43 protein-coding genes, 2 tRNA genes and 1 pseudogene (1 of these 46 running past the window's edge) are annotated in these 57,671 nt (G+C 49.6%); 12 read left to right on the top strand and 34 right to left on the bottom strand.

Annotated elements, in window-relative coordinates; genetic code table 11:
- From manA to mngA, 4 genes are all read right to left on the bottom strand, one after another.
- Positions 1-569, bottom strand: partial view of a mannose-6-phosphate isomerase, class I gene (gene manA, locus LC084_RS11785; RefSeq protein WP_226571415.1) — the start only. The gene continues 613 nt to the left of window position 1, outside the view; only the first 569 of its 1,182 coding nucleotides appear in the window; the start codon lies at positions 567-569; its stop codon lies off the left edge, out of view.
- A 1-nt stretch (position 570) separates the two neighbouring features.
- Positions 571-1,722, bottom strand: coding sequence for a glycerate kinase (locus tag LC084_RS11790; protein ID WP_226571416.1), 1,152 nt, complete (start codon positions 1,720-1,722; stop codon positions 571-573).
- Positions 1,723-1,768: 46 nt separating this feature from the next.
- On the bottom strand, positions 1,769-4,411 hold the full coding sequence (mngB, locus tag LC084_RS11795; protein WP_226571417.1) for a mannosylglycerate hydrolase: 2,643 nt from the start codon (positions 4,409-4,411) through the stop codon (positions 1,769-1,771).
- Between the two features lie 91 nt (positions 4,412-4,502).
- On the bottom strand, positions 4,503-6,446 hold the full coding sequence (mngA, locus tag LC084_RS11800; protein ID WP_226571418.1) for a PTS 2-O-a-mannosyl-D-glycerate transporter subunit IIABC: 1,944 nt from the start codon (positions 6,444-6,446) through the stop codon (positions 4,503-4,505).
- Between the two features lie 247 nt (positions 6,447-6,693).
- On the opposite strand from mngA, the gene LC084_RS11805 reads away from it, so the two are divergent.
- Entirely contained in the window at positions 6,694-7,413 is a 720-nt protein-coding gene (locus tag LC084_RS11805; RefSeq protein WP_226571419.1) for a GntR family transcriptional regulator, read from the top strand.
- Between the two features lie 67 nt (positions 7,414-7,480).
- Here the strand turns inward: LC084_RS11805 and eno are convergent, their stop codons facing one another.
- The 5 genes from eno to rlmD form a co-directional block, all read right to left on the bottom strand.
- A complete protein-coding gene (gene eno / locus LC084_RS11810; RefSeq protein ID WP_226571420.1) occupies positions 7,481-8,779 on the bottom strand; it encodes a phosphopyruvate hydratase in 1,299 nt (432 codons plus the stop codon).
- 187 nt (positions 8,780-8,966) lie between these two features.
- Positions 8,967-10,604, bottom strand: a complete 1,638-nt coding sequence (pyrG, locus tag LC084_RS11815; protein ID WP_226571421.1) for a glutamine hydrolyzing CTP synthase — start codon at positions 10,602-10,604, stop codon at positions 8,967-8,969.
- Positions 10,605-10,830: 226 nt separating this feature from the next.
- Positions 10,831-11,622, bottom strand: a complete 792-nt coding sequence (gene mazG, locus LC084_RS11820) for a nucleoside triphosphate pyrophosphohydrolase (RefSeq protein WP_226571422.1) — start codon at positions 11,620-11,622, stop codon at positions 10,831-10,833.
- Between the two features lie 145 nt (positions 11,623-11,767).
- Positions 11,768-14,002: a GTP diphosphokinase gene (relA, locus tag LC084_RS11825; protein ID WP_226571423.1), complete on the bottom strand. Its 2,235-nt coding sequence runs from the start codon at positions 14,000-14,002 to the stop codon at positions 11,768-11,770.
- A 43-nt stretch (positions 14,003-14,045) separates the two neighbouring features.
- A complete protein-coding gene (rlmD, locus tag LC084_RS11830; protein ID WP_226571424.1) occupies positions 14,046-15,350 on the bottom strand; it encodes a 23S rRNA (uracil(1939)-C(5))-methyltransferase RlmD in 1,305 nt (434 codons plus the stop codon).
- Positions 15,351-15,404: 54 nt separating this feature from the next.
- On the opposite strand from rlmD, the gene barA reads away from it, so the two are divergent.
- Positions 15,405-18,170: a two-component sensor histidine kinase BarA gene (barA, locus tag LC084_RS11835; protein WP_226571425.1), complete on the top strand. Its 2,766-nt coding sequence runs from the start codon at positions 15,405-15,407 to the stop codon at positions 18,168-18,170.
- Positions 18,171-18,227: 57 nt separating this feature from the next.
- On the opposite strand, the gene LC084_RS11840 is transcribed toward barA, so the two are convergent.
- From LC084_RS11840 to syd, 6 genes are all read right to left on the bottom strand, one after another.
- Positions 18,228-19,373: a glycerate kinase gene (locus LC084_RS11840; protein ID WP_226571426.1), complete on the bottom strand. Its 1,146-nt coding sequence runs from the start codon at positions 19,371-19,373 to the stop codon at positions 18,228-18,230.
- 104 nt (positions 19,374-19,477) lie between these two features.
- Positions 19,478-20,818 carry a glucarate dehydratase gene (gudD, locus tag LC084_RS11845; RefSeq protein WP_226571427.1) on the bottom strand — a complete coding sequence of 447 codons (1,341 nt, stop codon included), beginning with the start codon at positions 20,816-20,818 and terminating at the stop codon, positions 19,478-19,480.
- A gap of 458 nt (positions 20,819-21,276) precedes the next feature.
- Positions 21,277-21,720 carry a flavodoxin gene (locus LC084_RS11850; protein WP_226571428.1) on the bottom strand — a complete coding sequence of 148 codons (444 nt, stop codon included), beginning with the start codon at positions 21,718-21,720 and terminating at the stop codon, positions 21,277-21,279.
- A 26-nt stretch (positions 21,721-21,746) separates the two neighbouring features.
- Positions 21,747-22,523, bottom strand: a complete 777-nt coding sequence (gene truC / locus LC084_RS11855) for a tRNA pseudouridine(65) synthase TruC (protein WP_226571429.1) — start codon at positions 22,521-22,523, stop codon at positions 21,747-21,749.
- Positions 22,520-22,849, bottom strand: a complete 330-nt coding sequence (locus LC084_RS11860) for a YqcC family protein (protein ID WP_226571430.1) — start codon at positions 22,847-22,849, stop codon at positions 22,520-22,522. The genes truC and LC084_RS11860 overlap by 4 nt, the downstream gene beginning before the upstream one ends.
- A 643-nt stretch (positions 22,850-23,492) precedes the next feature.
- Complete coding sequence (syd, locus tag LC084_RS11865; RefSeq protein WP_226571786.1) at positions 23,493-24,041, bottom strand: SecY-interacting protein; 549 nt, start codon at positions 24,039-24,041, stop codon at positions 23,493-23,495.
- A 165-nt stretch (positions 24,042-24,206) separates the two neighbouring features.
- On the opposite strand from syd, the gene queF reads away from it, so the two are divergent.
- The 3 genes from queF to xni all read left to right on the top strand — a co-directional run bounded on the left by queF (position 24,207) and on the right by xni (position 27,525).
- Positions 24,207-25,055 (top strand): NADPH-dependent 7-cyano-7-deazaguanine reductase QueF, encoded by an 849-nt coding sequence (gene queF / locus LC084_RS11870; RefSeq protein WP_226571431.1) that lies wholly within the window; start codon positions 24,207-24,209, stop codon positions 25,053-25,055.
- A gap of 170 nt (positions 25,056-25,225) precedes the next feature.
- A complete protein-coding gene (gene ppnN, locus LC084_RS11875; RefSeq protein WP_226571432.1) occupies positions 25,226-26,590 on the top strand; it encodes a nucleotide 5'-monophosphate nucleosidase PpnN in 1,365 nt (454 codons plus the stop codon).
- 176 nt (positions 26,591-26,766) lie between these two features.
- Positions 26,767-27,525, top strand: a complete 759-nt coding sequence (xni, locus tag LC084_RS11880; protein ID WP_226571433.1) for a flap endonuclease Xni — start codon at positions 26,767-26,769, stop codon at positions 27,523-27,525.
- 39 nt (positions 27,526-27,564) lie between these two features.
- Here the strand turns inward: xni and rlmM are convergent, their stop codons facing one another.
- From rlmM to LC084_RS11900, 4 genes are all read right to left on the bottom strand, one after another.
- The gene (gene rlmM / locus LC084_RS11885) at positions 27,565-28,665 is read right to left on the bottom strand and encodes a 23S rRNA (cytidine(2498)-2'-O)-methyltransferase RlmM (protein WP_226571434.1); all 1,101 of its coding nucleotides are present in this window, start codon (positions 28,663-28,665) and stop codon (positions 27,565-27,567) included.
- Positions 28,658-29,053, bottom strand: a complete 396-nt coding sequence (locus LC084_RS11890; RefSeq protein WP_226571435.1) for a DUF423 domain-containing protein — start codon at positions 29,051-29,053, stop codon at positions 28,658-28,660. The genes rlmM and LC084_RS11890 overlap by 8 nt, the downstream gene beginning before the upstream one ends.
- Positions 29,054-29,090: 37 nt before the next feature.
- Positions 29,091-30,008 carry a glycine cleavage system transcriptional regulator GcvA gene (gcvA, locus tag LC084_RS11895; protein WP_064601081.1) on the bottom strand — a complete coding sequence of 306 codons (918 nt, stop codon included), beginning with the start codon at positions 30,006-30,008 and terminating at the stop codon, positions 29,091-29,093.
- A 352-nt stretch (positions 30,009-30,360) separates the two neighbouring features.
- Positions 30,361-30,588 carry a YgdI/YgdR family lipoprotein gene (locus tag LC084_RS11900; RefSeq protein ID WP_226571436.1) on the bottom strand — a complete coding sequence of 76 codons (228 nt, stop codon included), beginning with the start codon at positions 30,586-30,588 and terminating at the stop codon, positions 30,361-30,363.
- 190 nt (positions 30,589-30,778) lie between these two features.
- Between LC084_RS11900 and csdA the strand changes: the two genes are divergently transcribed.
- The gene (csdA, locus tag LC084_RS11905) at positions 30,779-31,984 is read left to right on the top strand and encodes a cysteine desulfurase CsdA (protein ID WP_226571437.1); all 1,206 of its coding nucleotides are present in this window, start codon (positions 30,779-30,781) and stop codon (positions 31,982-31,984) included.
- Between the two features lie 5 nt (positions 31,985-31,989).
- On the top strand, positions 31,990-32,424 hold the full coding sequence (gene csdE / locus LC084_RS11910; RefSeq protein WP_226571438.1) for a cysteine desulfurase sulfur acceptor subunit CsdE: 435 nt from the start codon (positions 31,990-31,992) through the stop codon (positions 32,422-32,424).
- Position 32,425: 1 nt separating this feature from the next.
- Here the strand turns inward: csdE and tcdA are convergent, their stop codons facing one another.
- Both tcdA and mltA read right to left on the bottom strand, forming a co-directional pair.
- Positions 32,426-33,238 carry a tRNA cyclic N6-threonylcarbamoyladenosine(37) synthase TcdA gene (gene tcdA / locus LC084_RS11915; RefSeq protein WP_226571439.1) on the bottom strand — a complete coding sequence of 271 codons (813 nt, stop codon included), beginning with the start codon at positions 33,236-33,238 and terminating at the stop codon, positions 32,426-32,428.
- 62 nt (positions 33,239-33,300) lie between these two features.
- The gene (mltA, locus tag LC084_RS11920; RefSeq protein ID WP_226571440.1) at positions 33,301-34,395 is read right to left on the bottom strand and encodes a murein transglycosylase A; all 1,095 of its coding nucleotides are present in this window, start codon (positions 34,393-34,395) and stop codon (positions 33,301-33,303) included.
- Positions 34,396-34,601: 206 nt separating this feature from the next.
- Here mltA and LC084_RS11925 point away from each other — a divergent pair.
- Positions 34,602-34,678 (top strand) — tRNA-Met (locus LC084_RS11925).
- A 61-nt stretch (positions 34,679-34,739) separates the two neighbouring features.
- A tRNA-Met gene (locus LC084_RS11930) sits at positions 34,740-34,816 on the top strand.
- Between the two features lie 178 nt (positions 34,817-34,994).
- Here LC084_RS11930 and amiC read toward each other — a convergent pair.
- Positions 34,995-36,248 carry an N-acetylmuramoyl-L-alanine amidase AmiC gene (gene amiC, locus LC084_RS11935; RefSeq protein WP_226571441.1) on the bottom strand — a complete coding sequence of 418 codons (1,254 nt, stop codon included), beginning with the start codon at positions 36,246-36,248 and terminating at the stop codon, positions 34,995-34,997.
- Positions 36,249-36,494: 246 nt separating this feature from the next.
- Here amiC and argA point away from each other — a divergent pair, with 246 nt between their 5' ends.
- The gene (gene argA / locus LC084_RS11940) at positions 36,495-37,826 is read left to right on the top strand and encodes an amino-acid N-acetyltransferase (protein WP_226571442.1); all 1,332 of its coding nucleotides are present in this window, start codon (positions 36,495-36,497) and stop codon (positions 37,824-37,826) included.
- Between the two features lie 58 nt (positions 37,827-37,884).
- Here argA and recD read toward each other — a convergent pair whose 3' ends face one another.
- From recD to rppH, 12 genes are all read right to left on the bottom strand, one after another.
- Positions 37,885-39,732, bottom strand: coding sequence for an exodeoxyribonuclease V subunit alpha (recD, locus tag LC084_RS11945; protein WP_226571443.1), 1,848 nt, complete (start codon positions 39,730-39,732; stop codon positions 37,885-37,887).
- Positions 39,729-43,280 carry an exodeoxyribonuclease V subunit beta gene (gene recB / locus LC084_RS11950; RefSeq protein ID WP_226571444.1) on the bottom strand — a complete coding sequence of 1,184 codons (3,552 nt, stop codon included), beginning with the start codon at positions 43,278-43,280 and terminating at the stop codon, positions 39,729-39,731. Before recB ends, recD begins: the two co-directional genes overlap by 4 nt.
- The gene (gene ptrA, locus LC084_RS11955; protein ID WP_226571445.1) at positions 43,280-46,168 is read right to left on the bottom strand and encodes a pitrilysin; all 2,889 of its coding nucleotides are present in this window, start codon (positions 46,166-46,168) and stop codon (positions 43,280-43,282) included. The genes recB and ptrA overlap by 1 nt, the downstream gene beginning before the upstream one ends.
- A gap of 103 nt (positions 46,169-46,271) precedes the next feature.
- Complete coding sequence (gene recC / locus LC084_RS11960) at positions 46,272-49,649, bottom strand: exodeoxyribonuclease V subunit gamma (protein ID WP_226571446.1); 3,378 nt, start codon at positions 49,647-49,649, stop codon at positions 46,272-46,274.
- A gap of 12 nt (positions 49,650-49,661) precedes the next feature.
- Positions 49,662-49,988, bottom strand: a complete 327-nt coding sequence (locus tag LC084_RS11965) for a prepilin-type N-terminal cleavage/methylation domain-containing protein (RefSeq protein ID WP_226571447.1) — start codon at positions 49,986-49,988, stop codon at positions 49,662-49,664.
- Positions 49,973-50,410, bottom strand: coding sequence for a DUF2509 family protein (locus tag LC084_RS11970; RefSeq protein WP_226571448.1), 438 nt, complete (start codon positions 50,408-50,410; stop codon positions 49,973-49,975). The genes LC084_RS11965 and LC084_RS11970 overlap by 16 nt, the downstream gene beginning before the upstream one ends.
- A complete protein-coding gene (locus LC084_RS11975; RefSeq protein WP_264193502.1) occupies positions 50,407-50,964 on the bottom strand; it encodes a prepilin peptidase-dependent protein in 558 nt (185 codons plus the stop codon). Before LC084_RS11975 ends, LC084_RS11970 begins: the two co-directional genes overlap by 4 nt.
- A complete protein-coding gene (locus tag LC084_RS11980) occupies positions 50,955-51,428 on the bottom strand; it encodes a prepilin-type N-terminal cleavage/methylation domain-containing protein (protein ID WP_226571450.1) in 474 nt (157 codons plus the stop codon). Before LC084_RS11980 ends, LC084_RS11975 begins: the two co-directional genes overlap by 10 nt.
- Positions 51,429-51,663: 235 nt before the next feature.
- Complete coding sequence (gene thyA / locus LC084_RS11985; RefSeq protein WP_226571451.1) at positions 51,664-52,458, bottom strand: thymidylate synthase; 795 nt, start codon at positions 52,456-52,458, stop codon at positions 51,664-51,666.
- A 6-nt stretch (positions 52,459-52,464) separates the two neighbouring features.
- Complete coding sequence (gene lgt / locus LC084_RS11990) at positions 52,465-53,340, bottom strand: prolipoprotein diacylglyceryl transferase (protein WP_226571452.1); 876 nt, start codon at positions 53,338-53,340, stop codon at positions 52,465-52,467.
- A gap of 152 nt (positions 53,341-53,492) precedes the next feature.
- Positions 53,493-55,739 (bottom strand): phosphoenolpyruvate--protein phosphotransferase, encoded by a 2,247-nt coding sequence (gene ptsP / locus LC084_RS11995; RefSeq protein ID WP_226571453.1) that lies wholly within the window; start codon positions 55,737-55,739, stop codon positions 53,493-53,495.
- Between the two features lie 12 nt (positions 55,740-55,751).
- Complete coding sequence (rppH, locus tag LC084_RS12000; protein ID WP_226571454.1) at positions 55,752-56,288, bottom strand: RNA pyrophosphohydrolase; 537 nt, start codon at positions 56,286-56,288, stop codon at positions 55,752-55,754.
- Between the two features lie 442 nt (positions 56,289-56,730).
- Here rppH and LC084_RS12005 point away from each other — a divergent pair.
- Together LC084_RS12005 and mutH are read left to right on the top strand one after the other, a co-directional pair.
- A pseudogene (locus LC084_RS12005) lies at positions 56,731-56,829 on the top strand (hypothetical protein); the annotation flags it as partial.
- Positions 56,830-56,975: 146 nt separating this feature from the next.
- On the top strand, positions 56,976-57,662 hold the full coding sequence (mutH, locus tag LC084_RS12010) for a DNA mismatch repair endonuclease MutH (protein ID WP_226571455.1): 687 nt from the start codon (positions 56,976-56,978) through the stop codon (positions 57,660-57,662).
- Positions 57,663-57,671: the final 9 nt, after the last annotated feature.

A 57,671-nucleotide genomic window follows, 5' to 3' on the forward strand; every position in this document is an offset into this window, starting at 1 on the left:
TCCAACGCCATCACGGCTTTAAACAGGTTCTCCAGGCGATTGCAGCCTTCGTTGTGTTCAGCCAAAGCCAGTGACGATACAAAAGGCAAATTAAAATCAGCCAGCAGTAACTGAATCTCTTCCCAGGTACGAAAGCCATTCAGCGCGCTAAAGGGCGTTAATGCATACACCAGTTCCGGTTTATGGTTAGGATCGTGGAAATGCCGTTCTGGGGCATCTTGCGCTAACCCCATGGCACTTTCCTGCTGGTAACCAGCCCGAGCACTGGCAAGATCAGGGTGTACCTGAATCGACAAAGGCTGGTCTACTGCCAGCACCTTAAATAAAAAGGGGAGCTGCCCAAAATGCCTGGCGGTATAGTCGCCCAGAGCACCAGGAATATCACGCGCTATCACCTCAGATAAGCGTTCATTGGTCTGTGCTACGCGGGATTCTCCCGAGGGATGAACCCCCATCCACAGTTCTGCCTGCGGCTGATTATCCCGGTTAGGGATCCCAGCCCATTGAGACAGCATGGTTTTACTTCCCCATGCAAAGGGTTGTATTACATTGTTGAGTTTAAAGAGCATATTATCCGTGCCTCCCTGCAAGGGTTTCCCCTAATTTCAGCATCCTGGCAAGATTTCGGGCCGTGCGAATAAGATTGTGGCGTGCTTCTTTTAGTGCCACCGCTAATTCCTGAGGCGCACGAACTGTGCCAAACAACGCATCCATATATTCATCAAGTGCGTCAACCGACTCCCCCAGGCTACCCGCCAGACCAATAACGGGTATCCCTGCCATTTTTGCTCGCTGTGCGATACCAAATGGCGCTTTTCCCTGAAGAGTCTGGTTATCCATTTTGCCTTCGCCGGTAATCACCAAATCTGCATCTGTCAGCACATGCTCAGCATGCAATAAATCCAGCACCATGCCGATTCCCGAATGAAGCTGAGTAGCAAACAACACCGAGAGGCCAAGGGGGATCCCCCCGGCGGCACCAAACCCGGTGCGCCCGGTATAATCCACCCCTGACACTCGTTCAACCACTCTGGCAAAATGCACCAAGGCATCATCAAGAATTGATACTTGTTGTGGGTTGGCACCTTTTTGCGGTGCAAACACCTGACTGGCACCCTGGGCACCTGTCAGTGGGTTGTTTACATCACACATAAGTACAATTTCAACGCTGGCACTCCGGGGGTTTACCGCACTTAAATCCAGGGAATGTAAAGCATGAAGCGCCAATGCTCCCGGCGCTAAATCCTGGCCGCTGGCATCCAATAAACGCCCCCCCAGAGCCTGAATAATTCCGGCTCCACCATCATTTGTTGCACTGCCACCCAACCCGATAATTATCTTGCTCACACCTTCATTGAGTGCAGTGTTAATCAGCTCGCCGACCCCAAAGGTTGTTGCCAGTTCAGGGTTTCTCTCCAATTGAGGGACTAAATGCAGCCCGGCTGCCTCGGCCACTTCGATCACGGCCGTTTTGCCCTGCTCCAGCAAGGCCCAACTGGCCTTTACTGGCTGCCCCATCGGCCCTTTGACTGTATTAAACCGCTTTTCTCCTTGTACCCCTGCAAGTATTACATCCAGGGTTCCCTCACCACCATCAGCCAACGGCAAATGGTGGTAATGTGCATTGGGGTATACGTCACGAAAACCGGTTTCAATACACTGGCATACCTCAGTTGCACTGAGCGATTCTTTGAACGAATCTGGCGCAATCACAATTTTCATGCTGATATCCTTATTCCTTCCCTGCTGAATGCGTTGTGAACTTAGGTCAGAGCGTAATCTGGTAGCTTTTCACCTGGCAGGGCTTCAGTGCTCCTGTATGGCTCTGTGCGCCAGAAGTTGCGCGTGGTATTTCATCCAGGCCCGTTTCCTGCCAGCCGGAAATAGGGTGGTTGAAAGTCACAAGATCGTCCTGAAGTACATCCTGTTCCGAAGGGTTGTACACACGTAAAATCAGTGCGTCTGCATCCTCTGCTTTTTTCAATACACTGAGCACGGTGCCTTCGGGGGATTTTTGCAGCAGGCTGTATGTAGCCGGAATATTCCGCTCCGCTACGTTGAGCTTCATCGCGTTATAAGGGATTTTGTTGTAGCACTGTATCGGTGTGTTATTTTCACGCGCTTGCGCCATAACACCCGCTTCGATGATAGTTCCGGCAAAAGGCATCAGGGTGAACTGGCACACCAGTTTTCCACGTGTCTGGGAATCAGGTGTTGGAATTTTGATACCAGACGGACGCCCAGGGCGCAGCAGTAAGTTCTCTTTGCCTAATACGCCAACACCGCGCAAGAGTGTTAACGCCAGTGTGTCGCGTGGGCTATCGGCCTGGCTGGCAATCACTTCGAATTCGCGCAGGCCATTCGTCATTACTGCCATCCCCCCCGTTGAATGTTCTACTGCCGCGACATTCATCATTTGGTAGACAGGTACTGGTGCTTCCTTCCACCCTTCCTGTTCCCACACCTGCATTGCAGGGTCTTCTGTTGGGCGGGTAATAAAGCCAAACTGGTTATCTGCTGTTACGGTCGTTGCCGCAAATGGGCAAGGGATTAGTACGCGAACACGGTGGTCATCCGCCTGGTTATCCAGCGTGACGGAAACTTCAATGCGCGGAGAATGCTGTTTGAGCACAACTTCATATTGCACATCAAGATAACCATCCTGGTTAGCGCGAGTATTGCGTGCAGCCAGGTTCGTAGGGATTGCCATACGCAGTGAAATGGTGGCAACAGACTGGAACCCTTCATGACAGAGGGTGGTGGTTGCAGGAAATTCATCAGAATAAATCAACCATTCCTGGCGCGATGGTGAGTAATCGTACTCATCACCATCATCTGAACCATCTTCTATGCGCAGTGCCTGGTCATAGACCTTACCCGTTGCTTTATCTTCAATTTTGAGTGTGCCATTGGGGTTTACAGTGATGCGGCACCAGGCATTCTCCAGGCAGTTATCAGTTGACTGAGGTGACTGCAGCGCAGGCTGTTTATCTGCTTCAATATACAGGGTGGTGAACCCCATGGACGGAACAGCGTGAACCAACTGGATGTCATATTCAACAAACGGGTCATAGTTGCCGTAATGCACTATCTGGCGGTCAATCTGCCCTGGGTCTATTTCGCGCTGTGAGCGAATGAAATAAGGCACCGGATTCCCATCGCCATCAACAATATTGAATTTTTTCGCCCGTAAGGTGACCGTAGTATTAATGACCGTTTCCCGGCTATACGGTAGCAAATTGAATAACACCAGTGTGTCATTCCCTTCCTGTTGCGGCATGTGGTCGGCAATTTTACGCTGATAGAAATTGATAAGATTGGTCGCCATATCATCGGCAAGAATATACCGATTCAGAATTTCAGCATGTACCTTGTCTGAGCAGCAGCAGCCAATGGAGTCATGGGCATGGTTCTTCATGCTCTCTTTCCACATTTTCTCGATAAGGCCATGGTGATAGTCGAATCCCAGCGTCCAGGCAATGGCGGCCAGTGGCTCCAGAATATTGACTATTTTATTTTCTACTACAGCATGCAGAAGTTTTATATCCATGCGCGTAGAAGAGATTGTCCGGTGGACACGCATATACTTGCCGTCATTGAACTCCCCCTGAACAGTATCCAGCTCATGGCGCACAGCATCAATTCTGGCAAAAATATCCTCAAAGCGGCTCATAACAAACTGCCTGTCTGGATAGGTTTTGCGTAATGCATCCATCACCGTAAATATATCCTGCTGCAACGGCATTTGATCATGGCCATTGGGGAGTAAAATATCGCGGGTGACGCTGGCATTTTCCAGTACAGGCAGGTATTTATCCAGGCGCGCACGTAAAGCTACACTGTCTTGCGGCAGATACTTTCCAATGGCATAGCCCAGTGGTAACACCTGTGCCAGTACTGACGAACCATCTCTGGATTGCCAGATAAATTCGGTTTTGTTGGTGCCATGGCGCTCTGAACACCCACGCCAAAACATGGCATTCTGAATACCAAACCCATTGTAAATCATGGGTAACTGAGCACTCATGGAAAAAGAATCAGGCAAATAGCCTATTTTCATCGGTTCGCCAAATGACAGGCAATCTCGCATGCCATACATCATATTACGCACAATCGACTCACCAGAGACTTGCATGGTATCCGTTTGCGTATACCACGGGCCGATAATTAATTTCCCGGCCTCAACCAGCGCTTTTACCCGGGTTTTATTTTCCGGTTTGATAGCGAAATAATCTTCCAGAATAGCAGTTTGCCCATCGAGGACGTAATAACGGTAATCAGTGTCTGTTTCCAGCCGACCAAGAATTTCTTCCATATTGTTGATCAGCAAAATACGAGATTCTTCAGTAGTGAAATACCACTCCCGATCCCAGTGCATATGTGGAGTGATGTGAACGCGAGAGAGTGCCATAAGTGAATCCTTTACACCTGTTGAATAACGAAAATTGTTCCAGTACAAAGGCGCACGCCTGGAATATGCAGGCGGCACCTTTGTTTCTCAATTACGATTGCGTGGAAACGTTGGTTTTGAACTTACCGTTCTTCATTGCATGCCCGCGCCACAGAATAAGGGTCAGTGTGGAAATCACCGTTCCTACTAACGCAGCACCCAACCAAATTGCAGCCGCCGCCAACTTGCCTATCCCGGCATCGTGGAGCAAAAACAGTGAGAAGATCCCGGCACCTGGTGTTGAAAGCCCAATACCAGCAGCACCTATCATTGCCCCGGTGACCACAGACCCCAGCAAAAAGGAACCAATGACTCGTACCGGGTCTTCAATTGCCATAGGAATGGCACCTTCAGTGATTCCGGCCAGCCCCAATAACCAGGTTGACTTGCCCGTTTCAATTTCAAAATCTTTAAACAGGCGAGGAGCAAGTAATGTTGATGCGGTTACCGTAAATGCGGAGACCATTTTTACTGAACCAAAGATGGCGTAAGGCCCAAAAACACCATTTGCCATCGCCCCCAGGCAAAAGGCATAGGCTGCCTTGTTGACCGGCCCACCCAGGTCAAAGGAAACGAAGAGGCCAATCAATGCCCCTAACAACAATGCATTGGTGCCAGACAAACTATTCAACCATTCCGTTAAACCGTGGTTGAGCATTGCGACAGGTTTGCCAATGACAAACAGCATTAAGGAACCGGTAACCAGAGTGCCAAGCACCGGATAGAGATAGAATGTCAGAAAACCATTAAACGCGGGGTTGAGGCGGATATGCTGTTTAATCCAGCGCATCACATAGCCTGCTATCAACCCACCGACGACACCGCCAAGAAAGCCTGAACCAATCAGGTTTGCAGCAACGCCAGCCGCAAACCCTGGCCCCAAAGCAGGTTTATCAGCCAGAGAATAAGCGGTATAGGCGGCGAGTACGGGAACCATCAATGTACCCAGTAATCCACCACCCAATTGCCGGTACATCCACAGCCATGAGCCTTCTTCACCATACACAGACTGAAGGTCAAACATTTGAGCAATCAGGACGGCAACGGCCAGTACAGTACCGCCAGCAACAATCAGCGGTACCGCATAAGAGATGCCAGAGAGAAGTGCCTGCTTCAATTCTGTTTTCACTGAAGGCTTACGAGCTGAAGTGCTGGTTGCTACTGGTTGTGCCGCCTGACCACGCTCTTGTTGCGCCGCTTCTTTGAGTATGCGTTCAGCATGTTTGATTGGCTCAGCCACCGGGACTTCAATACGTGGCAACCCTTCGAAGCGCTCAATCTCTTTCACGGCCACCTCAGTGGCAAACACCACAGCCCGGGCTTGCTGGATTTGTTCCGCACTCAGTCTGTCTTCAATGCCGTTGGCGCCTTGTTTTTCCACAAACACCCGATAGCCCAGCTTTTTGCCGGTTTTTTCCAGGTATTCTGCAGCCATGTAAGTATGAGCAATACCGGCCGGACAAGCAGTAACACACACAATAACTGGCGCATTGCCCGCTGCTGACACAACCTCACTTTCAACTACAGGCTGGGTATCTGTTGCCTCCTGACTGAGCAATGCGAGCAATGTTTCAGCAGACGTGGCGCTGGAGACGCCAGCCCGAATATCGTCATCAACCAGTGCCGTAGTAAGCGCGGTCAGAAGTTGCATATGTGTAGAGCCAGCCTCTGCATTGGGAATGGCAAGAAGAAAGATGAGATTAACCTCTTCATCTTCATCAATCCCTTGCCAGGTAAGGGGCTCACGTAATGTTGCTACTGCAAAGGCCGCTTCCTTTACGGCATCTGTTTTACCGTGCGGTACTGCCAGCCCTTCACCTAAAGCGGTCGGGCCTTGTTCTTCCCTGGCAAATACTGCCTGTAAAAATGCGTTTTTATCGTGCAATTTCCCTTGCTGATCGAGCTGTTCAGCCATCGCATTGATTGCGTCTTCACGGCTCAGAAACGTTGTTTGTAGCGTTATCAGCTCAGGGCAAGTCAGTGAGGTCAGATTCATAACAGATATCCCTGCATCCATTGAGGTAATCAAGTTTCCAAAATAATACATTTAAAATACAAATACGTCTTGATGATGATCTCAAAATCAGAAATTGGTATTGTTTTTGTATTAAATTTAAGAAAAGTACAGCAAACGAGACGGCACGACTTGTTTCAATTAATGATATTTGTACTATACAAATATGCCTTCAGCCCCGGTGAACACGAAAACGATGACTTCACCAAAATGATAACCACTGAAAACCATGACCAGACTTCCGCTCTACCGCCGTATCGCCAATGATATTCGTGCAAAGATTCACACTGGTGAGTATCCCGTGAATGAAGCGTTGCCGACTGAAGCGCAGTTGCGTGAAGTGTTTTCTGTCAGCAGAGTTACTGTACGGCAGGCTCTCAAGTTGCTCATTGAAAACAACGAACTCGAAAGTATTCAGGGTAGCGGTACCTATGTGAAGGCCCCTAAAGTCAATTACGATATTGACCAGCAAAGTAGCTTTGCTGAGAAATGGACGCACCTGAAAGGCGTCACTCACAGTGAAGTTCTGGCATTTGAAATCCAGCAAGCTAGTATTACGCAGGCCGAGCAACTGAACCTAACCAAAGGTGAGAAGATTTTTTATGTCAAACGGGTGCGATTTTTAGATACCACACCAATCACAGTTGAAGAGACCTGGCTGCCCGCAGAAATGTTTCCCGATTTAACCTACCAGGTGATGAAAGGCTCCAAATACGAATTTATTGAACAGCATAAAGGGCTTATCATCGATCGTAGTGAACAGGAGTTATTGCCGGTATTACCGGAGCCAGATATTGCAGCGTTGTTGCAAATTGATGCCGGACGGCCAATTATTGAAAAAAGAACCCGCGGTTATCTGCAAGGCGATGTTGTGTTTGAATACAGCCGAAATTACTTCCGGCCCGATGAATACCGTTTCACCGTTGTGGCTAAACGCCACCGGGAATAGGTGCCAGCTCAAATTCAGACACAAAAAAACCCGCCGAAGCGGGTTTTTTCAGTAAAAGAGCAGACGATTAAGCCTGGCCTTTCACTTCTTTCAGACCGTTGAACGGTGCGCGGTCACCCAGAGCTTCTTCAATACGAATCAGCTGGTTGTATTTAGCAACACGGTCAGAACGGCTCATAGAACCAGTTTTGATCTGGCCTGCAGCAGTACCTACCGCCAGGTCAGCGATGGTTGCATCTTCAGTTTCGCCTGAACGGTGAGAGATAACGGCAGTGTAGCCAGCATCTTTCGCCATCTTGATAGCAGCCAGAGTTTCGGTCAGAGAACCGATCTGGTTGAATTTGATCAGGATGGAGTTAGCGATACCTTTTTCGATACCTTCTTTCAGGATTTTGGTGTTGGTTACGAACAGATCGTCACCAACCAGCTGGATTTTGTTGCCCAGAGCTTTAGTCTGGTATGCAAAACCATCCCAGTCAGATTCGTCCAGACCGTCTTCGATAGATACGATCGGGTACTGTTTGGTCAGGTCTTCCAGGAAGTGAGTGAACTCTTCAGAAGTGAACGCTTTGTTACCTTCGCCAGCCAGAACATATTTGCCGTCTTTGTAGAATTCAGAAGCAGCACAGTCCATAGCCAGAGTAACGTCTTTGCCCAGCTCATAGCCAGCAGCTTTAACAGCTTCAGCAATAACAGCCAGTGCTTCTGCGTTAGAACCCAGGTTAGGCGCATAGCCACCTTCGTCACCAACAGCAGTGTTCATGCCTTTGGATTTCAGAACTTTAGCCAGGTTGTGGAAAACTTCAGAACCGATACGGATCGCTTCTTTAACAGTTTTAGCGCCAACAGGCTGAATCATGAATTCCTGGATGTCCACGTTGTTATCAGCGTGTTCACCACCGTTGATGATGTTCATCATTGGCAGCGGCATGGAGTATTTACCCGGAGTGCCGTTCAGTTCAGAGATGTGTTCGTACAACGGCATGCCTTTAGCAGCAGCGGCAGCTTTGGCGTTAGCCAGAGACACAGCCAGGATTGCGTTAGCACCGAAGTTAGATTTGTTTTCAGTACCATCCAGATCGATCATGATCTGGTCGATAGCAGCTTGATCTTTAGCGTCTTTACCCAGAACAGCCTGAGCAATCGGGCCATTTACCGCAGCAACAGCTTTGGTTACGCCTTTACCCATGAAACGGGATTTGTCGCCATCGCGCAGTTCCAGCGCTTCGCGGGAACCAGTGGAAGCACCTGACGGGGCTGCAGCCATGCCTACGAAACCGCCTTCCAGGTGAACTTCGGCTTCAACAGTCGGGTTACCACGAGAGTCGATGATTTCACGACCGATGACTTTAACGATTTTGGACATTAGGTTTTCCTCAGTACAAGTTAAACTAAAACTCCAGACAACAACGCGCCAGTGTAGCCTATTACAACTGCTTTAGCCCGCAAGCGTTCCAGGTAACCCGGCACAATCACCAGGTCCCGGATACGTTCGCGGGCTACGTTACCAGCGTGGCAGTGGCTGTAAGCCCTGTTGCATTGCTGTACTAATATTACTTCTCTTGCCGTTTCTGGTATTCACCAGCAGCTTTCACAAAGCCTGCAAACAGCGGATGCCCATCACGCGGAGTTGAAGTGAATTCCGGGTGGAACTGGCAGGCCACAAACCACGGATGGTCAGGCACTTCAATAATTTCAACCAGTTGGTCATCACCGGAACGACCCGCAATACGCAGCCCTGCGGCTTCAATTTGTTTCAACAACATGTTGTTGACTTCATAACGGTGACGGTGACGCTCAACAATCACTGGTGCACCATACATTTTACGCACCAGGCTGTCGTCGCTCAGCTGGCATTGCTGGCCACCTAAGCGCATCGTACCACCAAGATCACTTTTCTCGGTACGAACTTCAACGTTACCTTCTTCATCACGCCATTCGGTGATCAGCGCAACCACCGGGTACTTACAGTCTGGCACAAATTCAGTTGAGTTAGCATCCGCCATCCCCACCACATCGCGTGCGTATTCAATCAACGCGACCTGCATCCCCAGGCAGATACCCAGGTAAGGGATTTTGTTCTCACGGGCATAACGCGCAGTGGCAATTTTGCCTTCAACACCACGGTAGCCAAAGCCGCCGGGGATAAGAATCGCATCGAGGCCTTTAAGCAGCTCGGTGCCACGCGTTTCAACATCCTGTGAATCAATAAGCTTGATGTTCACTGTTAAACGGTTTTTCAAGCCGCCGTGTTTCAGTGCTTCAATTACCGATTTATATGCATCAGGCAGTTCGATGTACTTGCCCACCATACCGATGGTCACTTCACCAGCCGGGTTCGCTTCTTCGTATAAAACTTGCTCCCACTCGGAGAGATTGGCTTCCGGGCAGGTTAAGCTGAATCGTTTACAAATATAATCGTCCAGCCCCTGTGATTTCAACAGGCCTGGAATTTTATAGATAGAATCGACATCTTTCAGAGAAATAACTGCTTTTTCCGGGACGTTACAGAACAAAGCAATTTTCGCACGTTCGTTGGCTGGAACAGCACGGTCTGAACGGCAAATCAGGATATCTGGCTGGATACCAATAGACAGCAGCTCTTTTACAGAATGCTGTGTCGGTTTGGTTTTCACTTCACCAGAAGCGCCCAGGTATGGAACCAGCGTCAGGTGCATGTACAGAGTACGTTCACGCCCTACTTCGGCTGCCATCTGGCGAATAGCTTCCAGGAATGGTAAAGATTCGATATCGCCAACGGTACCACCAATTTCAACCAGCACTACATCGTGGCCTTCGCCACCTTCAATGATGCGCTCTTTGATAGCGTTAGTGATATGAGGGATAACCTGAACCGTAGCGCCAAGGTAATCACCACGACGTTCTTTGCGCAGAACATCGGAGTAAATACGCCCGGTGGTGAAGTTATTACGACGAGTCATCTTGGTGCGGATGAAGCGTTCGTAGTGGCCCAGGTCCAGATCGGTCTCAGCGCCGTCTTCAGTAACGAACACTTCCCCATGCTGGATTGGACTCATCGTACCCGGATCGACGTTTATGTACGGATCCAGTTTCATCATGGATACATTGAGCCCGCGGGCTTCGAGAATAGCGGCAAGGGAGGCTGCGGCAATGCCTTTACCCAGAGAGGAAACAACCCCGCCGGTAACAAAAATATAGTTCGTTGTCATGCTGAACCTGAGAAGTTAGGTTTAAAAGACGATGGAATAACCAGGACGGGAAAGTAGTATACCTGAACAGCGCATTGCTCACAAACTTTCATTCTTCACTCTCTGGCCGGACACCGAACGTTATACGACGGAAGAAAATAGCTTGTTAGCCATAAATGTTTTTGACGTAAATCAAGCGCTTGTTATTTAATTTTCCTGCTAACTCGCGCTTGATCGTAAAAACCATTTAAATATCAATTTCCTGGCACTTAACTTGTTGCCATGCGCGCTCCATCTGCGCCAGTGTAGCCTTTTCGAGTGTCAGCCCTTGTTCACGGATAATCGACTCAACCTGGCGAAAACGACGCTCAAATTTCAGATTCGCTTTTTGGAGTGCTGTTTCGGCTTTTTTCCCCAAATGGCGCGATAAATTGACGGTGGCAAACAGCAAATCGCCTACTTCCTCTTCCAGTTTATCTTCATCTATCACCGCCTGGCTGGCTTCATGCATAACTTCATCAATTTCTTCATGCACTTTTTCCAGCACCGGGCCCAGGGTTGTCCAGTCGAACCCGACTGCCGAACAACGTTTTTGTATTTTGTGTGCCCGCATCAGCGCAGGAAGTGAATGAGGGATATCATCAAGCACCGAGAATTGTTCTTTTTCTGCACGCTCTTCGCGTTTAGTTTTTTCCCAATTGGCGAGCACTGCCGCGCTGTCATTCAGTGTGGCATCACCGAAAATATGCGGGTGTCGGCGCTCCAGCTTATCGCTGATTGCTGCACAAACACTGGTAAAATCGAAATGCCCAGCTTCTTGCGCCATCTGCGCGTAAAACACAACCTGGAATAATAAGTCCCCCAGTTCGCCACGCAAATCGTCAAAATCTTCCCGTGAAATCGCATCCAGCACTTCGTAAGTTTCCTCCAGGGTATAAGGGGCGATACTGGAGAATGTTTGCTCTTTATCCCACGGACAACCACTTTGCGGGTCACGTAAGCGCCGCATAATGCCCAACAGGCGTTCTATTTCGGTCATTTCGGTTCCTTAAAGATTACAGCGAGAAACAAACCATGAGGGATGACTACCAACTGGCATGGCTCTGGAAAACACCACTCCCGGGCAGGAGAACCCAACCGGGAGTGCATAACTAGCTGATAAATAATTACTAAAATGGTTTTAATTAGCCATGCAGACGACGCGCATCAATCACATCCGGCAGTTGGTTTAGCTTGCTCAAGACACGCCCCAACACCTGCTGGTTGTAGATTTCGATATCCATATCAATGGTTGCCAATTGCTGCTTCACATCACTGCGGCTGGCAACGCCCAGCACGTTAACTTTTTCGTTTGCCAGAATAGTCGTGATATCACGCAACAGGCCACTACGGTCATTTGCCGTTACCCGCACCACCAACGAATAACCACTGGAATAGCTTTCGCCCCATACCGCATCAACCACGCGTTCCGGTGCATTAGCCTGTAACTCGGCCAGTTGTTCGCAGTCCGCGCGATGAATGGAGATACCGCGCCCCTGGGTGATATAGCCAACAATATCATCCCCCGGAATCGGCTGGCAGCAACGTGCAATGTGGTGCATCAGGTTGCCAACTCCTTCCACCACTACCCGGCCATTATCTTTACGGCTTTGGCTTTGTGGTGTGTAGGTTTTTTGCTGGAGCTGCTTGAGCGCCTGAGCATCCTGTTCTTCTGCACTAGGCTTGTTGAACTGCGATTGCAGGAAATTCACCATTTGGTTCAGGCGAATATCGCCCCCACCAATTGCTGCCAGCAATTCATCTACTTCATTGAAGTTATAACGTGGCAACAGGTGTTTTTCGGCGTCTTTCAGGCTGATACCCAAGTGCGCCAGCTCATCATCAAGAATCTGCCGCCCGGCAAGGATATTTTTATCGCGGTCTTGCTTACGGAACCATGCGTGGATCTTGGCCCTGGCCCGGCTGGTCGCCACATACCCCAGGTTGGGGTTTAACCAGTCACGGCTTGGATTGGGTTGCTTCTGAGTGATGATGTCAATCTGGTCACCCATCTGCAGTTGGTAAGTAAACGGGACAATGCGCCCTCCGATTTTCGCACCAATGCACCGGTGGCCCACATCACTGTGGATGTGGTAGGCAAAATCGAGCGGTGTAGAGCCGGCTGGCAGGTCAACGACATCGCCTTTTGGTGTAAAGACATAGACTCTGTCATCAAATACCTGGCTGCGCACTTCATCCAGCATTTCACCAGTATCCGCCATTTCTTCTTGCCACGTAATCAGTTTACGTAGCCAGGCTATGCGGTCTTCATGGCCGGATCGACCACTGGCTGATGCCGTTCCTTCTTTGTACTTCCAGTGTGCAGCAACACCCAGTTCGGCATCTTCATGCATCTGTTTGGTACGAATCTGGATCTCTACCGTTTTGCCCCCCGGCCCCAGAACCACAGTATGGATTGACTGGTAGCCATTGGGTTTTGGGTTCGCCACATAATCATCAAATTCATCGGGTAAATGGCGATAATGGGTATGCACAATACCCAGTGCGGCATAGCAATCCTGCAAGCGTTCGGCCACAATACGCACAGCACGAACATCAAACAATTCATCAAACGCCAGATGTTTTTTCTGCATCTTGCGCCAGATGCTGTAAATATGTTTCGGGCGGCCATAAACTTCAGCCTTCACCCCTTCTTCTTTTATAGCGCCGCGTAATTGCCCAACGAACTCTTCAATGTAGTGTTCACGATCAAGGCGCCGTTCATGCAGTAACTTCGCAATGCGCTTGTACTCATCAGGGTGCAGGTAGCGGAAGCAATAATCTTCAAGCTCCCATTTCAACTGCCCTATACCCAGGCGGTTCGCCAGCGGCGCATATATATTGGTACATTCTTTTGCGGCCAGCACGCGCTCATCTTCCGGCGCATCCTTCACTTCGCGCAAATGCACAATGCGTTCAGCCAGTTTGATAACTACGCAGCGGAAATCATCCACCATAGCCAGTAGCATACGGCGGACGTTATCAACCTGTTCAGAAGAAACGGAGTCCGTATGGGTTGCTTTCAACTGGCGAATAGCATCCATATCACGCACGCCATGAATCAGCGAGGCCACCGACTTCCCAATCGCTTCCTGGATGTCACCTTCGCTGACCACCCGGCTGTCTGCCAGCGGGAAGAGCAATGCAGCACACAGCGTGTCTGTGTCCATACTTAACGTAGTGAGGATTTCAACCATTTCCACACCACGCCACAAAATCAGGTTGGCGTCATCATGGCCTTCGATTTGCTTCTGACAATAGCGCACAGTAGCCGCTAGGCGGGCGCACGACTGCTGGCTCGCTATACCCAGACTTTTTATCCATTTTTCAGGGGCAAACTCGCCAACGTTATTGATATGTGCACTTCTTACCGCAACCATTGTCCTCTCCTTTAGGGACTCATCTGGCAGATGGAGGCCAGTTTCAATCTTTTGATTTTTCGAACAACGCCATCGATTCCAGGTGACCAGTGTGCGGGAACATGTCCAACATTACCAGCCGTGTAATCTGGTAACCCGCAGCCTGTAACACTTCACTGTCACGCGCCAATGTTGCCGGGTTACAGGATACATAAACAACCTTTTCCGGCCTGAGGCGAATAACCTGGGGTATCGCCACCGAGGCACCAGCACGGGCAGGGTCCAGCAATACTTTGGTAAAGCCTTGCCTGGCCCAGGGTTGCCGGGTGACATCCGATTCCAGATTTTCATGGTAGAACGTGGCGTTCTGGCAACCATTATCAAGGGCATTTTGTTGCGCTTTTTCCACTAAAGCCGGAACCCCTTCAACCCCAACAACCTGAGCTGCGCGTTTTGCTAGTGGCAGGGTAAAATTACCCATACCGCAAAACAGGTCCAAAATACGGTCCTGTGAGGTGATATCCAGCCATTCGCATGCCCTGGCCACCATCTGCTGATTCACCTGGTCGTTCACCTGGATAAAATCTCGCGGGCTAAAGCTTAAGCGTAGACCGTCCGACAGATACCAGGGCATGTCACCGCTGATTCTTGTTAATACGTCACTTTCCGGGGCAAGGAACAGCGTTACCAGGTGTAAATGCGAAAAGTGTTCCAGTTTTTCCTGATCTTGTGAATTTAACGGGCGAGTATGGCGCAGCACCATGACGGGACCATTTTCAGCATCCACTAACTCCACATGACCAAGATGGCGAGCCCCCTGCAGTTGTTGCAAACAAGCCTGCAATGGTTTTAATAATGCCTCAAGGCGACGCACCAAAACCGGGCATTGTTGTATTGTCACCAGGTCATTGCTGGCACTTTTGCGAAACCCCATCTGCAAAGACTGTGTTTTTGCAATAAAATTCAGGCTAAGCCGTGCACGACGTCGATACGCCCAGGGGGTGCCGGTAATCACATCATCCACAGCGTGTTTTAACATCCTGGTAAGAGCCTGTGATTTACTTTGCTGTTGCAAGACAACTGAAGCATGTTGTTGTTGGCAGCCGCCACATACGCCAAAATGAGGGCAAATAGGTGATACCCGTTCCGGGCTGTCATTCAGCCTGCGTAGTAGTTTTCCCTTGGAATACTGGCGCTTATCTTCTGTAATTGTGGCATCAACGCGTTCACCTGGTAACGCGCCAGGAATAAACAGTGCTTTACCGTTGTGGCGTGCCACCCCTTGTCCAAAGGTGTCCAGGTCGTCAATAGTAACGGTGAGTGATTGACGCGTCGCCACGCGTCTTTTTGCAGAGTAGAATTGCGCCATGTGCTCGTTTTTACTTAATAATTACTGCGACATATTGTCCCATACTGGAACGTCATGACCAACTACAGCCTCAGAGCCCGAATGATGGTACTGATCCTGGCACCCACGGTGTTGATCGGTTTGTTGTTGAGTATCTTTTTTGTTGTGCATCGCTATACCGATTTACAACGCCAACTGGAAGATGCCGGGGCCAGTATTATTGAACCACTGGCAGTTTCCAGCGAATACGGCATGGACCTGAATAACCGCGAATCTATACGCCAGTTAGTCAGTGTGTTGCATCGCCGCCATTCTGATATTGTACGCGCCATCGCAGTTTATGATGACAATAACAACCTGTTTGTTACATCTAATTACCATCTTTCACCCGATAATTTACGCCTTGCCCCCGGCCAACCGATTCCCCGGCAACTGTCGATTACTCAGCAAAACAGTAATAGCCTGATACTGCGTACCCCGATTATTTCGGAAGATTATCAACCTGATGAATCACCGATAGCTGGAGCAAAACAGCCACATAATACACTGGGTTACGTAGCGCTTGAGCTGGATCTGCGTTCAGTACGGTTACAGCAATACAAAGAAATTTTTATGGCTTCGCTTATGTTGCTTCTTTGTGTCGCTATTGCCCTTGGGTTTGCCTGGCGTTTAATGAAAGATGTCACCCGCCCTATTCGCAATATGGTCAATACCGTAGACCAGATTCGCCGTGGCCAACTCGACACGCGCGTGGAAGGCTTTATGCTCGGCGAACTCGATATGCTGAAAAATGGTATTAACGCCATGGCAATGTCGATAACGGCTTACCACGAAGAAATGCAGCATAACGTTGACCAGGCGACATCAGATTTGCGAGAAACGCTGGAGCAGATGGAAATCCAGAACGTCGAGTTGGATCTTGCGAAAAAACGCGCTCAGGAGGCTGCCCGGATTAAATCAGAGTTTCTGGCGAACATGTCCCATGAGCTGAGAACGCCACTTAATGGTGTCATTGGATTTACACGTCTGACCCTCAAAACCGAGCTTAATGACACACAACGCGATCACCTGCAAACCATAGAACGATCTGCCAACAACTTACTGGCCATCATCAATGACGTTCTGGATTTCTCCAAGTTAGAAGCCGGTAAATTGATTCTGGAAAGTATCCCGTTTTTACTCCATAACACGATGGATGATGTGGTCACATTGCTGGCTCATTCAGCCCATGATAAGGGCCTGGAGCTCACGCTCAGCGTAAAAAATGATGTGCCTGATAGTGTCATTGGCGATCCATTGCGCTTACAGCAAATCATCACCAATCTGGTTGGCAATGCCATAAAGTTCACGGAGCAAGGTAACATTGATATTGTGGTTGAGTGCCGTTCACGCGCCAACCAGAAAGCACAGATTGAAATTCGTATTCATGATACAGGCATCGGTATTCCTGAACGCGATCAATCACGGCTATTTCAGGCATTCCGCCAGGCTGACGCCAGCATTTCACGCCGCCATGGTGGTACTGGCCTGGGTCTGGTTATTACGCAAAAACTGGTTAATTCAATGGGTGGAGATATCTCGTTCCACAGCCAGCCAGGCCAGGGTTCAACCTTCTGGTTCACGATTAATATCGACCTGAACCCGAATGCCATCAGAGACGTACATATCACCGAGTTCCTGGCGGGCAAACACATTGCTTATATCGAACCAAACCATACTGCAGCACAAAGTACGCTCGAATGGCTGGAATCTACGCCCGCGCAAGTTTCATGGCGTGCAAAATTGGATGATTTAAAAGCAGAAAAAATTGATGTGTTGATTCTTGGGGTATCAGTGACATCCCACGAACCTTTATCGATGGAACAGGACTTTTTTGCCCAGGCCCTGAAACGCTGTGCCAGCCTGATTATCGCACTGCCTTGTTACGCACAAATTGATGCTGAAGGCTTAAAGAAAGGCGGTGCCTCTGCCTGTATTCTGAAACCTATTACACCAACCCGCCTGTTACCGTTGCTGGCTGAATGTTGTGGTAACCACCCGGAACACCATGATGATATTCATCCTTACAGCCCACTACCGATAACGGTTATGGCTGTCGATGATAACCCGGCTAATTTGAAGCTGATTGGCGTTTTGCTTGAAGACTTGGTGCAACAAGTGGTGCTGTGCAGCAGTGGGCGCAAAGCTGTGGAAAAAGCCCGCAATGGGCATTACGACATTATTCTAATGGATATCCAGATGCCTGATATGGATGGTATTCATGCCTGTGAGTTAATTCGCCAAATGCCTCATCTGCACAAAACGCCTGTAGTGGCAGTCACTGCGCATGCTATAGCCGGGCAGAAAGAGAAAATGCTACGAGCAGGTATGAATGACTACCTGGCAAAACCCATTGAGGAAGATAAACTGCGCAGCCTGTTATTGCGTTACCACTCTTCCACAAACAATGTGTTACCTGCTACGGCTTCGTTCCAGCAACCAGACACCCCATTACCTGACAGTGATGTCTCTCTCGACTGGCAACTGGCAATACGTCAGGCTGCAAATAAGGTGGACCTGGCACGAGATATGCTCCAGATGTTGATTGATTTCTTACCGGAGGTGCGCAACACCGTTGAAGAGCAACTGGTTGGGGAAGCGCCTGGGGAATTACTGGATAATATTCACAAATTGCATGGTAGCTGTGGCTATAGTGGTGTTCCACGGCTGAAAAATCTCTGTTTTCTTATAGAACAAGCATTACGTAACGACACTCAAGCCAGTGACATTGAGCCAGAGTTACTCGAGTTACTGGATGAAATGGATAATGTTGCCAAAGCTGCAAAGAAAATCCTTGGATAACGCATGATGCCCGTTACACCAAAACGGGCATCCCGTCTGAGACAACAATAAAACCGGTTATTGCGCCATTTTTTGGCCAACCTGGAGAATGGCCGCAATATTACGTGCTGTGTTTTCCAGGTTTTCACCTGCATCATTCAGAGCTTCTTCAAGTGAACACACACGGCTCAGCACACTGAATACTGCATTCAGGCCATGCTGGTACACGACAGATACATCACTGGAAAGACTTCCACCAATCCCGATAACAGGCTTATTAAGCCGTACTGCAATACTGGCAACACCCACTGGCACTTTACCGTGAATACTCTGGCTGTCGATACGCCCTTCACCGGTGATAACCAGGTCAGCGTCTTTGATTACGTCCGCCAGAGATAAGGCTTCTGTTACTATCTCAATCCCTGGTCGCAAGCGCGCCTGGCAAAATGCGTACAGCGCAGCGCCCATTCCCCCTGCGGCACCTGCGCCAGGCAGATTCAAGACATCTTTATCCAGCGTTTTGGCGATAATACCAGCATAGTGTTCCAGAGCCTTGTCCAGTTGTTCGACCATGTCAGCAGATGCGCCTTTTTGCGGGCCAAACACAGCTGAGGCGCCCTGTGGGCCAGTCAGTGGGTTAGTCACATCGCATGCTGCATCAATCTGGCATTGTGCGAGGCGTGGGTCCAGACCGCTAATATCAATGCGGTCCAGTTTCTGTAATGCCGCTCCACCAGCAGGAAGTTGCTGACCCTGGCTATCCAGCAAATGCGCCCCCAATGCCTGAATCATCCCCGCACCACCATCGTTGGTCGCACTACCACCCAATCCAATGATGATATGTTTCACGCCCTGATCAAGAGCATGGCGAATCAGTTCCCCGGTTCCCCAGGATGTCGTCAGTAATGGGTTACGCTGTTCAGGTGCAAGCAGCTCAAGACCACTGGCCGCAGCCATTTCAATAAAAGCCACATTGCCATCGCCGGAAATACCGTAGAAGCTGTTGCAGCTTTCATCCAGAGGGCCTGACACACTGACTTCAATGATGCGCCCTTGTGTTGCCGCAACCATTGCGTCAACGGTTCCTTCCCCGCCATCAGCAACGGGTACGCAAACATACTCAGCCTCAGGGTAGATTTCTTGAAATCCAGTCCTGATGTGCTCGGCAACGTCTTGTGCACTCAAGCTCTCTTTAAATGAATCAGGCGCAATCACGATTTTCATATGCCATCCCTCTGCTTAATGGTGACCTTTTGGTTACATATTGACTGGCATTGCCAGGCTTGCAACTGCTGCAAACCTGGTCGTACTCCGGTAAAAATGACCGGTTAACGCACCATGCACGGGCGTTTGTTATCAAACGTCCAGTCTGGGATAAGATACTTCATAGCCATGGCATCATCACGTGCGCCAAGTCCATGTTTTTGATACAACTCGTGAGCTTTCATGACTTGATCCATATCCAGCTCAATACCCAGACCTGGTTTGGCCGGAACCTGAACCATACCGCCTTTAATCTGCAACGGTTCACGCGTCAGACGCTGGTTACCTTCCTGCCAGATCCAGTGTGTATCAATAGCAGTAACTTTACCCGGAGCCGCAGCAGCTACATGGGTAAACATCGCCAGAGAAACATCAAAATGGTTATTGGAATGAGAACCCCAGGTCAGTCCAAAATCATGGCACATTTGGGCTACGCGCACAGAGCCCTGCATCGTCCAAAAATGCGGGTCAGCCAGCGGGATATCTACAGACTGTAGCGATAAAGTATGGCCCATCTGACGCCAGTCTGTGGCAATCATATTGGTTGCTGTTGGCAGCCCGGTGGCACGGCGGAACTCAGACATCACTTCGCGGCCAGAGAACCCTTGTTCTGCACCGCAAGGGTCTTCAGCGTATGCCAGCACATCTTTAAGCTGTTTGCCCAATGCAATTGCTTCATTCAGCGACCAGGCACCGTTAGGGTCCAGTGTAACTCGTGCTTTCGGGAAACGTTTTGCCAGAGCGGTAACTGCTTCGGCTTCTTCTTCACCAGCAAGAACGCCACCTTTGAGTTTAAAATCATTAAAACCATATTTTTCATAAGAGGCTTCAGCCAGGCGCACCACGCTTTCTGGTGTCATCGCTTTTTCATGGCGCAACCGGTACCAGTCGCATTTATCATCCGCCTGACTTTGGTAAGGTAACGGCGTTTGTGTCCGGTCGCCGACGAAAAACAGATAGCCCAGCATTTCAACTTCACTACGTTGCTGCCCGTCGCCAAGTAGTGATGCAACGTTAACGCCCAAGTGTTGACCCAGTAGATCCAGTAATGCCGCTTCGATGCCGGTCACAACATGAATCGTGGTACGTAAATCAAAAGTTTGTAACCCACGGCCACTTGCGTCCCGGTCTGCAAAGGTTTGGCGGACCAGGCTAAGCACATTTTTATATTCACCCAGCGTTTTTCCTTTAACCAACTCTGCGGCATCTTCCAGCGTTTTACGGATTTTTTCGCCACCGGGAATTTCACCCACACCAGTATGGCCAGAGTTATCTTTAATAACGACGATATTGCGGGTGAAGAAAGGGGCGTGAGCACCACTCAGGTTCATCAGCATGCTGTCTTGCCCTGCTACGGGAATAACCTGCATAGCGGCTACAACAGGGGTAGAAGTTACGTTACTCATTTAGCTTGTCCTTTTGTTCATATAGTCACGACCAAAAGCAGGGCGTTTACGATCAAATGTCCAGCCTGACACCAAATACTGCATTGCGCTGGCGTCATTCTGCGCATCAGCAGACAATGTTTTAAGTTCATGGCATCCCATGGCCGTTACGCTACATAAATGGCACCGCTGAGCGCTCAAAAAGAGCATTAGCCAACGGAAGATGACTGTACTTCAGCAGTATAAAAATGCCCAACACACCGCTCACCGTGCAACCGCACAAGATTAAGGAAGCGAGGAATAAGAAATTTAAGCATCAGACCAAAGTGCTGCATACGTCTTCACGAATTGCCTGATTAGCCACCAAAGATAGCGAGTTTGGCACTGAATTATTTTGAGACGTGAGCGGCATCACTTGACAGCCATGCCGCAGAGAAAAGACACACTAAAGAAAGGGAAACTTCAGTAACATCAGGCAATTAAATCAATTTACCCCACCGCTCAACCCAGGCATTGGTCACTTGTTCTGGTTCCGGGTTTTCTGCTGCATCAACCAGCAATATATCACCAACACGCTGAGCCGCTACATCCTGCAGCAGGGCATCAAACTGCTTACCACCGCCACAAAAGTGTTCATAGCCACTATCACCAAGGGCTACCAGACCATAACGGTGTTGCGGGAAATACCCGGCATCCTTAATAGCGTGAAAGAGTGAACGAATGTTATCGGGTAAATCCCCCTGGCCGGTAGTGGAAGTAATGACCAGGGAATAATGCCCCTGGTAACGCGACCAGTCAGCGATTTCAGGGTCTTCAAAAATGGTGACATGATGCCCCTGCTGCGTTAATAACGCCTCTGCTTCTTCGGCAACTAACAATGCGTTTCCATACACGGTGCCAACAAAAATACCGACTTCTGCCATCCTGTTAACCTCTTATCATTACGCAATCACAACCCATCCTGACTGCCACCAGAGACAAACTCAACCCTTTCATTCTCTTTCAGGAGCCCTTGCCAGCCAAAATGTGACAATGCCTGCATCCAGCAATCATCAAGCCCGGCATTAATCACCAACGGTTCACCGGTAAAAGGGTGTGTTAACGTCAGTTGGCTTGCGTGAAGCATAAGCCGGTTACACCCGAAATGAGCTGCTGCGCCACGGTTCTGGCGCAAATCACCATGTTTTGTATCGCCAATAATGGGATGACGCAAATGCACCATATGCCGACGTAACTGGTGTTTACGCCCAGTTTTAGGTAACAGTTCAACCAGGCTGTAACGCGCTGTTTCGTAGCGGCCAATCGCCACCGGCATTTCCACTGTAGCCAGACCACGGTATTGTGTTACAGCTGGCTGGGCCACTTTATCTTGCCGAGAAAATTTGTCCGCGATTTTATCCAGCTCTTCCACCAGCGGGTAATCCAGTACGTCAGCGCCTTCCAGCCAGCCACGCGTAATTGCATGGTAACGTTTTTGAATTTCATGCTGTTCAAATTGCTGTGATAACCTGCGCCCCGCTTCACTGCTTAGCCCAAGCAGCAATACGCCGGAAGTTGGCCTGTCCAGGCGGTGTACTGTAAATACATGCTGGCCGATTTGATCCCGCACAGTCTGCATTACCACGACTTTTTCGTCCCGATCCAGCCAACTGCGATGCACTAACCAGCCCGAGGGTTTGTTGACCGCAACCAGCCAGTCATCCTGATAGAGAATTTCCAGTGTCACGAATTATCACCTGAAAATAAGGCGTCCAGCGCCACCAGTACAGCCAGAACTGCTTCCCGGCCATCATGTCCTGGGGCAAGAGCCTGTTCATAATAAGGCGCAACGGCAAAGCTCGCAGGTAATTCATGTTGCCCATCCAGCAATGCATGCATACGGGGAATAAGCACCCATTGCAACCATTCATAAGGCTGTAAGGTATCAAGAAAAAAGGGTTGTGAGCTTTCAAAGGCACTGGCATGGGGCGGTTCTGCCTGCCACTGCCCACAATTGCGTAGCTGCTGCTCGAGCAACAGCAAATGGCGACGTACCGCCTGGTGGTGGTCCATGGTTTTCTCCGGGGAAATCAGTCGGCGCAAGCATACCATTGCTGGCTGTAATGAGAAAAATGGCGAGTAGAAAACAGCAATAAAAAAGGGAGCACTGTTAAACAGTGCTCCCGGTTCGTTTAGCAGCTATCCGGCTACTCATTGTGCTCCCTGCTCATCCATGACAACTTTTCCTGTGATTAACAATCCATGTTAGTGCTTCCTGCACGCGTCTTCCCGATGCTACAAGCGCCCCCCGACGCATCTGTCCTTAAGTCATCCTGACCCACCTGACTCCTGTCTGGCTCTCATTCTCCATCCTGGAGGTGTCCTTTTACGCAACCTTGCGCTATCCTCTTTGCTTCATCCTGAAGCCTTCCCTGTTGCACCTTCTGGTGTGTCCTGTTTGAAGAGACATCATCCTGATATCTGCTTCTTTATCAACTCCCTGTCGATGACATTAGAATCGCTGATTCAGCAGACAGTTACAAGATGGTGTCAGATAAACCCTACGTAAAGTTTCATCTGCTAATGTATAGCGTACATTTAACAATATGATAATAAATACTTTTTTAAAATATCCCTCAATAATGTAATGCATTTTCTCTGGCTATTTTCCTACAACTTTGTAGGAGATCTCTCACAAGAAAGTAAGCCAAAAGGACTACAAAGTACGAGGACGGGCATCTTGAAGGAACTGAGCAAGAGAAGGGGACAACACCTGGCGCACCTTACGGCCCAGTGTTTCGAGCACAACTTCACCGCTCAGGTTGCACACAGCCACCACCTGAGAGTCGCTTTCTACCGTGCCAATAAAGACCGTAGGCGAAAGCTTTAAGCGCCGCTGGGTAACAAGATGGCCAATCACATTTTCCTGCACACGAGTGAAGTCTGTTTCGCTCCAAACCTGCAATAGAGTAAATGGCATATCACCAAACGTTGCCAACATATCTCCGGCAAATTGCGTGGTATAAAATTGATGAACCGCTGCTTGTAAGGTAATTCCCATGGCCCGTTCAACCGCCGTTAAATCCCCCGGCAAGCCAAATGGTTGAGGTTGCCAGAACACCACATCCTCACCGGTTTTAGTGATACAGGGCGATGGCACACCAAACAGTTCACCGCTCGCGGGGTGAGTCCCACAGAGTTGCTCCCACACACGGCTGTATCGTGTGGTAAAATCCTGCAAAGCATTTTGGACAGCGCTATCCACTCTTTTCTCCGAAAATGTCACTGCCTGGCGGGAAAATGCCAGATACCGTTGACGACCAAAGCGGACACCATACAGGATGGTAGCGTAGCTTGCTAACTTCCAGCCGCAAAATTTACGCAAGGGAAATAAACACCACCTTCTCGGCATCCTATTAAAAGGTAGAGTATGACTGTTTACGATAACCATAAAGCACTCAGTGGCCTGACACTGGGCAAAACCACGGATTACCGGGATCGCTATGACGCTAATTTATTGCAACCCGTTCCCCGCAGCCTGAACCGTGATCCACTCGGGTTACACGCTGATAGCTTGCCGTTTCACGGTTGCGACATTTGGACATTATATGAACTCTCCTGGCTTAACAGCAAAGGGCTGCCACAGGTTGCGGTCGGGCATGTCGAACTGGAGGCGCGCAGCGTCAATTTGATTGAGTCAAAAAGTTTTAAACTTTACCTCAACAGTTTTAACCAAACCCATTTTGAAACCTGGGATGATGTACGCCAGACACTAATTCGCGATCTTAGCCAGTGTGCAAAAGGCCAGGTTGCCGTCACGTTGTATAGCGTCAGTGATTTAGAAGGACAACCCATCGCCGCTTTTAACGGAGTGTGCATTGATAACCAGGATATCACTATTGATGATTACCAGTTTGATGACACATTGCTCGATGGTGCGGCAAGCACCGGACCGGCGGTTGAAGAAATACTGGTCAGTCATTTACTGAAATCAAACTGCCTGATTACCCACCAACCAGATTGGGGCTCAGTACAAATCGCCTATCAGGGCAGGCGTATTGATCGCGAAAAACTGCTGCGTTACCTGGTCTCTTTTCGCCATCATAATGAGTTCCATGAACAGTGTGTTGAACGCATCTTCAATGATATTCAGCGTTACTGCCAACCTAAAGCGCTGAGCGTATATGCCCGTTATACACGCCGTGGTGGGCTGGATATCAACCCGTGGCGCAGCAATTATGCATTCACTCCTGCTACGGGCCGCCTGCCCCGCCAATAACCACAGAGACTCATGGATGAGTGCTACCAAAAGCGTTTTTTGCAATGCGAACCAACACGCGAATCAACACAATAATGCACCCTGTTGCACTTAGGTGGGTTGTTAAAACACACAAGCCAGGGCTATTGTAAGCATAGGGAGCTGTGCATTTAGCCCCATAAGGAGTCTACTTGATTACACATATCAGCCCACTTGGTTCAATGGATTTGTTGTCGCAACTGGAAGTCGACATGCTTAAGCGCACGGCCAGTAGCGATCTTTATCAACTATTTCGTAACTGTTCACTTGCCGTTCTGAATTCCGGTAGCCAGACTGACAGCAGTAAAGAGCTGTTAGCCCGGTTTCAGAATTTTGATATCAACGTATTGCGCCGGGAACGTGGCGTGAAACTTGAGCTGATTAACCCGCCGGAAGATGCCTTTGTCGATGGGCATATTATTCGCTCCCTGCAAGCCAACTTGTTTGCCGTGTTGCGCGATATTCTGTTCGTTAACGGGCAAATTAATCTTGCCAGCCGTGTACAGCACCTGAATTTGGAAGCCTCTGCACATATCACTAACCTGGTGTTTTCGATTTTGCGCAATGCCCGGGCATTGCATGTTGGTGAAGCCCCTAACCTGGTTGTTTGCTGGGGTGGTCACTCAATTAATGAAGCTGAATATTTGTATGGCCGCAGCGTAGGTAACCAGCTCGGCTTGCGGGAATTGAATATCTGTACTGGCTGCGGGCCTGGTGCAATGGAAGCCCCCATGAAAGGTGCAGCAGTTGGGCACGCTCAGCAACGCTACAAAGATGGCCGGTTTATTGGTATGACTGAGCCTTCTATCATTGCTGCAGAGCCACCTAACCCGCTGGTTAATGAACTGATAATCATGCCAGATATTGAAAAACGCCTCGAAGCGTTTGTGCGTATCGCTCATGGCATTATCATCTTCCCTGGTGGCGTCGGCACCGCAGAAGAACTGTTATACCTGCTCGGCATTCTGATGAATCCGGAAAACCAGAACCAGGTATTGCCGTTGATCCTGACCGGTCCGAAAGGCAGTGCGGATTACTTCCGGGTGCTGGATGAGTTTATTGTTAACACCCTGGGTGAAGAAGCCCGCAAACATTACACCATCATTGTTGATGATGCGGCTGAAGTGGCGCGCCAAATGAAAAAAGCGATGCCTCTGGTAAAAGAAAATCGCCGTGAAAGCGGAGATGCTTACAGCTTTAACTGGTCATTACGCATTGCACCTGACCTGCAACTTCCTTTCGAACCTACCCATGAAAATATGGCAAACCTTAACCTGCACACTGAACAGCCAGCAGAAAAACTGGCAGCAGACCTGCGCAGAGCATTCTCCGGTATTGTGGCGGGTAATGTGAAAGAGGTGGGTATCAAAGCGATAGAAACCTTTGGCCCGTATAAAATCCATGGTGACAGCCAGATAATGCAACGGATGGACGATTTACTTCAGGGTTTTGTCGCTCAACACCGTATGAAACTCCCCGGGTCAACCTACATTCCCTGCTACGAAATTTGTAGCTGATGGTGAGTTGGCATCGGGTTAATCAATAACAAATCCTAAAAGGGCAGCATTTACTGCCCTTTTTTTCGTTTCCCAGAAAAACCTGGAAACCACCTCGCAGTGTTTTCCCCCGGCCTGGTAGCAAAAGCCATAAAATGGTAGGGTTTATTTATAGTAACCTGCTGAAAAATACTGTTATGTCATCACACTTACTGATAATTGACGCGCTGAATCTTATCCGGCGCATTCATGCCGTATCAGGATCACCCTGCCGGGATACCTGTATACATGCACTCAGGCAGTTACTCAGCCACTCCAGCCCAACCCACGCTGTTGCTGTGTTCGATGACGAGAACCGACATAATGGCTGGCGCTATCGCCTGTTCCCGTCATACAAAGCAGGACGCTCAGCAGTACCGGAAGATTTACAAAATGAGATGCCACTGATTCGCCAGGCTTTCGCTGAACAGGGCGTTGCTTGCTGGTCACTGGAAAACTGCGAGGCCGATGACCTGGCGGCAACACTAGCGGCAAAAGTTGCCGCTGCCGGGCAGTTAGCAACCATAATCTCTACAGATAAAGGCTATTGCCAACTTCTGTCACCTACTATTCGTATTCGTGACTATTTCCAAAAACGCTGGCTGGATGCCCCGTTTATTGCAGAAGAGTTTGGCGTAGCGCCAGAAGCATTACCCCATTATTGGGGGCTGACAGGGGTAAGTAGCAGTAAAATTCCAGGCGTTGCAGGTATTGGCCCCAAAACGGCCAGCCAGTTAATCAGCCAGTACCAGACACTGGAAAACCTCTGGCAACACCTGGATGACGTTCCGGATAAGTGGAAGAAGAAACTCGCAGGGCAATATGATAATGCCCTGCTTAGCCGACAACTGGTTACTCTGGAAACCGGGTTAGTGTTATCAGGCAACCTGCAACAACTGCGCCTTAATAAGCTATAACGGGTTGTTGGCGTGTAAAACCAGCAACCACAGGTACGCTTAGCGCTCGTCTCGCCGCCCACCTACAGCCGCCCACCAGCGGCGAACATGCACGGTAACTTCCTCGCGGTCATGGTACAACTGCCGTGCCTGAATAGTTGCGTTAATACCTTGTTCATCCAGTGCGTTACGAATAAATGCCAGGTTTTGTGACACCTCTTCATAACGCTTTTTCATCGGCAGTTTGAGGTTAAAAATAGTTTCCCGGCACCAGCCATTTACCAGCCACTGCACCATCAGTGCCGTTACTTTGGCGGGCTTTTCCACCATGTCGCACACCATCCATGAAATGTTGTTGCGATTAGGGCGAAAGCGGAAACCATCTTCCCGCAACCAGGTCACCTGCCCGGTATCCATCAGGCTTTGTGCCATAGGGCCGTTATCAACTGAGGAAACCCACATGTTGCGTTTCACCAATTGATACGTCCAACCACCCGGGCAGGCACCCAAGTCCACGGCATACATACCATTTGCCAGGCGTTCATCCCATTCATCTTCAGGGATAAACACATGGAAAGCCTCTTCCAGCTTGAGCGTTGAGCGGCTTGGCGCATCGGAAGGAAACTTAAGGCGGGGGATCCCCATATAAAATGGCGAATTATTTGTGCTCAGAGAGTAACCCACATAACAACAACCCGGAGCGATAAAAAAGACATGAACCACCGGGCGGCGGTTATTTTCAACTTTTGATAACACTCCAGCAGAGCGCAACGCACCGCGCAACGGTACCGTAAATTTGCGGCAGAACTTCATCAGCTCTTTACTTTCGTTGGTATCGGCAACCTCAACACGCAAATCGCCACCTTTATCCACCTGGCCGGTAAGTGCAGCAACAACCGGTGTGATACGGTTTTCTGGGGGTAAATCTTTAAGCAACTCACCCGTGATAAACATTTGCCGGGCAAAAATCAGCGACATAAATGGCAGGTTTTTTATCAGTTTTTCGGCATCGCCATCCTGATAGCATTCAAATAAAACCCAGGCAGAATGCTCTTTTACCCGGGCAAAACCGTACACTTCTAATTGCGCCGCTTTATCTGTTATTTCTGCGGCACACTCTTTTTCAAAACCCTGCCGGCAGTAAAGTACTACCTTATTCATGCGTTACACCTTTGCGTTTCAATCGAATTGCGCCAATCAGCATCAATACCCAACCGGCTAAAAAACTCACTCCGCCAACCGGAGTGACAAACGCCCATAAACGGAGTTGGGACAAAGCCAGGCAGTACAAACTACCGCTGAACAAGACTGTCCCTAATGCCAGAAAAACACTACTCCAGTAAAACCAGATACTGATACGGCGTTGCATCGCCACCGCCAGGCCTAAAATTGCCAGCGTATGAAAAGCCTGATACTGAAGCCCGGTATGTATCCATCCCAGTTCAGCTGCGCCAATGGACTTACTGAGAACATGTGCGCCGAATGCGCCAAAGGCGACATAAACAAAACCGCTCATTGCGGCAAAAATCAGCATAAAACGGCTGGTCATGGTATTACCCTAAATTGTGCCCGCCCAACGGCACGGATTAATGATCATAACGAAAACGGAATTTTTCTTGTTCACTGGCCGCTTTCGCAAGGATCCACTGCCGGAAGGCTGCGATTTTTCCCAGTTCCGCCTGGCTGTCATGACAAACCAGATAGAACGCATTTTTACTTACCAGCACATCATTGAAAGGACAGACCAGGCGGCCTGCTTCAATCTCAGATTGCGCCATAACATTATTGGCTAACGCAATCCCTTGCCCATGGATAGCAGCCTGCAACACCATTGAGCTGTGGCTAAATATCGGTCCCTGTTGCACATTAATATGCGCCAGCCCCAATTGCCGGGTATAGGCTTGCCAGTCACGGCGCGACGCATCATGCAAAAGCGTATGCTGAATTAAATCCTCAGGGGATTTTAACGGTTTATCTCCGGTTAACAACAACGGCGAGCACACAGGAAGTAAATACTCGGCATAAAGCTTTTCGACGCGCAGGCCCGGCCAGTTTCCCCGGCCATAAAAAATAGCCACATCGACGTCATCTGCCAATTTATCTTCCTGCCTGTCCACAGCCTGAATACGCACGTCAATACCCGGGTAATCAGCGTTAAAACTGGATAACCGCGGCACCAGCCACTGTATAGCAAAACTGGGCAGTAAACTGACCGTCAACGCCCCTTTCGCACTGCGCGCCTGTAATTTCCGCGTGGCCTCAGTTAACTGAGAGAAAATCTCTTTGATATCGAGAAAATAACTCTGCCCTTCTTCTGTAAGCAGGAGGGAACGATTACGACGCCGGAATAATTTAAGCCCCAGGAAATCCTCCAGAGACTTTATTTGGTGGCTTACCGCAGCCTGAGTAACGAACAATTCTTCAGCCGCTTTAGTAAAGCTCAAATGGCGTGCTGCAGCATCAAACACACGTAATGCATTAAGAGGAGGAAGTCGCTTTGACATCTTTGCCTGGCTTTTATGTTAACCAATAATAACAAACAGGAAACAGAGTTTAACCTATTAGTTTTTTTTATCTGAGCCATTATAAATTGTCCGTTGAGGTTGCACCAGCAAATACCTATAGTGGCGTCACTTCCTGAGCCGGAACGAAAAGCTATTCTGAAATGAAGGTTTTAGAGGGGCTTTTGGCTTACGGTTGTGATGTTGTGTTGTTGTGTTTGCATTGGTCTGCTATTCAGACCCCGGCGGCAAAGGCTGCCTTTTTCACTTCCTGTACATTTACCCTGTCTGTCCATAGTGATTTGTATAGCACCGCAATTTGCGGTGCTTTTTTTTGCCTCAATACCAGCGTATATCAGTCATCCAGCGCCGTCATTTCTTTTACATCTGAACGGTTTATCTGCTGGTGAGCCCCACTGGCATCTTCATATTTAATCATGCCGGTTTCATCATCAGTTGAGGGTTTCCCTTGAGTGACAATCGTTCTGCCATCATTGGTGTGCATCACATAATTGGTTCCGGAGCAGGCTGAAAGTGCCAGTGTCATCATCCCCGCACACAGCATTGCATAAACCTTTGTCATTCTCGCCTCCTTCAGTATGAGATGCTGCTTTATAACGCAGCCACACTATTGAAAAGAAATTTACTAACACTATTCAGCATAACAAACTCCTGGATAGCCATTTTTATTCCTGGAGGAATCTGAATCCCCGCCATGGCTTGTACAACGGTTCAAAATACGCCACGATCAACGCCATGAAATGAGGAAAAGCATGAAATCATTTAATCCCAGCCAGTTTCGCGCCCAATTCCCCGCGCTGAATGATGGCACTATTTATCTCGATAGCGCAGCAACGGCCTTGAAACCTGATGCAGTTATTGACGCGACAACAACATTCTATAAAAGCAGCGGTGGTAATGTTCACCGTAGCCATTCCGCACAGGCTCAAAAGCAAACAGAGCAATATGAAAACACCCGCAATCTGGTGGCCCAATACCTGAATGTTGCAGACCCTAAAACCATGGTATGGACACGAGGAACAACGGAAGCAATTAACCTTGTAGCCCAGGGGTTTGCCCGCTATCGCTTGCATGCCGAAGATGAAATTATCGTCAGTGAAGCAGAGCACCACGCTAACCTGGTGCCCTGGCTCATGGTGGCTGAACAAACCGGAGCCAGGGTGGTGAAATGGCCCGTCAACAGTGAAGGTTTGCCCGATATTCACTTATTGCCAGGTCTGCTGACCTCCCGCAGTAAACTTTTGGCGGTTGGCCAAATGTCTAATGTTACGGGTGGCCAGCCAGACCTTGCTCGGGCGATCAAACTGGCCCACCAGGCCGGAGCATATGTTGTCGTCGATGGCGCACAAGGCATTGTGCACAACCCGCCAGACCTCACCGCACTGGATTGCGATTTTTATGCATTCTCAGCCCACAAACTGTATGGCCCGACAGGTCTTGGCGTACTGTACGGGAAAGCAGAACTGTTGGCAGATATGTCACCATTGCTGGGTGGTGGGAAAATGATTACTGACGTTTCCTTTGCCGGGTTTACCACACAACCGGCCCCCTGGCGCTTCGAAGCAGGCACCCCGAACATAGCGGGTGTTGCAGGCCTGAATGCGGCACTGCAATGGCTGGAACACCTTGATACTACTCAGGCGGAAGCCTGGGCTTGCCAGTTAGCCGACAGCGCAGCACAGCAGTTAGCACAAAGGCCCGGTGTCCGGCTGTTCCGGGCTCCCCACGCCAGCCTGTTCGCTTTCACGGTTGATGGCCTGCACCACAGTGACATAGCAACACTGCTTAGTAGCGCGGGTATCGCTTTACGTGCTGGCCAGCACTGCGCACAACCCCTGCTTGCTGCTCTGGGTGTGTCAGGTACACTACGGGTTTCATTTGCGCCTTATAATACGCCAGACGATGTTGCCGCACTGGTCGCAGCGTTTGACCAGGCGCTGTCAATCTTGTTGGACTAAGCCATATGACTTTAACCGGGCAGCACCCTTTCGGAACACTGATAACGCCAGAGTCTTTGCAAAACGAGTTTACTCATCTCACAACCTGGGAAGAAAAATACCGCCAGTTAATTCTGCTGGGTAAAAAACTCCCACCACTGCCCGGTGCTGAACGGGAACAGGCACACGAAATCAGTGGGTGTGAAAACCGTTTATGGCTTGGGTGGGAGCAGGCTGAAAATGGGCAGTTTCATTTCTTTGGTGACAGCGAAGGGCGAATAGTGCGCGGTTTACTGGCAATCTTGTTAACCAGTATTGAAGGCAAAACCCGCACACAACTTCAAACTACCAGCCCGCTGGAACTGTTTGAAACCTTAGGGCTGCGAGCACAATTAAGCGCCAGCCGCAACCAGGGGCTTAATGCACTGGAAGCAGCGGTGAGAGAAGCGGCACTCAGTTAAGTTAGCCCTGAGCCTGGCGGGCGGCTTTCGCCAGCATCTTTTTCAATGCATGAGATACGGCGATAAAACCGAACGTTGCGGTAACCATCGTTGCCGCACCAAATCCGGAAGCACAATCCATGCGTTTAGGCCCTTCAGCAGTGCTTTTAGCCGCACAAACGGTGCCATCCAGTTGTGGGTACACCAACGCTTCGGTAGAGAAAACACAGTCTACACCCAGCTTTCCTTTGCTGTTTTTCACCACGCCGAAATCACTTTTCAGGCGCTCGCGGACTTTTGCAGCCAGAGGATCCTGGATAGTTTTAGCCAGATCCGCCACCTGAATCTGGGTCGGATCAATTTGGCCACCCGCGCCCCCCGTTGTAACCAAAGGGACTTTATTGCGCCGGCACCAGGCTATCAGTGCAGCTTTAGGGCGCACACTGTCGATTGCATCAATGACGTAGCTAAAGCCTTTATCCAGCAATTGCGCCACGTTATCCTGGGTCACAAAATCATCCACAACCGTCACCTGGCATTCCGGGTTGATTGCCGCAATACGTTGCGCCATTACTTCAGCTTTTGCCAGCCCGACATTCCCCTGCAATGCGTGTATCTGCCGGTTGGTGTTGGTGACACAAACATCATCCATATCAATCAGCGTAATCGCACCCACACCAGTTCGCGCCAGTGCTTCCGCAACCCACGAGCCCACGCCACCAATGCCAACAACGCAAATATGTGCATCAGCAAAACACTGCAGAGCCCCGCGCCCATAAAGCCTTGCAGTACCGCCAAAGCGTTGCAGCCAGGCATCCGTCAGTACGACAGCCATGAAAAACCTCAGATATTCTACAAATAAAACGGGCTGGATTATCCAGCCCGCAAGGAAGAGAGTCAGCCACTAAATATACCGGTTCCTGGCGCTGTTTTCAGCACCCAAACACGGCCATAATGGTTAAACCAGCCAGCACGATGACCTGCTGCATCGCCAATCCCCTGATAAATATCGAAATGCTGGCCTTTAATCGCCCCACCAACATCAAGCGCGACCATCACCCGCAACTCATACTGGCCTGCGAATTTGCCGTTGTCATCCAGCACGGGCACCTCTGCCAGAATCGTGCTGCCAGCCGGTACAATCGAACGGTCGGAAGCCACGGATGCCCGGCCTACTAACGGCACCGCGCTGGCACCTTTTACCGGGGCCATTTTTTCTGGTTTAAAGAAAACAAAAGAAGGGTTCTGCTCAAGCAGTTCGCGGACTTCTGCTTCACTGTGTTGCTGGCCCCATTCACGAATAGCCTGCATAGACATATCTTCACGCTTCACTTCACCCCGGTCGATTAACACCTTACCGATACTCACATAGGCATGGCCATTTTTACCGGCATAACCAAAGAATGTTAGGGGTTCGCCATCGCCGAAATCAACATAACCACTTCCCTGGACATCCATAATGAAGTTGTCCATCAGGGAATTGCTCCAGGCAAGCACATAGTTGTCGCTCAACGCACCAGCGTATATCTGGGCACGAGACGGTAACCGCCCCCGTTTTGGTGGCATACGGTAAATGGGGTACTGGAAAGCGCCCTGCCGGGTATGGCGGGCCTGAATAACCGGTGTGTAATAACCAGTGAACTGCACGTTGCCGTAATTATCAACGCCCTGCATTTGCCAGGCATCAATACCAAACTGGCGCAATGTGCGGGTATCGCCACCTGAGCGCAACCACCGTTCTACTGCATCATAGATAGCGCTCTGAGAACTATACAACCGGGGCGAAGCCCCCTGAATAAGCCCCACCTGCTTCGCAAAATCACCAGCGTTAATTGGAGCCCCCACCGCATCCGGTTGGTTCACCAGTGAAAAAGGTTGAGTAAGCTCACCGTCTTTATATTGTTGACCACGGTCCGTCGGTTTTGAGGAACACGCCGCCAGCATGGTCGCCAGACAGCCTGCAATTAACACCTTCCCCCAATAAGATTTCATGATTTTCCCTTCGTTATAACTACGTTCGCTTCGCGAAGATAACAAACCCGGTGCCTGAATAAAATCAGCTGACTCGCGCCAACCTATGATATGAGCAAAAATCCAGCATAAAGATGAATATTTCGCCAGCGCTGGTACGAATCAGCATGTTGATTTAAAAAAAGGTTGCATCACAACATGATGAGTGTATAGTGCGCTTCCACAGACGCGGGGTGGAGCAGCCTGGTAGCTCGTCGGGCTCATAACCCGAAGGTCGTCGGTTCAAATCCGGCCCCCGCAACCAATTTTGTAGATTAAGCGTTATACGCTGTTTACAAAATAAAAAAGTGAAAAAGAAAGACGGACGCGGGGTGGAGCAGCCTGGTAGCTCGTCGGGCTCATAACCCGAAGGTCGTCGGTTCAAATCCGGCCCCCGCAACCAATAAATTAACACCCAGATGGGTGTTTTTTTGTTTTCAGCGCCCAAAAAATCCTTACAACACTTCATTACCTGAAACGCACCCACCGGCAGTATTCACCAGGCACTACCCCATATTTTATGTAGACGACAGCAAAGAAGAACATGGTTAGCTCTTCTTTACTGGTGTTGTCACTGTGGGTTAACTTCGGCGAGCCAGTTTAGAACTGTCTGAGAAATAAGCCTGTATTCCGGAGAAAATAGATTCAGCCACTTCCTGCTGGAACTTGGCCGTTTTGAGTTTACGCTCTTCTTCCACATTACTGATAAATGCGGTTTCAACCAGGATAGAAGGAATTTCAGGTGCTTTCAAAACAGCAAAACCGGCCTGGTCCACCCGATTTTTATGCAGACGATTCACTCGCCCTAATTTATTCAGCACTTCTTTGCCAAACTTCAGGCTGTCAGTGATAGTCAACGACTGCACCATATCGAACATGGTGTGATCCAAATAGCGATCACCACTTTTACTGACACCACCAATTAAGTCGGCGGCATTCTGAGTCTGTGCCAGGTATTTAGCGGCGGTGCTGGTCGCGCCTTTTGTTGATAATGCGAACACAGACGAACCACGAGCTTCACGGCTGGTAAATGCATCTGCGTGTATCGAAACAAACAAATCTGCCCGTTGTTTCTGCGCTTTTGCTACCCGAACTTTCAGTGGAATAAAGACATCTTCATTACGGGTCATGTAGGCCTTCATATTGGCCTGCTTATCAATCAGTGACCGTAAACGGCGAGCAATTTTCAGCACAATATCTTTTTCGCGTGTTTTATATTTCCCAATGGCCCCCGGATCCTCACCGCCATGCCCGGGATCTATCATGATAACAATAGGACGATCGCGCCCAGCTTTACCTGGTTGTGGGCCCTGTGGTTGTGCGGGCATTTTTTTATCCAGATCGCCATTATTGTAATCTTCCAGCAATGCCAACAACGGATCCTGCTCATTGGACGCATTAGCCGGGTAAAGATCCATAACAAGGCGTTCTTTGAATTCAGCAACAGGTGCCAACGCAAATAAATGAGGCGTGACATTTTGTTTCAGCTCAAATACCAGGCGCACAGTATGGGGATCGAACTGACCAACACGAGCGGAACGAATATAAGGATCATCGGCATGGATAAGATTACCCAGCCCTTTCAGCACTGAATTTAACTGTACACCTTCGATATCCAGAACAAGGCGAGATGGGTTACTCAGCGCAAACTGCTTATATTGAAGCTGATGATTGGATTCAACAGTCACACGCGTATAACTTGATGCTGGCCAGACGCGAATAGCAATAACATGGCTTGCAGCGGCAAAACTCAACGGGCTAACGCTCAGTAGCCACATCGCGCCAGCGCCTTTAAGTAAATTTCGACGGCTAAACAATGAATGAGAGTCTGACATGCTTCTCCTGAGCATTTAAAAACGCTACGTTGCCAGGCCGAAATGTGCCACAACGGTAAATATTAAATTGGAACTTTAACGAAAGGTTGTGCGCCTGTCATCTATAAAAGGGTAAACAAACCTCAACAAATAAGGCTTCGGCAAAAAAACCATACAATTCGCAAGGGAAAATTTAGGCTTGCACCCAACCCCATAAAAGAATAAAAATACACTTATTTCGAATAATCATGCATTGAGGGTGTTGCCGTGGTAAAGGAGCGTAGAATCGAGTTGGTGCAGGGATTCCGCCATTCTGTCCCCTATATTAACGCACACAGAGGGAAAACCTTTGTCATCATGTTGGGCGGAGAAGCCATTGAGCATGAGAATTTCTCCAGTATTGTCAATGATATTGGTTTACTACACAGCCTGGGTATTCGCCTGGTTGTGGTATATGGTGCGCGCCCACAAATTGATGCCAACCTTGCCGAGCACCACCACGAACCTGTTTATCATAAGAATACTCGTGTCACAGACAGTAAAACGTTGGAACTGGTGAAACAGGCGGCTGGCCTGTTGCAACTGGATATCACCGCTCGCCTGTCGATGAGCCTGAACAATACGCCTTTGCAAGGGGCACATATTAATGTCGTCAGTGGTAACTTTATTATCGCTCAACCCCTGGGTGTGGACGATGGTATTGATTATTGCCACAGCGGCCGTATTCGCCGGATTGATGAAGAAGCTATTCATCGCCAACTTGATAGCGGTGCCATTGTGCTGATGGGCCCAGTTGCCGTATCCGTTACTGGGGAAAGTTTTAACCTGACATCGGAAGAAATTGCCACACAACTGGCAATTAAATTGAAAGCAGAAAAAATGATTGGCTTTTGCTCCTCACAAGGTGTGACAGACGCAGAAGGAAATATTATTTCTGAACTCTTCCCAAATGAAGCACAGCAACGCGTGGATGCGCTTGAAGCAGAAGGTGATTATTATTCAGGTACAGTGCGCTTCCTGCGTGGAGCAGTAAAAGCCTGCCGCAGTGGAGTACGCCGCAGCCATCTGATCAGCTACCAGGAAGATGGCGCATTGCTACAAGAATTGTTCTCCCGCGATGGTATCGGTACCCAGATTGTTATGGAAAGTGCGGAGCAGATTCGCCGTGCAACCATTAACGATATTGGTGGGATCCTTGAGTTAATCCACCCGTTGGAACAACAAGGTATTCTGGTACGTCGCTCTCGCGAACAATTAGAAATGGAAATTGATAAATTCACCATTATTCAGCGAGACAACCTGACAATAGCCTGTGCAGCACTCTACCCCTTCCCGGAAGAAAAAATCGGTGAGATGGCCTGTGTAGCTGTGCATCCTGACTATCGCAGTTCTGCCCGAGGAGAAATACTGCTGGAGCGGATTGCCAGCCAGGCAAAACAAATTGGGCTGGATAAACTGTTTGTGCTCACAACCCGGAGTATTCACTGGTTTCAGGAGCGTGGGTTTACACCTGTTGATATCGACTCGTTACCCGAAAGCAAAAAGAAAATGTACAACTACCAGCGGCGCTCTAAAGTGCTGATGGCCGACCTGACCTGACAGCTCATTGCATGCTGGTGGCGGACCTGCCTGCCACCAGTAGTGTCTTGCTTCCCCACTAACCTGCTTTAAACGCCTCGGGCAAACCACTACGCCTTGTCGTGCGGTTTTTCACCGCCTGCAACAAAACAGGCATATCAGCAAATACAGAGAGTTGTTTTTTTGCCCGCGTAACTGCGGTGTAGACCAGTTCGCGTGAAATCACCGGGTTCCAGCCAGGCGGCAAGACAAGCACTGCATGGTCAAACTCCGAGCCCTGAGATTTATGAACTGTCATGGCCCAGGCTGTTTCATGAGGAGGTAAACGCCCAGGCAGCACAGACTTAACTGAACCATCAGGCATAGAAAACCATACCCGCAAACCAACAGGCGTATTTAACGTAATACCAATATCGCCATTAAATAACCCCAATCCACTGTCATTACGGTTAATCATTACAGGGCGGCCGTGATACCAGCGAGACTCTCTGACTGGGTGCTGTAGCAAATTTTTTGTAAAAAAAGCCTGTTCGATTCGAGTATTTAAACCAGATACGCCGAAGGAGCCTTCCCGTAACGCACACAGCACCTGGCTGGTTGCGAATGCCTGCAAAATACTGTGTGGTTCATTGTCTTGCTTCAGGGCTGAAAGAAATGGCTGATGAGCAGTGACAATCTGCTCCAGCATACTGGCGTAATCGTCCGTCGTCGCCATCGGGAATAGCGCAATATCATTAAACCGCCCTTCAAATGCAGCCTTTACAGCCGCAGCCTGGTTACCATTCACCGCACGAGCGAGGAAACCAATACCGGAGTCTTTCCCAAAACGGTAGCTTTCCTGTAACAGGCAAATCGCATCACGCAGAGCATCAACCCCTTGCGCCTGGCCTGCAGGCACAGAGCACTGGCACAGACGCGATAGCTCAGCAGCACGTTGCGGGCTGAAACCTTCACCAACAAAATGGCAAATATCCCCAAGTACAGCCCCTGCCTCCACCGAAGCAAGCTGGTCGCGGTCACCCAGAAAAATAACACGTGCATGTTGTGGCAAAGCAGCCAGTAACCGGGACATCATGGGCAAATCAACCATGGATGCCTCATCAACCACCAGCACATCAAGATGGAGTGGATTCCCCTGGTGATAACGAACCGACTGGCTACCCGGCACTGCCCCTAATAAACGGTGCAATGTACTGGCTTCATCTGGCATTGCTGCCTTCAAAGACGCATCCATATTCAACCGTTGTAACGCAGCCCCCAAAGATTCTGTAAGGCGGGCAGCAGCTTTCCCTGTGGGTGCTGCAAGGTGAATACGTGGCAAAGGTGGTTCTGAAAGCTGCACCAGCGCAGCCAACAGTTTTGCTACGGTGGTTGTTTTGCCCGTTCCTGGCCCCCCAGAGATCACCGCAATGCGCCGTGTAAGAGCAACAGCTGCAGCCACTTTTTGCCAGTCCGGCCCTGGCGTGTCTCCTGGGAACAAAGTATTCAATACCCCAGAGAGAATAGATTCATCAACAAGTAAAAGTTTATTGGCATCACGGAAAAACTGCGCAACACGCTGCTCATTGCGCCACAATCGGTCAAGATACAAACGCCCTGCTGACAGTTTTATCGGTGTGGCATCGTCTTCGCTACTGACTGCATCACTATGCAACAGTTTTTCCTGCCAGTCGCCAACCGGGCCGACACAAGCAAACAGCGGCTCACCGATTAAACTGACTGCCTGCCCAGAGAAGCTACGTTCCGGGGTCAGACGGTCAAGTGGTACACAAACGTGCCCTTCACCGGTATCTCTGCTTAGAATTGCGGCAGCAAGCATAACCGCAGGGTCACCCGCCGCAACCATTTGGGCAAACTGGACATCGAGATAACGAAAGTGCCCCTCTGCAGCAGCCCGTTCTAATAACGCCAGCAAAGGTGCCGTCATTTCACTGCCTCCACGTCGCGTCCTGCAAATAGTGCATCCATAGCTGATACCAGTTTTTCATCTGGCCGCGTGGTAAAGATACCGTTACCGAGTAAACCGGGCTCCACACCACGCAAAAAAAGGTAAATGACCCCACCAAAATGATGCTGATATTCATAGTCAGGCATCCGGTGGCGCAAATACCGATGCAGAGCCAGCGTATACAACTGGTACTGGAGATCATAGCGATGTTCACACATCGCCCTGGCCATAGCCTCGGGGGTATATGCCTCGCTTGTGCTGCCTAACCAGTTGGATTTGTAGTCCAGCAAATAATAGCGGCCCTGCCAGCGGAATGTCAGATCAATAAAGCCCTTCAACATGCCGCGCACCTGCTGAAAATCCAGGGCCGGAGAACGTGCCGACAATGGGTCATGCTGGCGAATTAATGTATCCAGTTCGCCAGGAGCCAGAAGCGTATCTACCGGCAGGTAAAACTCCATTTCAACCCGTTTATCCTGTTCTGATAACGCATTCAGAGTTAAGCCATTTTCCGCCAGAGGTGCACAGAGCAAGGCCTCAAACCAGGGCAATAAAACTGGTAGCCATTCAGCGCCATAGCCTGCCGAAAGTAGTTGCTGCAGAAGCCATTCAGCATCAACGGGTTGAGTAAAATCCAGTTGTTCAAACAGGCTATGAAGAAATGTGCCCGGTACGGCTCCACGAGGGAAAGTGTGAATAGTAAGTGCTTGCTCACTAGGAGAAGAGACCGCGCCTATGGCATCAATATCCAGCCGGGGTAATAACACCTGCCCAGCAGATGAACCATGTTGCTGTAATCCGGAATAACTGGTTACCCGCCAGAAATCAGTCAGTGTCCGTGGTACTTCACGGGCAGCCAGGTTATCTGCTGGCAATAACGGCGGGTACCATGGGGTTTCATCACTAAGGTCAATATCTTTTAAGGCAATATCTCCCTGACACAATTGTGCCAGCCACTGCCGGAGCCCCTCAGCATCACAAGATTGCCCCTGCTGAATCAGGTGCCCTGGCGCGCTTAAATGAAAATCAGTCGCGCCTTTTTTGGCACGGTTACCGCGGAATAAAGGGCCAATTCCTAAGCTGCAGTGCCATATCGCCCGGGTGACCGCAACATAGAGTAAACGCAAATCTTCGGCCAGCCGTTCAGCTTCTGCCAATTCAAGGCTGGCTTTTTCTTTGTGCAAATCCAGTACCGCCTGGAATGACTGGCGGTCGTGGTATAACCCCTCCGCCTGTGCCCGGTAATTAGCAATAAACGGCAGCCACACCAAAGGATACTCAAGGCCTTTTGATTTATGAATTGTCACAATCTTAACCAGGTGCCTGTCGCTTTCCAGGCGAAGTTGCTGGCTACTCGCATTATCGTCCGGTTCGGCAATGCGTTGCGATAACCAACGAACCAGCGCATGCTCACTATCAGCGGTAGCCGACGCCTCCTGTAATAATTCACTTACATGCAAAATATCTGTCAGACGCCGTTCGCCATCCTGGCTTGCAAGGATGTTTTCTGCCAGATTTCGCTGAGAGAGCAATGTGCGCAACATAGGCAATACCCCTCGCTTCAGCCAGCGCTGGCGGTAACCAACAAATTCATCAACCAGGTTGTCCCAGGCCGTTTCATTCTGGGATAACTGTTCAAGGGTTGCGGCATCCAGCCCAAACAGGCTGGTTGCCAGCGCACTACGCATACCGGATTCATTTTCCGGGTTCAGCACTGCTTGCAGGACACGTAAAATATCCTGCGCTTCCTGGGTACTGAAAACACTATCGCGGTTAGAGAGATAAACAGATTGGATTCCCAGCAAACTCAGTGCTTCTCGCATCAAGGATGCTTCCTGGCGGCTACGAACCAGAACCGTCATATCGGCTGCTGATACTGAGCGCGTTTTTCCCTCACGTTCCAGCACGGCGTTACCCGCCACACCAGCCACAAGCCAGTCACGAATCTGGCTGGCACACTGGCGGGCCATGGTTTGCTGGTACTCCATCACACCACAACCTTCCCCAGGCATTAACCAAACAGACATTGCAGGCTGCGGCTCACCATTAAGCACAAAACGCAGCCCCTGGTTACGCGGTGCCGAGTTCACTGGCAGAAAGGGAATCTCCTCGAACATAAACGGATTTTCAAGGTGGCTGAACAGTTGGTTCACACTACTAACCATCGCCGGAGATGAGCGCCAGTTAGTCTCCAGCGTATAGTGAGCACTAACTTCGCCCCGCGCTTTCATATAAGTAAAAATGTCTGCGCCACGAAACGCGTAAATGGCCTGTTTAGGGTCGCCAATCAGTAACAAGGCTGTTTCAGCCTGGCCCAACCAAATATGGCGGAAGATGCGATATTGCTGAGGGTCTGTATCCTGAAACTCATCAATCATTGCAACCGGGAAACGCCCACGGATTGCCGCGGCAAGGCTGTCACCTTCTGGTTGTGCCAACGCCTGATCAAGGCGACTTAACATATCGTCAAACCCCAATTCACCCCGGTAACGCTTTTCCTGGGTTATGGTGTAACGAATATCGGCAAGAGCCCGGGCAATAACTAAATCGCGCAGGGTCAGAGGCTGAGAAAGAAACACATCAATGGCAGCAAAAAGAGCATGTTCGGGAGGATTGCCTTCTGCTTTAGTGCGCTCGTAAAGAAATGACTGGGAAAAACGGCTCAGCGCATCGGGAAATGTATAATTTTCTGTTGGGCTTTGCGCCCACGCTTCAACAGCATCGAACCAGATGCCCTGGTTCTTACGGTTATATTTACGCCGGTCAATAGCCGAGTTTTCAATAATATCGGGAATGTTGCCGGAAGACCCCCGCCACTGTTTTTTCAGGGTATCAATAGCCTGAATAATTGCATCGTGGCGTGCCTGTAGCGTTTCATCTTCGCCCACTGGCTGCTTCAACACTGGAGCATCACCAGACAAGTAACGCCCAATGTCGCGTAATAGCGCCAGCGGGCCAGGCCATAATTCACTGACCGCCTGAGCAACTGGCTTATTCAATGGATAACAATGACGCCGCCAGAAATCAGCACAAGCTCTCTGGCGTAATTCCGTTTCATCTTCAATCAATTGCTGCTCAAACGGCATACCTGATTCAAATGCATTCAGGCTCAACATCCGCTGGCAAAACCCATGGATGGTGAAAATGGCTGCTTCATCCATCTGCCGTTCAGCAAGGAGTAATATTCGGGCGGCCTGTTTTTTGTCGCTGATTTCAGCCAGTAGCTGTTGATACAACGGGTTGGTGCTATTTTCACGCACACAGGCAATACGCAATTCATGAATGTTACTGCGTATACGCCCACGTAACTCTTCGGTAGCCGCTTCGGTAAATGTCACCACCAGGATAGATTCCACCGGTAGCGGACGCACAAAAGCCGCATTGCCACCTAACCCTAACAGCAGGCGTAAATAAAGAGCAGCAATGGTATACGTCTTGCCAGTACCGGCTGACGCTTCAATTAAGCGTGCCCCCGACAAAGGTAAACGCAAAGGCTCAAGGGTGGTCGGCTTATTATGCTCTGGCATTACTCAGCTCCCGACTGAGGCAACGTCTTTTGTAGCGCCTCAACGCTATCCCAATGTTTCCAACCCTGAGGTGCGGCAAACTCAGCCTTCCCGTTTTGGTTTCCACTAACCTCGGAAATAACCGCCATACCATCATGTTCAATAACGGCCCGCCGGAAGAAGTTTGCAACTTTGGCAGGTGTTAAACTGCGAACAGCACTGATAACAGCATCATCACTATCAAACGCCATATTTGCCCGGTCGAAATCCATGCTGACTTTCGCCACTTCGTCTCCGAGAGTCTGAGGCGCCTGCTGTATCTGGCTAATTACAGCTTGCTGAACCTGAGCAAATTCCTGTTCAGGCATTTCACGTAGCCGTTTTTCCGTTCCAGCAAAGAATGCGTTATAGCGTTGCCACAATTGAGCCGGTTGCCGGGTATTACTTTGCAACAGGAAACCCAGCCCCCACTGACGCCCAACGCTCATAGGGAAGGCAAAAACGGCATAGCCTAGTTGTTCCTGAGTACGCAGTTGGTTGTAGAACCAGGGCTGAATGATTTGCCCCAACACTTCACTGTATGCCGCACTGGTGTTTTCGTTAAACCCTGATGGTACAAATACTGCAGCCAGTGCTGAATCACTCCCGGATATGTTTTTTTCAAACACAATGTGCCGTGGTTGATCAACCACTACAGAGCGGTTACGAGTCCATTCAGTGCCTTTTGTGCCCAGTAGCTGTTGAACCTGAGTAGCCAGATGGTGGGCAGCATCAGTAGTCAGGTTACCAACCACAAGAAATTCAGGTCGGCTGCCCGTTTTCAATTGTTCGCGATAATCCAGAATATCCTGCACTGTAATGGAAGGTAAGAGTTCCCGCCGCGCCTGGCGCTCGAAATACGGCACCTGAGACATCATCTGTACAGGCATAATAGCCAGTTCATAGGCTTTACCTTTTTCCGCCGACGCCAGCATTTGTTTATACCAGGATTTAGCCTGTTCAAGCTGCCCTTGCGTTGGCTGATAGCTGAAATAGCCTTTCAACAAATCAAGGTAAAGTGGTGCCAGGCGCTGAGTATACCCATTAGCGCTAACCATCAGCCCACTGTTGGCATTAGTAGAAAAATGGATCCCCCCCACCGCAGCCTGCTGGCTCAGCTGGTCCAATGCCAGGCCCGCCATATAGTCATTAAGTGCGAACATAACCTGGTTTTTCACGCTATCCATTGCGTGTGGATTACGCAGAACTAATGTCACATTGGCCTTTGGCTCATTGGCAAAATAGCGGCTGGGCTGATACACCACACGCAAACCTGGATCATTGACAATAAGCTCAGGCTTCGTCCATTTTTTATCCTGTTTGATCAATGAGAAATCATCAGGAATATAGGGGTTCAGCTCAGGCAAAGTGAACGTGAGCGACTGCCCAAATTTCACCCATTCAGAAAATTTCTCCGCACTGATGTTATCGACCTGATATGGCGCGTGAACAAAATATGCCAGCTTGTTATGGGGCTCATTCGGGCTGATATACCAGATACGGGCATGCTGTGGCGTCATCTCGGCCAGCCGGGCGGCAATAGCCTGCGGGTCATATTTGTCCGCAATATTACCAGCATCCAGAACATGGCTGACTGGCACGCGAATCATGGTATCGGCTAACCACTGTACATAATCCATATCGCGAGTAATGGAGGGGAAGCGGAAATCTAAAGCAAGGACGTGCGCCATTTCATCAAAATAACGCTTGCTGATACCTTGCGTTTTCAGGGTGTCGATGTAGCGGAAAATAGCGGCCACAACTTCATCCCGGTGAGCAAGGCCTTTATCTGTGAGAGAAACTGAAATAGCGAAAACACCGCTATTACCAGCAACCACCGGATCAGAATCAGCACGGATGCTGTCCGCCAGGCCCTGGGTTTGTAGCCAGTCAGATAACGTATTTTTACTGCGGCTGCTAATCAGGTAACCAATAAGTTCATCCGTTTTACTGCGAAACTTATCGCTATTATTGGCGATGCGAAATTCAACCCGCACCACTTTACGTGGTAATGCCGGCACATAATGGATAACAATGCCAGTTTGTGCGTTAGTGACAACTGGGATGGTTACCTCAGGGCGTTGAATATGCCTGTCGGGAACACGCCCGTAGGTTTTCACTGCCAGTTCAGCTAATTCGGCCAGCGGTTTATTACTGTAAATAACCGCTTTCATGATATTTGCCGAGTAGTACTTGTCGTGAAAATGGTGCAATGCATCCAGCAACTTACTGCCGGGTTTATCGCGCAGTGTTTCCAGGTTGCCCCCAGAGAAACGTGCCGCCGGGTGTGCAGGATTAATGGTTTCGGCACTAACCTGGGCCATACGCATACCATCACGCTCACGGGCAAGAGTCAGTTCAGCATTGACCGCATTACGCTCGCGTTCTGCATATTCTGGCGCTAATAGTGGCTGCTCAATGGCATCAGCCAGGCGGTCAACCGCACCAGCGAGCGCATCGTTCTCCACCTCGAGGTAAAATGCAGTGCGGTAGGGTGCAGTGCTGGCGTTATGGCTGCCACCATGTAATTTGAGGTACTCGGCAAGGCAATCAGGTTGCGGGTATTTTTTTGATCCCATCAGCGTCATATGCTCAAGATAATGCGCGAGCCCAAGGTGGCTATCCGGGTCCTGTAGTGAACCCACCGGAACAACGAGGGCTGACAGTGATTTCACTGCCTGTGGGTCGGAAACTAATAGTACCGTCATATTATTATCAAGCTTTATAGCCTGATACAGACGAGTGTCGTTCGCACTTTTATGGATAGTCTGCTGGATGGGTTGCCAACCTGTACCGGCCTGGCTTAAAGGAGCCCAAAAGAGCACAACATAAACAAACAGCGCATAAAACCAGGTACTGCTCTTAGGCATTCACAAACCTCACCTTTAACAACTTTGCTATTCATCATCTGGAACTGTTCAGTACCGATGCCTGCTTGCCCATTTTCGCAACGTTACAGGCTTTTCTTTTATCTCATTTCGGTTGGTTGTACCTGAACAGGGGTAACAAAAAACGCTCTGCTTCACGCAGTATTGCCTGGTAATATTCAGGCTCAAGGGTACGCCACAGGCGCTGCAACCACATATCCTCACCTTCGCCAGCCACCATTTGGTTACCTTCCCATGCCTGAGTCAGCTTACGGCGGGCATTTTTTTGCGTATCTTCATCCCACAAAATGGCACTATTCTCTGCATCGTAACAGGCTTTTATCCATGCCCCACCACTTAGTGGCAGCAAAACCAGTGGCTGAGACAATCCTTCACGATACCCTTCAATAAGTTGGGCAAGATACTTTTCAGCAAGATCCTTTTCCAATGGTGGGAACACCCAATGAGAGTCATTACGCCCATATAAACGGCTTTCCCCCGTACCGCCACCAACACAATAGACAAGGTGTTCAATCCAAAGTTGCAGACCATGCGCAACACTGAGCACCGATGGCCGCCAGCGTAACAAACCATCAGGCTGAACATGCTGTAACCAGCCCGTTAACTTAACGCCAGCCAATGAGATATTCACTTCCTGAGCCGAATCAGGTGTGCGCTGTGACAATACCAGGCTGGCAATTTCCTGCATCTCGCCTTGCTGCTGAGCCCAAAAAATCTCACCAAATGGCCCATAAGGTAAAGCGCCAGCCGCACGGAAACGGCGATATAGCCGGGAGGAGTCTTCACCGTTTACCAGCGTATTAAGCAGTTGCTGATTTACCTGAAAACGATCAAGGCTATCAAGCTCAAAGGGCTCAGTATCAGGAATTTCTGTTTCATCCAGATGATTACTAATCCTCAACCGCATCTGGAAAAACGCTCTCACGGGATGGCGCCAGAAACGTTGTAACGCTTCAAGCGACAACTCTTCAGTTGGCAACATTTCCAAGGGTTGGCGAATAAAATGCGGTTGGGGCTGCCCTACGCCAGAAGCAGCGGGCAACCATTCGTGAGCAAAACTCTGTTGCACAGCGCCGGGAATAAAGTTTCCTGCATCGAAAGGGGTGCGGGGGTATACCTGCAATAAATACTCACGCACCTTATGTGCGCTGGTATCAATATCCAGTTGTTCATCACCAGGCAAATAGTGGCTTTGAGCGACATAGTCAATCAACTCTTCAACCAGAACTGATGGGTAACGAAGGCTGTTGTCCTGCACAGAACGGCCTACATAACTGATATAGAGTTTTTCCCTGGCAGAGATGAGTGCTTCAAGGAACAAATACCTGTCATCATCACGCCTGCTGCGATCTCCCCTGCGCGGTTTTTCGCTCATAAGATCAAACCCCAAAGGCGAGAGTGTTCTGGGGTAAACGCCATCATTCATGCCCAGCAGGCACACGACTTTAAAAGGAATAGAACGCATGGGCATCAGCGTACAAAAATTAACAGGCCCGGCAAGAAAACGTTGGCTGATGCGTTCCTGGTCCAAACGGCCTGTCAGTTCATCACACAATAAACTTAACGGCACAGGTTGCTGATATTGTGCCTCAAGCGCCTGGTCGATGATGGTTTGCCACTGTTTTTCAACCAACGCGAGTGCGGCTTCTGCATCCGGGTCAGGTGCAAAAAAATCTGCCAGGAGTTCATGGCATACAGGCGACCATTCCAGTGGTGTGCGGGCGGTATTAAGTGTTTCACGCCAGGTTTTCAGGCGAGACAACAATGTTGCCAGTTGGCCCGCAAGTTCCGCGACTAAACCACTGGATTCATCATAGGGCAGTATATCCCGCCACTCACCTTCAGCACTGTCCATAGCATAGCCCAATAACATACGTGTCAGGCCGAATTGCCAGGTATGTTGGCCTGTTACAGGTAAGCCAAGATCGTGAACATTGTCATCGTCCAACCCCCAGCGAATCCCAGATTCATTCACCCACTGACGTAAATAACCCAACCCGTCTTCATCAATGCCAAACCGGGAAGCTACTGCAGGAACTTCAAGTAACGCCAGTACATCTTCCGAGGTGAAACGACTAACGGGCAGTGCCAGTAGTGCCAAAAAAGCCTGCATTGCAGGGTGAGCCTGGCTCGCACGGCGGTCGGAAATAGCAAACGGGACATAACGATCACCCTGCGCACTACCAAATACGGCCTGAATATAAGGGCTATAACTGTCGATATCAGCAACCATCACGATGATGTCACGCGCCGATAATTCAGGCTGGCTTGTCAGCAATGCCAGCAAATAATCATGCAACACTTCCACTTCACGCTGCGGGCTGTGGCACAGGTGGAAAGTCAGGCTGGCGTCATCCGGTGCCAGGCACTGCTTATAAGTGCTGTGCTCGAAGCGTTCCAGGCTCAGCCCTTCTTCCGCCCTATTGCTGAGTGTTAACACATCATCTTGCAGGCGGTGCAACAGCGTGTCACGCTCACCATCAACGAACACATCCAAATCATTGATATGCTCTAGATCCGCCAACAGCCAGGTGTAATCGCGCCCCAATTTCCCCCATGATGCCAGTAACGCGTTAGGCAACTCCTGTTCACCGTTATCATCAAACAAGGAATCCAGCGCTACTTCATCTCTGAACAATGGGCGGGATTCTTCCGACTGGTGTCGTTTACGTGGGCGGGTAACCAGACGGGCGAGCCAGGCCTGGTCTTTTATATCCCCCCAGTAATAACGACACGGGTTGGTAAATAACAAATGAACATCAATATGCCTTCCCAATGCTTCCAGCGCCTGGAGATAAACCGGTGGTAAGGCAGAAATCCCACAAATAAAAACACGTGCAGGCAGGCCTTGTGGCACCTTTTCGCTGGTTTCAAGGGTATGGATAAAACGGGTGTATAACCCTGCGCGGTGCCAGCCAGGCTGGCCGAGTTCTGCGGTGTGTTTAACCAGTGCCCGCCATAACGGTGCCTGCCAAACCTGAGCATCACCTAACTCACTAAGTAACTGCCCTTCTTCCCAGGCCGTAAGCCATTCAGGACGATAAACCAGGTACTGGTCATAGAGGTCGGCAACCCGGGAGGCAAGCTGAAAGCACTTACGCTGGTCGATATCATCATCCAGATAGTGACGCAGTGCCTCAAACTCCGGCGCTTCTATCATGGCTGGTAGCAGCGACATAAGCTTCCAGGTCATTCCTGGTTTACTGAAGGCGCTTTCCTGTGGGATACCAGGCAAAACCGTGACAAACATTTCCCAGATAAAACGGGCTGGTAACGGGAATGACATATTAGCGGCAATGCCGAATTTCTGCGCCAGAGTCATTTGCAACCATTGCGCCATCCCAGTGCTTTGCACCAACACCACTTCTTCAGCGAAAGGATCGGGTAATGGTTGTTGCTCAATAATAAACGCCATTATTTCTTCCAGAACATCAAGGCGATTTGAGTGATAGACCCTTAACATAAAAACTCCTGACTACCGTGCCAGTGGACAATGTAAACGAGATAGTTCGCCCTGTCTGCCACCAGGGCTTACCAACATAACCTGGATGGAGACACATGCCCCTTCTTCCCGCCGTGTACGGCTAACAAACCAGCCTTCTGGTAAAGCGGGGGCAACAATACCAACCTGCTGGCTGGCAAAACGCCCAAGTAACAAGAAGTCACGCTGAACCTGCATACCCTGCGACAGGGAATGCTGCATGGCGAGTAGTGCCGACAACATCACAGCAGACACCACTACCGCAGCCAGGCTTTCAACCAGGCTGAACCCTTGCTGGTAGCGCACTAGGGTAATATGCATGCTTTGCTCTCTGTTAATGGACAAAAATCGACCCACCCATGCGGTAACCAGGTAATGCTGGTACCAACAGGCATTCCCCAACGCCACAACACCAATGGATTTCCACCGTTATCTTCATCAGAAGACATTCCAGGACTTGCAGCAAGCAATACACGGTCCTGAGAAACCTGGCGTAAGCAAGCGCGGCCCGCACCATTTGCCGGTATCTGGCAGACCCAACCTGCTGCCAGGGACCATTGCTGCTGTGTTCCCCATGCCAGGAGCGTAAGCGCCATGTTCCATTGTTCCAGGGCCTTTCGCTCCTGGTGAACCCGGCGAAAACGTATTTCATACTGCTGAGCCTGCCCAACCAACACGAGCAACCCCAACAAAAACAGCATGATGACGACCACCAACGACGACGCACCCTTTTGCATTTTCATGGCAGATTATACCCCGCCACACTGTGAAGCACAGACAGGCTAACCTGAGGGTAACGGCGTAAGTAACCTGCCAACGAGACTTCAAAAACCGCCGGGTCATGTGGTGATGGCACAATGGTAAAAAGGGTCAGTACCATCCATTCAGGATCAGTTATGCGTTCCCAATTGCCTTGCTGGCAATTCTGGGCCCCCCTGCTGGTTTGCAGGCTTTCCCCATTAATACGAAACCCAAACTGAGCGGGTTGCGCGGCAGGTAACACGGGCCACTTTCCGGTGCTTTCGCTATCCCATTGCACCACCAGACAACCCGATTGCAGGTATATTGGTGCGCCAACACACTCACCATTACAGTAACCAGCACGCTGAATATGCTTGCCGACAGTAAAGGCCAGTTGCCAGAGTTCGTCATCCAGTTGCATACGCTGTGTTTCCCGGCTCACCTGCAAGGTGAGAAAGGGCAATACTTTAAGCACAGAAGGCAATAAAACTGCGCTAATCGCGAGAGCAACCATCATCTCCATAAGAGTAAATCCACTCTGGCTGGCTATTCGCATGTTATTTCTCCAGGCCCACATACTCGAATGCGCCCCCACGCAGATACAATTAATTGCCCTTCACCTGCCGGGCTGCGTATAACAATGCGGCCGCTACGGGCTGTGTTACGAGCACCATAAAACCCCAGCCCATCTGTCATGCTCACCAACTGAATTTCAGCAGCAACCGGGGAATAAACCTGGCGTGGCAATGACCTGCATCCCCCCGCAAGATGTTCAGTCGTACTGATACACCACAAACCATCTTCACGATGGACATACAGGCGAACGTCCAGATTTTTCCAGGCGGAATCATCGCGCCATGACATTAAAAAAGCGCGTAACAGATGAATGCTTTGTGCCAACCTCTGTTGTTGTTGCCACTGAACCCATTGGTTAAACCCACCAACCGACAACCCCGCGACAATCGCCATAACGACCAGCATTTCCAAAAGTGTAAAGCCTGCACTGCTTCGTTTTTTCATGGCGAGCAATTTGCCAGAAAGCCTGAGAAGTAGTGAAGGCTGATGCGGTAATTTTGGAAGGCGGCTCGATGAAAACTTAAGGGGGAATGTAATCGTTACAGGGAGTTGCAGGCAGGGCTGAAAAAACCTGCGCTCGCACTTTTAACGCAGCAAAAAAAGCCCGCATCGCGAGATGCAGGCTCAGGTTACTGGCAAACAAGAAAGCTATTTGCAGTGGGCAATTAAATGAACAGCGTTAGATGGCCACAGGTGCTTTAATTGCCGGATGTGGGTCGTACCCTTCGATTTCAAAGTCATCAAACTGGTAATCAAATACGGATTCTGGTTTACGTTTAATCACCAATTTCGGCAGTGGGCGCGGCTCCCTGGTCAGTTGCAGATTAGCTTGTTCAAGGTGATTCATATACAGGTGAGTATCACCGCCAGTCCAAACAAAATCGCCAGGAATTAAGTCACACTGTTGTGCAACCATATGTACCAACAGCGCATAACTGGCAATATTGAACGGCAAACCCAGGAATATATCGCAAGAACGCTGGTAAAGCTGGCAAGACAATTTGCCATCAGCAACATAGAACTGGAAGAAGGCGTGGCAAGGTGCCAGTGCCATTTTGTCCAGTTCAGACACATTCCACGCGGAAACGATAATACGGCGTGAATCGGGGTCGTTTTTTAGCTGCTCAATAACACGGGTTATCTGATCAATGTGCTCGCCATTTGGTGTTGGCCACGCGCGCCATTGCTTGCCGTATACCGGCCCCAGGTCACCGTTTTCATCAGCCCATTCGTCCCAAATCGTGACATTATTTTCACGCAGGTAAGCGATGTTGGTGTCCCCTTTCAGGAACCACAACAGTTCATGGATGATTGAGCGCAAATGGCAACGTTTGGTTGTCACCAGCGGGAATCCTTCCTGCAGATTAAAACGCATTTGGTGACCAAAGATTGACCGTGTACCGGTGCCGGTACGGTCATTCTTAAACGTGCCTTCATCCAGCACTTTTTTCATCAAATCAAGATACTGTTTCATGTTTTCTCACGATAACTGCGGCTGGTTTTTACGGCGATATGCCCAGACCATCATCGCCACGCCAGCCAGGATCATTGGGATGGAGAGAATTTGCCCCATGCTGATGTACTGAACCCAGGCACCAGTAAACTGCGCGTCAGGTTGGCGGAAAAATTCGACAATAATACGAAACGCGCCATAACCAATCAGGAATAACCCGGATACAGCTCCCATAGGACGGGGCTTACGAATAAACACATTCAGAATAATAAACAGCACGATCCCTTCGAGGAAGAGTTCATACAGTTGTGACGGGTGGCGGGGCAACATGCCATATTTATCAAACAGTGCCTGCCATTGTGGGTGAGAAGGTAACAAGGCAATATCTTCACTACGAGACCCAGGGAACAGCATGGCAAAGCGGAAATTCGGGTCGACACGCCCCCACAATTCACCGTTGATAAAGTTGCCCAAACGCCCGGCTCCAAGGCCAAACGGAATTAATGGCGCGATAAAGTCAGACACCTGGAAAAAGGTCCGCTTCGTACGGCGGGCAAACCACAACATCACACAAATAACACCAATCAACCCACCATGAAATGACATACCGCCATCCCACACTTTGAATAAATACAATGGGTTATTAAGGAACGAGGGCAGATTATAAAACAGGACATAGCCAATACGCCCGCCTAAAAAGACACCGAGAAAACCTGCATACAGTAAGTTTTCCACCTCGTTTTTTGTCCAGCCACTTCCTGGCCGATTAGCTCGACGTGTTGCCAGCCACATTGCGAAAATAAACCCAACCAGGTACATAACACCGTACCAGTGAAGGGAGACAGGGCCGAGAGAGAAAATAACTGGGTCAAAGTCAGGAAAATGCAGATAGCCAGTGTTCATAGTCACCATATAAACGCTTATTTTTCTGCCAAAAAGCAGACTGTTGGTCCTGCGTATGCAGGGCATACGCGCCAGAAAGCGCGCATCATATCACAAAGGCAACAGACATCGGGTTGTGGAGTTGTAAAGAACTATTCCGCGGCTATAGCGAATTAGCGGCCACCACGAATAAGCCCCCCCATGGATCGGCGCTCCATGAATGCCGCGACCTGATGGCGAATTTCCGTGGTTATTTGCAGTTCCAGCGCTCGCGTTGCCAACGCCTGTGCTTCTTCGATTTCAATATGGCGTAACAGGTATTTAATACGTGGCACAGAACGGCCATTCATGGATAAATGGTGATACCCAAGGCCAACCAGAATCGCAACACACATTGGGTCTCCAGCCATTTCGCCACAGACACACAAATCCAGGCCAACTTGCGTTGCTTGCTCTGCAATCATTTTCAGAGCGCGTAATACAGCCGGATGTAAACTGTCATACAGGCTTGCCACCCGTGTATTGTTCCGGTCAACCGCCAGTAAATACTGGGTCAGGTCGTTGGTACCGACAGAAATAAAATCGACCCGACCGGCAAGATCTGGGAGCAGGAAGACCATAGAAGGTACTTCAACCATAATGCCGATACGCGGCCGGGGAATGTCGTACCCCAGCATCTCTTCCACTTCACGCCCTGCTCGCTCAATAAGACGCCGTGCTTCGTCAATTTCATCGAGGCTGGTTATCATTGGCAGCAAAATATTCAGGTTTTCGCTGGCGACGTTGGCTCGCAACATTGCGCGCATCTGTACCAGAAATATCTCAGGTTGATCGAGCGTGATACGAATCCCGCGCCAGCCAAGACACGGGTTTTCTTCACTGATAGGCATATAAGGCAGTTGCTTATCAGCCCCGACATCCAGTGTTCGCAAAGTAACAGGTTTACCGTTAAACATTTGCAACATGCCTTGATACTGCGCCACCTGCTCATCTTCTGAAGGGAAGCCCGCCTGCAACATAAAGGGGATCTCGGTGCGGTATAAACCAATCCCGTCAATGCGGTCGCCCAGCTTATCTTCATGTTGTGGGCTAAGCCCGGCATTGAGCATCACCTGGATACGTTCGCCACTTTTCAGTTGCGCGGGTTGCTCAACTTCGCCTTCAGCCAGTTTACTCAGCTCAAGCTCTTCGGTTATCAGCCGCTGATATTCTTGCTCCAGTACCGGTTCAGGATCGACCAGTACTTCACCTCGGTAACCATCGACCACCAGGGTTCGGTTATGCAACAAGCCGGGTTGCATATCCGCCCCCATAACCGTAGGGATACCCAGCGCACGAACCATAATTGCGGCGTGTGAGTTGGCCGCACCATCGCGTACTACAACCCCCACCAGCCTGTCCGTGGGCAATTCAGCCAGAGTAGCCGCAGATAGCTCATCAGCCACCAGAACAAACCGTTCAGGCCAGGTATCCGGGCTTTGAATAGTGTCATCGAGATGAAAAAGAATACGCTGCCCAAGTGTGCGTAAATCCCCCGCTCGCTCTTTCAGGTAGCCATCGGTAAGCTCCGCAAACTGAGCGGCAAATTTTTCGATGATTTTTTTTACTGCCCATTCAGCAACAGACCCACCATCCACTTCGTCAAACAACTCACGGCGCAGACGGGCATCGCTCAATAGATGCGAATAGAGATCAAAAATTGCCGCCGTTTCTTTTTGCGCACCAGCAGAGAAACGCTTGCTGTAGCGGCGAAATTCACTCGCGGCTTCTTCCAGTGCTCCGGTCAGGCGCTCACGCTCAAGGCTTTTATCCAATGCCGAAGCTTCTGAGACCTGCTCAATCAGTGGCGATGTGGTGTCCATCCACCCAGGGCCAATTGCCACACCAGGGGATGCTGCCAACGCACGGATACGGGTTTGCCGGTATTGCCCGAATAGTGATGTCAGTTGAGATTGAGAAAGAATAGCGGCCATTTGCGTGGCCAGCGTAACCAAAAAAGATTCTTCACTTTCATCAAACTGGCGAAGTTCTCTTTGCTGTACGACCAGCACGCCCAATAACTGACGGCGTTGGATAATAGGAACACCAAGAAAGGCTTTGAAGCGTTCTTCTTTAACGGCAGGAATATACTTAAAGCTGGGGTGTTTTTGCGCATCGGCCAGGTTAATAGGCTCTGCAAGGCGCCCGACGAGCCCAACCAGGCCTTCGTCATATGCCAGAGTGATGGTACGCCCACGTGGTTTTTTCAGCCCGCGGGTTGCCATTAAGTAGTAGCAACGCCTGTCCTGGTCTGCCAGATATACCGAGCAAACCTCAGTGTGCATCGCCTGGCAGATATCAGTAACCAGAATATCCAGCGCCTCGCTTACACGAGGCGCGCTGGCAACCTTCTCTACGATTTCTCGCAACCGCGTTAACATATATCGCCTGTATTAACCTCTTTTACGCCGATAGTTAGCATTAGCAGCCGTGCTGCGTTGCGGTGCGATATCCTGCAAAGCCATCACAACGCTGGCGAACTCTTTCATTACACGCCGGTAGACATCCCGTTTAAAGGAAACCACCTGGCGAACCGGATACCAGTAACTTACCCAGCGCCAACCGTCAAACTCCGGTGTACTGCTGGTTTGCATATTGATATCAGTATCATTGCTCATCAACTGTAAAAGAAACCACTTCTGCTTTTGGCCAATACAGACGGGTTTTGTATCCCAACGCACCAAACGTTTCGGTAATTTGTAACGTAACCAGTTTCGGGTAGAGGCAAGAATCCGGACATCTTTACGCTGTAATCCGACTTCTTCAAAAAGCTCACGGTACATCGCCTGTTCGGGCGATTCACCGGGGTTTATACCTCCCTGAGGGAATTGCCAGGAGTGCTGGCCAAAACGCCTGGCCCACATAACCTGCCCCTGGCGATTACAGATCACAATACCTACATTCGGGCGGTAGCCATCATCATCGATCACTGGACTACCTCAAAATAAACCTGGATACGTTTGATTGTTTCATACTCCTGTATGGCGGTAAACCACTGTATGTGGGCAAGTACAAACGAATAACAATTGAATAACTCACAGAACACGCCACAGTTATAAACAGTCAGCCAGCCATAACAGCGGTTTTATTCACTTTTTCTGTGGATATCATTGTGAAGAAGTACCGTATTACTCAGGGAAAACTAGTGACTGACAATTCAACCATAACGTAACAGTTGAAATTAAATTCATATTTATCATTATATTAAAAACAAAATCACCACAACATAACCATAAAAAGTGATGTTCATCACATTAAGGATCCACATATTGATGAAAGATCGACCAGCGTCGATTTTATCCACAGATTATGCCAATAACTTAGACACAATTTGTCTGAAAATTGGATTTTACTCGCAAGTCAAGGCTGTAAATCAAACCAGTAGTTGCCACTTTTCCCGGTTATCCCACTTTTCTGTGGATAACCCGGTGTAAGATCCTGTTTATTCCCAGTGACCAGAATTGGAAAACCTTCTGAGCACCAAATAACCCTGTGGATGAATAATAAAAAATAGCTTAAAAATCATAAAACTGTAATTTCTTTTAGCGCAACGGTAAACTGAGTGGATAACCTCGCTCTGGTGCGTTCATTTTTTAATCACTCAGGTGAATATATTTATGTCGGTTCTTCGTCCATTGTCACTCCCCCCGAAAAACGAGTTGGAACTGGTTAATCAGGCCCAACATATCGCGGGCATGACTTTAGGTGAATTGGCTACCCTGGCTGGCATGAACACGCCACAAAACCTGAAACGCGACAAAGGCTGGACAGGCATTTTGCTAGAACGCTGGTTAGGTGCCAGTGCGGGAAGTAAACCGGAGCAAGATTTTGCTGAACTGGGAATTGAACTGAAAACAATCCCTATTGATGCAGAAGGGCACCCGCTGGAAACCACATTCGTGTGTGTTGCCCCACTTACAGGTAATACGGGCGTGGTATGGGAAACCAGCCATGTGCGCCATAAACTTCACCGGGTATTGTGGGTCCCAGTCGAAGGCGAACGCAGTATTCCCCCAGGTGAACGCCGGGTAGGTACACCATTACTGTGGTCGCCTTCAGAAGAAGAAGATGACCAGCTACGCCGTGACTGGGAAGAATTAATGGATATGATTGTGCTGGGCCAGGTTGAGCGAATCACCGCACGTCACGGTGAAGTGATGCAAATTCGCCCAAAGGCCGCTAATAGCAAGGCTTTGACCGAAGCCATTGGGGAAAACGGGCAACCTATAATGACCCTCCCTCGCGGGTTCTATTTAAAGAAAAATTTCACCAGTGCCATTCTTGCCCGGCACTTCATGTTGTAGTTCACAGTA

The sequence above is a fragment of the Mangrovibacter yixingensis genome (genome assembly GCF_020523985.1).
Lineage (GTDB): Bacteria > Pseudomonadota > Gammaproteobacteria > Enterobacterales > Enterobacteriaceae > Mangrovibacter > Mangrovibacter yixingensis.

Bases quoted from the DNA above. Each gene is read 5' to 3' on its own strand.
- thyA (WP_226571451.1), bottom strand. From the start codon at position 52,458: ATGAAACAGTATCTTGATTTGATGAAAAAAGTGCTGGATGAAGGCACG.
- ptrA (WP_226571445.1), bottom strand. From the start codon at position 46,168: ATGCCTAAGAGCAGTACCTGGTTTTATGCGCTGTTTGTTTATGTTGTG.
- gudD (WP_226571427.1), bottom strand. From the start codon at position 20,818: ATGAGTAACGTAACTTCTACCCCTGTTGTAGCCGCTATGCAGGTTATT.
- gcvA (WP_064601081.1), bottom strand. From the start codon at position 30,008: ATGTCAAAGCGACTTCCTCCTCTTAATGCATTACGTGTGTTTGATGCT.
- recC (WP_226571446.1), bottom strand. From the start codon at position 49,649: ATGTTAAGGGTCTATCACTCAAATCGCCTTGATGTTCTGGAAGAAATA.
- csdE (WP_226571438.1), top strand. From the start codon at position 31,990: ATGACTTTAACCGGGCAGCACCCTTTCGGAACACTGATAACGCCAGAG.
- LC084_RS11860 (WP_226571430.1), bottom strand. From the start codon at position 22,849: ATGGACCACCACCAGGCGGTACGTCGCCATTTGCTGTTGCTCGAGCAG.
- mazG (WP_226571422.1), bottom strand. From the start codon at position 11,622: ATGACCGAAATAGAACGCCTGTTGGGCATTATGCGGCGCTTACGTGAC.
- mngB (WP_226571417.1), bottom strand. From the start codon at position 4,411: ATGGCACTCTCTCGCGTTCACATCACTCCACATATGCACTGGGATCGG.
- csdA (WP_226571437.1), top strand. From the start codon at position 30,779: ATGAAATCATTTAATCCCAGCCAGTTTCGCGCCCAATTCCCCGCGCTG.
- eno (WP_226571420.1), bottom strand. From the start codon at position 8,779: ATGTCCAAAATCGTTAAAGTCATCGGTCGTGAAATCATCGACTCTCGT.
- LC084_RS11970 (WP_226571448.1), bottom strand. From the start codon at position 50,410: ATGAAAATGCAAAAGGGTGCGTCGTCGTTGGTGGTCGTCATCATGCTG.
- barA (WP_226571425.1), top strand. From the start codon at position 15,405: ATGACCAACTACAGCCTCAGAGCCCGAATGATGGTACTGATCCTGGCA.
- LC084_RS11790 (WP_226571416.1), bottom strand. From the start codon at position 1,722: ATGAAAATTGTGATTGCGCCAGATTCGTTCAAAGAATCGCTCAGTGCA.
- mngA (WP_226571418.1), bottom strand. From the start codon at position 6,446: ATGAATCTGACCTCACTGACTTGCCCTGAGCTGATAACGCTACAAACA.
- LC084_RS11980 (WP_226571450.1), bottom strand. From the start codon at position 51,428: ATGAAAAAACGAAGCAGTGCAGGCTTTACACTTTTGGAAATGCTGGTC.
- rlmM (WP_226571434.1), bottom strand. From the start codon at position 28,665: ATGAATAAGGTAGTACTTTACTGCCGGCAGGGTTTTGAAAAAGAGTGT.
- xni (WP_226571433.1), top strand. From the start codon at position 26,767: ATGTCATCACACTTACTGATAATTGACGCGCTGAATCTTATCCGGCGC.
- mutH (WP_226571455.1), top strand. From the start codon at position 56,976: ATGTCGGTTCTTCGTCCATTGTCACTCCCCCCGAAAAACGAGTTGGAA.
- recB (WP_226571444.1), bottom strand. From the start codon at position 43,280: ATGCCAGAGCATAATAAGCCGACCACCCTTGAGCCTTTGCGTTTACCT.
- LC084_RS11805 (WP_226571419.1), top strand. From the start codon at position 6,694: ATGACCAGACTTCCGCTCTACCGCCGTATCGCCAATGATATTCGTGCA.
- rlmD (WP_226571424.1), bottom strand. From the start codon at position 15,350: ATGGCGCAATTCTACTCTGCAAAAAGACGCGTGGCGACGCGTCAATCA.
- LC084_RS11850 (WP_226571428.1), bottom strand. From the start codon at position 21,720: ATGGCAGAAGTCGGTATTTTTGTTGGCACCGTGTATGGAAACGCATTG.
- recD (WP_226571443.1), bottom strand. From the start codon at position 39,732: ATGACGGCACCTTTGCTGGCGTTATTAGAACGGGCTGCTGCAGAGGGG.
- lgt (WP_226571452.1), bottom strand. From the start codon at position 53,340: ATGAACACTGGCTATCTGCATTTTCCTGACTTTGACCCAGTTATTTTC.
- LC084_RS11890 (WP_226571435.1), bottom strand. From the start codon at position 29,053: ATGACCAGCCGTTTTATGCTGATTTTTGCCGCAATGAGCGGTTTTGTT.
- LC084_RS11965 (WP_226571447.1), bottom strand. From the start codon at position 49,988: ATGCATATTACCCTAGTGCGCTACCAGCAAGGGTTCAGCCTGGTTGAA.
- queF (WP_226571431.1), top strand. From the start codon at position 24,207: ATGACTGTTTACGATAACCATAAAGCACTCAGTGGCCTGACACTGGGC.
- LC084_RS11900 (WP_226571436.1), bottom strand. From the start codon at position 30,588: ATGACAAAGGTTTATGCAATGCTGTGTGCGGGGATGATGACACTGGCA.
- amiC (WP_226571441.1), bottom strand. From the start codon at position 36,248: ATGTCAGACTCTCATTCATTGTTTAGCCGTCGAAATTTACTTAAAGGC.
- LC084_RS11975 (WP_264193502.1), bottom strand. From the start codon at position 50,964: ATGCGAATAGCCAGCCAGAGTGGATTTACTCTTATGGAGATGATGGTT.
- ptsP (WP_226571453.1), bottom strand. From the start codon at position 55,739: ATGTTAACGCGGTTGCGAGAAATCGTAGAGAAGGTTGCCAGCGCGCCT.
- LC084_RS11840 (WP_226571426.1), bottom strand. From the start codon at position 19,373: ATGAAAATCGTGATTGCGCCTGATTCATTTAAAGAGAGCTTGAGTGCA.
- pyrG (WP_226571421.1), bottom strand. From the start codon at position 10,604: ATGACAACGAACTATATTTTTGTTACCGGCGGGGTTGTTTCCTCTCTG.
- mltA (WP_226571440.1), bottom strand. From the start codon at position 34,395: ATGAAATCTTATTGGGGGAAGGTGTTAATTGCAGGCTGTCTGGCGACC.
- tcdA (WP_226571439.1), bottom strand. From the start codon at position 33,238: ATGGCTGTCGTACTGACGGATGCCTGGCTGCAACGCTTTGGCGGTACT.
- relA (WP_226571423.1), bottom strand. From the start codon at position 14,002: ATGGTTGCGGTAAGAAGTGCACATATCAATAACGTTGGCGAGTTTGCC.